The 52,704-nt window shown below is 74.1% G+C and carries 13 protein-coding genes; 3 read left to right on the forward strand and 10 right to left on the reverse strand.

Annotated features, from left to right (window positions below; genetic code table 11):
- Nucleotides 1–142 precede the first annotated feature (142 nt).
- The 10 genes from AB0A74_RS27910 to AB0A74_RS27955 all read right to left on the reverse strand — a co-directional run bounded on the left by AB0A74_RS27910 (nt 143) and on the right by AB0A74_RS27955 (nt 47,580).
- A complete protein-coding gene (locus AB0A74_RS27910) occupies nt 143–1,012 on the reverse strand; it encodes a hypothetical protein (protein ID WP_358253944.1) in 870 nt (289 codons plus the stop codon).
- A gap of 36 nt (nt 1,013–1,048) precedes the next feature.
- The gene (locus tag AB0A74_RS27915; RefSeq protein ID WP_358253946.1) at nt 1,049–2,248 is read right to left on the reverse strand and encodes an alpha-hydroxy acid oxidase; all 1,200 of its coding nucleotides are present in this window, start codon (nt 2,246–2,248) and stop codon (nt 1,049–1,051) included.
- Between the two features lie 25 nt (nt 2,249–2,273).
- Entirely contained in the window at nt 2,274–11,471 is a 9,198-nt protein-coding gene (locus AB0A74_RS27920; protein ID WP_358253947.1) for an SDR family NAD(P)-dependent oxidoreductase, read from the reverse strand.
- 26 nt (nt 11,472–11,497) lie between these two features.
- Nucleotides 11,498–22,243 (reverse strand): SDR family NAD(P)-dependent oxidoreductase, encoded by a 10,746-nt coding sequence (locus tag AB0A74_RS27925; protein WP_358253949.1) that lies wholly within the window; start codon nt 22,241–22,243, stop codon nt 11,498–11,500.
- 22 nt (nt 22,244–22,265) lie between these two features.
- Nucleotides 22,266–32,627: an SDR family NAD(P)-dependent oxidoreductase gene (locus AB0A74_RS27930; RefSeq protein ID WP_358253950.1), complete on the reverse strand. Its 10,362-nt coding sequence runs from the start codon at nt 32,625–32,627 to the stop codon at nt 22,266–22,268.
- A 2-nt stretch (nt 32,628–32,629) separates the two neighbouring features.
- Entirely contained in the window at nt 32,630–42,439 is a 9,810-nt protein-coding gene (locus tag AB0A74_RS27935) for a type I polyketide synthase (protein ID WP_358253952.1), read from the reverse strand.
- Between the two features lie 37 nt (nt 42,440–42,476).
- Nucleotides 42,477–43,865, reverse strand: coding sequence for a carboxyl transferase domain-containing protein (locus AB0A74_RS27940; RefSeq protein WP_358253954.1), 1,389 nt, complete (start codon nt 43,863–43,865; stop codon nt 42,477–42,479).
- 2 nt (nt 43,866–43,867) lie between these two features.
- Nucleotides 43,868–45,418: a fatty acid--CoA ligase gene (locus AB0A74_RS27945; protein ID WP_358253956.1), complete on the reverse strand. Its 1,551-nt coding sequence runs from the start codon at nt 45,416–45,418 to the stop codon at nt 43,868–43,870.
- Nucleotides 45,419–45,930: 512 nt separating this feature from the next.
- Nucleotides 45,931–46,500 carry an FcoT family thioesterase gene (locus tag AB0A74_RS27950; protein WP_358253958.1) on the reverse strand — a complete coding sequence of 190 codons (570 nt, stop codon included), beginning with the start codon at nt 46,498–46,500 and terminating at the stop codon, nt 45,931–45,933.
- 54 nt (nt 46,501–46,554) lie between these two features.
- Nucleotides 46,555–47,580, reverse strand: a complete 1,026-nt coding sequence (locus AB0A74_RS27955) for an AfsR/SARP family transcriptional regulator (protein WP_358253959.1) — start codon at nt 47,578–47,580, stop codon at nt 46,555–46,557.
- Between the two features lie 297 nt (nt 47,581–47,877).
- Here AB0A74_RS27955 and AB0A74_RS27960 point away from each other — a divergent pair, with 297 nt between their 5' ends.
- The 3 genes from AB0A74_RS27960 to AB0A74_RS27970 all read left to right on the forward strand — a co-directional run bounded on the left by AB0A74_RS27960 (nt 47,878) and on the right by AB0A74_RS27970 (nt 52,352).
- Entirely contained in the window at nt 47,878–50,160 is a 2,283-nt protein-coding gene (locus AB0A74_RS27960; RefSeq protein WP_358253961.1) for a TOMM precursor leader peptide-binding protein, read from the forward strand.
- Between the two features lie 12 nt (nt 50,161–50,172).
- Nucleotides 50,173–51,624, forward strand: coding sequence for a SagB family peptide dehydrogenase (locus AB0A74_RS27965; protein WP_358253963.1), 1,452 nt, complete (start codon nt 50,173–50,175; stop codon nt 51,622–51,624).
- Between the two features lie 122 nt (nt 51,625–51,746).
- Nucleotides 51,747–52,352 (forward strand): response regulator transcription factor, encoded by a 606-nt coding sequence (locus AB0A74_RS27970; RefSeq protein ID WP_343940330.1) that lies wholly within the window; start codon nt 51,747–51,749, stop codon nt 52,350–52,352.
- The last annotated feature ends 352 nt before the right edge of the window (nt 52,353–52,704 follow it).

Consider the following 52,704-nt stretch of genomic DNA (forward strand, 5'->3'; position numbering starts at 1 on the left):
CATACGGAGATGACACAAGCAAGAAGCCCGGGTTGGGGTGTGACCTCACCAGGCCCCTGTGCTCCGCGCTGCGCGCGTCGAAGCGGAGTTGCGCGTCGAGCGGCGTTGCGCGTCGAGCGGCGCGCTGCGCGGAGGGGTGGGGTCAGCTGATGGAGTTGAAGTCTTGCCAGCCGGTGGCTACGACTTCCGGTTCGGCCGCGTAGGTGGCTTCCGGGTTGTCCGGGTCGAACTTGCCGCTGTGGACGTAGGCCAGGAGGGTGCCGTCCTCGGTCAGGGCCAGGAGGTCCGGGTTGCCGTCCAGGTCCACGTCCGTGACCGCGAAGACCTTGGCGTCCCAGTCGCGGCGGATGGTGTGCCAGGTGCCCTCGTGGGTGAAGGCCTCGCCGTTCGTCAGCTCGCCCGGGCCGAACTCGTAGGCGTCCAGGTCGCCGTTGGCGCGCACCACCAGGAGGTCCGGGCGGCCGGTTCGGGTGATGTCGGCCAGGGTCCAGGGGAAGTCCGCCACGTCCACCGTGACCATCGGGTGCGGGGTCCGGTCGTAGGTCTCCGACTCCACCACCTCGCCCTGGCTGAAGAAGGCGTGCACGCCGCCCTGGTCCTGTTCCCTGCCGAACATCACGTCCGGGCCCCCGCCCAGGCTGCCGATGGCCATCGTCTCCCAGCGGCGGTCGGCTCGACGGCCGGAGATCTTGATCGGCTCACCCAGGGTGTCGAGGCCGTTCAGGCCCTTGTTGGGGTAGAGGAAGACGCCCTCGAACGGGTTGTACTTCAGGGTGCTCAGGGCCAGGACGTGCGCACGGCCACTGCCGTCGATGTCGATCGTCCGAACCATGTAGTGGTTGCGGAGGTGGTGGAAGTTCTCCGCGATCTTCACCGGCTCCCCGTAGGTGCCCGTGCCGCTGAACCGGCCGCTGTGGGGCACCAGGTACAGGTCTCCGGTGCTCTCGCTGCGCGCGAGGATGTCGAGCCTGCCGTCACCGCCGAACGAGTGGCACAGACCGTTCCCGATCATCTCCGCCAAGGTCACACCTCCGTGTCGTGGCTCGCGTCAGCGGAACCTGACGTGCGAGCGGTCGAGCTGGTCCACGCTGGTCACGCCGAGCAGTTTCATCGTGACCTCGATCTCGCGGGTCAGGATCTCCATCGCCTTGACCACGCCGCGCCGGCCGCCGGCCATGAGGCCGTACTGGTAGCACCGACCGACGCAGGCCGCGGTCGCGCCCAGGGCGATGGCGGCGACGATGTCCGCGCCGGAGGTGATGCCGGTGTCCACCAACACCTCGATGCGCTCGCCGACCGCGTCCACCACGTCGGGCACCAGCTCGACGGGGACGGGCGCGCGGTCGAGCTTGCGGCCACCGTGGGTGGACAGCCACACCGCGTCCACGCCGGCGTCGGCCACGCGCACGGCGTCGGCGACGCTCTGGACGCCCTTGGCGACCAGCTTGCCCGACCACGTGCCCCGCAACCACTCCAGGTCCTCAATGGACAGTCGTGGGTTGAAGACCTTCTTGATCAGGTCGGACGCCGAGCCGTTGCCGGTCGCGGCGAGCACCTTCGGGGACGGGGCGCCGCCGCGGACCTGGCTGAGCCACCAGCCGGGGTGCAGCCAGGCCTCGGCGAACGTGCCGATGCTCATCGACGGCGGGATGGTCAGGCCGTTGCGGATGTCGCGGCGGCGTGGCACGGAGATGGGTGTGTCGAGGGTGAGCAGGATCGTGTCGAAGCCCGCCTCCTCCGCCAGCCCCAGCAGTTCCTTGACCATCGCCCGGTCCTCGGCGAAGTAGAGCTGGAACCAGTGCCGCCCGCCGGGCGCGGCGGCGGCGATGTCGGACAGGGACGTCGTGGCGAGCGTGGACACCGAGTAGGGGATGCCGAACTGCGCCGCCACGGACGCCACCGCCGACTCGCCCTCCGGGTGCATGACCCGGGTGAACCCGACCGGGGCCAGGCAGAACGGCAGCCTCTGCTCCTTGCCGAGCACGGTGCGGGTGGTGTCGATCTCGGCCACGTCGCGCAGCACCGACGGCTGGAACTCGATGTCGGCGAAGGTCTGCCGGGCACGGCTGAGGCTGCGTTCGCTGTCCGCCGCGCCGTCGGTGTAGTCGAACACCATGCGCGGCACCCGCCTCTGGGCGAGCTTGCGCAGGTCATCGATGCCCGCCGCGCGCAGCAGCTTGCGGTCGGTGGGGTTCCACGCCATCTTCGGCGGCTTGAGCAGGGTGCGGAGCTGGGCGGACTTGGCCATGGGGGATCGATCCTTCCTGGGGCGGTCAGGCGGCTTGCCGGTCGCGGGTCTGCAACTCCGCGACGAGCGCGCGGTCCCCCAGCAGGTGCTCCACGACCTCGGCGGGTGTGGGGTGGTCGTAGACGAGCGCGGCGGGCAGGTCGAGGCCGGTGAGGGCTTCGAGCCGGCGCCGCAGTTCGACGGCGGTCAGCGAGGAGAACCCGATCTCCAGGAACTCCTCGTGCTCGTCCACGCCGGCGGCCGACGGCAGACCGAGGGTGAACGCGGTCTGCGTCCGCACCACGTGGGAGAGCACGGCCCGCGCCTGCTCGTCGTCGGCGCCGTCGAGCAGGCGGCGCAGCGCGTCGGGGCTGTCGACGTCGGCTCCCCCGCCGTCGTCGGCCTCGGCGGCGTGCCGCAGGGCGTCCGGCAGCTCGCGCAGCAGCGGGCTGGGCCGGAACTCGGTGTAGCCGGGCACGAACCCGGCCCAGTCGGGGACGCCGGCGACCCGGCCGTCGCCGACGGCGGTCAGGAAGCCGGCCGCGGTCGCGTCCACCGTGATCGACACCGCGCCCTCGCGCTGGTGCGCCAGCGCGTCGAACGTGGCGGCGGTCTCCGGCGAGCCGCCCAGGCCGAACAGCTCGTCCACGGTGGACACCAGGATCAACTGGGCCGCGTCGGACACCCGGGCGGTGGCGATCGGGTCGTCGGCGTCGCTGGTGACCACCAGCGTCTCCGCGGCGCCGGTGGTGACCTTCACGCCGGCGTCGTTGAGCAGGGCGGTGATGCGGTCGGCCAGCGGGCCGCCGTGCACGGCCACCGGTCCCGTGGGCGACCACGGCGTCGCGGCGGGCGCGTTGAGCAGCCGGCGGGCGAACACCCCGGCCGGGCGCACGGCGACCTGGTCCTCCCCCGCGCCCTTGGTGAGCACGGCGGTCAGGGCGGCGAGCGAACGGTCGTCCGACGCCTCCGGCAGGTCCACCACGCCACCCCAGGCCCGGGGTGTGGTGACGGCGGCCGAGCGGGCGTGGCCCCACACCGCCGCGCCGGTCAGGTCGGCGACCCGGTCGGTCGGCGTGACGGCGACCGCGCCGCGGGTCAGGTACCAGACCGGGGCGTCCAGGCGGGCCCGGTCGAGTTCGGCGAGCAGGGCGGCCGGCGCGCCCGAGGTGGCCACGACGCCGGCGACGATCCGGTCCGGGGCCAGGGCCAGCAGGGCGTCGGCGGTGGCGTCGGTGTAGCCGCGGACGTCGGCCCCGGCACGGGCCAGGGCGTCGCCGACCTGCGACTCGGCCGCCGGGACCAGCCAGATCCCGCGCAGCGACGGGGTCGGCAGGGCGGGCACCGGGCGCCAGCGCACCTGGTGGCCGGGCTCCGGGCCGCGCCGGTAGGCGGCCAGGGCCGCGACGACGTCCTTGAGCGACGCCGAGTCGTCCAGGCCCAGCAACGCGCCCAGGTCGGCGCGGTCCACCGCGGCCCAGAAGTCGTCGGTCGGGGCGGCGGCGGTCTCGGCGGGCGCGTCCGGCCACAGGCGGGTGCGCTGGAACGCGTAGGTGGGCAGGTCGACGCGGCGGGCGCCGGCGAAGAACGCGGACCAGTCCACGGTGACGCCCAGGCTGTGCAGGCGGGCCACGGCCTCGGTCACCACGGCGGGGCCGGTGCGGTCCTTGCGCTGGGTCGGGACGAACGCGGCGTCGGCCACGCTCTCCCGGCCCATCGCGGTGAGCACCGCGTCCGGCCCCAGTTCGAGGAACGTCTTCACGCCCCGACCGGACAGCGCCTCGACGGCCTCGGCGAACCGCACGGGTTGCCGCACCTGCGCCACCCAGTACGCGGGATCTGTCAGACCCCCGTGGGACGATGATGACGGGGGCCGGAGGCCGGCCGTCGACACCAGCGGAAGCGTCGGCTCGCGGTAGGTGATCGACTCGGCGACCTCGCGGAACTCGTCCAGCATCGGGTCCATCAGCGGCGAGTGGAACGCGTGCGACACGGTGAGGCGCTTGGTCTTGCGGCCCCGCGAAGCCAGTTCCGCGGCCACGGCCAGGGTTTCGGCCTCCGCACCGGACAGCACGATCGAGGACGGCCCGTTGATCGCGGCGATGGCGACCCGCTCGGTGAGCAGCGGGGTCACCTCGGCCTCCGTGGCCTGCACGGCGACCATCGCGCCGCCGGTCGGCAGCGCCTGCATCAGGCGGCCGCGGGCGGTCACCAGGCGGGCGGCGTCGGCCAGGCTGAAGACGCCGGCGACGTGGGCCGCCGCCAGCTCGCCGATGGAGTGCCCGGCCACGAAGTCGGGACGGACGCCCCAGGACTCCAGCAGGCGGAACAGAGCCACCTCGAACGCGAACAACGCGGGCTGGGTGTAGCCGGTCTGGTGCAGTTCTTCCGTGTCCAGCACTTCTGACAACGGCCGGTCCAGGTGCTGGTCCAGCTCGGCGCACACCGCGTCGAAAGCCTGCGCGAACGCCGGGAAGACCCGCAGTTCACGGCCCATGCCCACGCGTTGCGCGCCCTGCCCGGTGAACAGGAACGCCGTGCCGGCGTCGGCCGCCACGCCCTCCACCACGCCGGGCACGGACTCGCCCCGGGACAGCGCGGCCAGGCGGTCGCGCAGCTCGTCCGGGGCGCCGACGACGGCCGCGCGGTGGCGGAACGCCGTCCGGGTGGTGGCCAGCGAGAAGCCGAGGTCGGCCGGGTCGCCGGACAGGTGGACCAGCAGGCGGGAGGCCTGGTCGCGCAGGGCGTCCCGGTCCCGGCCGGACAGCACCAGCGGCACCACCGGGACGTCGGCGGACGAGTCCACCACGACCGCCTCGGGGGCCTGCTCGATGATGGCGTGCGCGTTGGTGCCGGAGATGCCGAACGACGACACCCCGGCCCGGCGCGGACGCCCCGTCTCCGGCCACGGCACGGACTCGGTGAGCAGCCGAACGGCCCCGCCGGCCCAATCGACGTGCGGCGACGGCTCGTCCACGTGCAGGGTCGCGGGCAGCACGCCGTGCCGGATCGCCTCCACCATCTTGATGACGCCGGCGACACCGGCGGCGGCCTGCGTGTGCCCGATGTTGGACTTGATCGAGCCCAGCCACAGCGGGTGCTCGGCGCGGTCCCCGCCGTAGGTGGCCAGCAGCGACTGCGCCTCGATCGGGTCGCCCAGCGTGGTGCCGGTGCCGTGCGCCTCGACGGCGTCCACTTCGGACGGTCGCAGGCCGGCGTCGGCGAGGGCCTGGTGGATCAGGCGTTGCTGGGACGGGCCGTTGGGCGCGGTCATGCCGTTGGACGCGCCGTCCTGGTTCACCGCCGTGCCGCGCACGACCGCCAGCACGGGGTGGCCGTTGCGGCGGGCGTCGGACAGCCGTTCCAGCACCAGGACGCCGACGCCCTCGCCCCAGCCGGTGCCGTCGGCCGCCGCCGCGAAGGACTTGCAGCGGCCGTCCGGGGCGAGCGCCCGCTGCCGGCTGAAGTCGATGAACGCGTTGGGGGTGGCCAGCACGGTCACGCCGCCGGCCAGCGCCAGCGTGCACTCGCCGCGCCGCAGCGCCTGGGCCGCGAGGTGCATGGTGACCAGCGACGACGAGCACGCGGTGTCCACGGTGACCGCCGGCCCCTCCAGCCCGAGCACGTAGGACACGCGCCCGGACACCACGCCGCCCGCGATGCCGGTGCCGATGAACCCGTCCAGCTCGTCGGGCAGGTGCTGGAGGTGGGCGGTGTAGTCGTGGTACATCAGGCCCGCGAACACGCCGGTCCGGCTGCCGCGCAACGTGGTCGGGTCGATGCCCGCCCGTTCCACGGCCTCCCAGGAGGTCTCCAGGAACAGCCGCTGCTGCGGGTCCATCGCGAGCGCCTCGCGCCGCGAGATGCCGAAGAACCCGGCGTCGAACCAGGCCGCGTCGTACAGGAACGCGCCCTCGCCGCAGTAGGTGCGGCCGGGCTTCTCCGGGTCGGCGTCGACCAGGTTGTCCAGGTCCCAGCCGCGGTCGGTCGGGAAGCCCGACACCGTGTCCACGCCCGAGGCGACCAGGTCCCACAGCTGCTCGGGCGAGGTGACGCCGCCGGGGAACCGGCAGCCCATGCCGACGATCGCGATGGGCTCGTCGGTCTCCCGCGACACGGTCACGACGGCCGCGGCGGACGCGCCGTCGAACAGCTCGGCGTCCAGGTGCTCGGCGAGCGCGGTCGGGTTGGGGTAGTCGAAGATCAGGGTCGCGGGCAGCCGCAGGCCGACCACGGCGTTGAGGCGGTTGCGGAACTCGACGGCGGTCAGCGAGTCGAAACCCAGTTCCTTGAACGCCTTCGTCGCGCCGACCGCGCTGCCGTCGCTGTGCCCGAGCACGACCGCGACCTGGGTGCGGACGACGTCGAGCAGCTCCTTGCGCCGCTCCTCCGCGCCGCGCCCGGCCAGCCGGGAGACCAGGTCGGACGCGGCGGCGGCGCCGGCCTCGACCTGGCGGCGGTTCGGGACGCGGACCAGGCCGCGCAGCACCGACGCCAGTGCCGGTCCCTGCTCGCGCAGGGCGGCCAGGTCGAGCCGGATGGGCACCAGTGCGGCCTCGGGCGCGCCGAGGGCCTGGTCGAACAGCTCCAGGCCGTCCTCGGTGGACAGCGGGCGGACGCCGGAGCGGCGCATGCGGGCCAGGTCGGCGTCGTCCAGCGCCCCGGTCAGGCCGGTGCGCAGCTCCCACATGCCCCACGCCAGCGCGACGGCGGGCTTGCCCAGCGCGCGGCGGTGGGCGGCGAAGGCGTCCACGAAAGCGTTTGCGGCGGCGTAGTTGGCCTGGCCGGGTCCGCCGAACACGCCGGCGGCGGAGGAGAACACCACGAAGGCCTCGACGTCACCGACCAGCTCGTGCAGGTTGACCACCGCGTCGACCTTGGGCCGCAACGCGGTCGCCACGCGCTCGGGGGTGAGCGAGGACAGCACGCCGTCGTCCAGCACGCCGGCCGTGTGCACGACGGCGGTGGGCGGGTGTTCGGCGACCAGGGCGGCGAGCGCGTCGCGGTCGGCGGCGTCGCAGGCGGCGACCGTGACCCGGACGCCGGTCAGCTCGTCGCGCAGGGCGGCCAGCTCGTCGGTCAGGCCGCGGCGGCCGGCGAGGACCAGGTGCTCGACGTCGTGGTGGGTCGCCAGGTGCCGGGCGACCAGGCCGCCGAGCACGCCGGAGGCGCCGGTGACCAGCACGGTCCCGCGGAGCGTCGGCGCGGCCGGCTCGCCGGGGGCCTTGGCCAGGCGGGGCGCGAGAACGCGTCCGTCGCGCAGCGCGAGCTGGGGTTCGCCGGTCCGCAGGGCGGGGCCGAGGTCCGCGGTGTCGTCGGCGTCCACGAGCACGAACCGGCCCGGGTTCTCCGACTGCGCGGACCGGACCAGGCCCCACACGGCGGCCGACGCCGGGTTGGTGGCGTCCGTCGCGCCCGAGGTCAGCACGACCAGGCGGGAGTCCTCGAAGCGCTCGTCGGCGAGCCAGGCCTGGGCCGCCTCCAGGACCCGGTTGACGGCCGTGTAGGTGGCGTCGACCAGTGAGCCGTCGGTCGGGACGCGCAGCACCACGAAGTCGGGGACCTCGGTGCGGGCTGCCACGTCGGAGAGGGCTGCCACGTCGGGGACCTCGACCAGCGAGACCTCGCCGTCGGCGACCGGGACGGGCGTCCAGTCCAGGACGTGCATGGCTTCGTGGCGCGGGTTGCCCAGCTCGGCCAGCGCGTCGGCGGGCAGCGGGCGCACGGCCAGCGCGTCCACCGAGACGACGGGCGCGCCGGTGTGGTCGGCCACGGACACCGCGACCGCGTTCGCCCCGGCGGTCCGCAGGGACACCCGCAGGGCGGTGGCGCCGGTCGCGTGCAGGGTCACGCCGTGCCAGGCGAACGGCAGCCACGGGCCTTCGGCGTCGGCGGTGAACACGCCCAGCGCCAACGGGTGCAGCGCCGCGTCCAGCACCGCCGGGTGCAGCCCGAACCCGGCCACGTCGGCCCGCTCGGGCGCGGCGACCTCGGCGAACACCTCGTCCCCGCGCCGCCACACCGACCGCAGCCCGTGGAACGCGGGACCGTAGGTGATGCCCAGGGCCGCGAACCGGTCGTACAGCTCGCCGATCTCCACGGCCTCCGCGCCGGCCGGCGGCCAGGACTCCCGCGAGGCGACCGGCGGCACCGCGCCGCTGGTCAGCGTGCCGGTGGCGTGCCGCACCCAGGCCGCGTCGTCGTCGGGTCGCGAGTGGACGGTCAGCCGCCGCACGCCCGCCGCGTCCGGCTCGCCCACGCGCAACTGGACCTGCACGGTCCCCTTCTCCGGCACGACCAGCGGCGCTTCGAGGGTCAGCTCCTCCACCGCCGTGGCCCCGACCTCGTCGCCGGCCCGCACGGCCAGCTCCACGAACGCCGTGCCGGGCAGGAAGATCCGGCCGGCGACCCGGTGGTCGGCCAGCCACGGGTGCGCCGACACCGACAGCCGCCCGGTGAGCAGGACGCCGTCCGCGCCGGCCAGCGCCACGGTCGCGCCGAGCAGCGGGTGGCCGGTGGAGCCCAGGCCCAGGCCGGCGGCGTCGGCGGGCGCGCCCACCTCCTTGGGCCAGTAGGCCTGGTGCTGGAACGCGTAGGTCGGCAGGGCGACCGGCCGGCCGGTGACCAGCGTCGAGAAGTCCGGCTGGACGCCGCGGACGTGGGCCTGGCCCAGCGACAGCAGGAACCGGCGCGGGCCGCCGTCGGCGCGGCGCAGCGTGCCCACGACCGAGCCGCCGTCCGCCAGCAGGTCGCCGACCGCGGGCACCAGCACGGGGTGCGGGCTGACCTCGATGAACGAGTCCACGCCCGCCGCGACCAGGCCGCGCACGGTGTCCTCGAACTCGACGGTCTGGCGCAGGTTGCGGTACCAGTACTCGGCGGTCAGCCCGGCGGTGTCGATCGGCTCGCCGACGACGGTGGAGTGGAACGGGATGTCGGAGGTGCGCGGCTTGATCGGGGCCAGCACGCGCAGCAGCTCGTCGCGCATCGACTCGACGTGCGCCGAGTGCGAGGCGTAGTCCACGTCGATGCGCCGCGCGCGGACGCCGTCCCGCGCGCACTCGGCCGTCAACCGGTCGAGGCCCTCGTTGTCGCCGGACACCACGACCGTCGTCGGGCCGTTGACGGCGGCGACCGAGACGCCTTCGGGCAGGCGCTTGGCGACCTCGGCGATCGGCGCGGCCACCGACACCATGCCGCCGCGCCCGGCGAGGTCCACGGCGATGGCCTGGCTGCGCAGGGTCACCACGAGCGCCGCGTCCTCCAGGGACAACGCGCCCGCGACGCACGCGGCGGCGATCTCGCCCTGGGAGTGGCCGACCACGGCGGCCGGCTCGACGCCGTGCGAGCGCCACAGCGCCGCCAGCGACACCATCATCGCGAACAGGGCGGGCTGGACGACGTCCACGCGGTCCAGCGACGCCGCGCCGGGCACGCCGCGCAGCACGTCGAGCAGGGACCAGTCGGTGTGCCGGTCCACGGCCGCCGCGCACTCGGCCATGCGCCGGGCGAAGACGGGCGAGGTCTCCAGCAGCTCGGCGGCCATGCCGAGCCACTGGGAGCCCTGGCCGGGGAACAGGAACGCGGTGCGGTCGCCGACCCCGGCGGCGCCGGTGACCATGTTCGGGGCCGCGCCGCCCTCGGCCAGCGCGCGCAGCGCGGAGTCCAGGTCGTCGCGGTCGCCGACCAGCACGGCGCGGTGCTCGAAGCGGGCGCGGGTGGTGGCCAGGGCGTGGGCGACGCCGTGCGTGTCCAGGCCTTCGGCGTGGTCGCGCAGGCGGGCGGCCTGGTCGCGCAGCGCGGCTTCGGTCTTGGCCGACAGCACCCACAGCGCCGGGCCGTCGGTGACCGGGACCGGCTCGGGCGTCTCGGAGGCGGGCGCCTCCTCGATCACTACGTGCGCGTTGGTGCCGGAGATGCCGAACGACGACACGCCGGCGCGGCGCGGCTGCTCGCCCGAGGGCCACGCGACGGGCTCGGTGGCGAGCCGGACCGCGCCGTCGCCCCAGTCGACGTGGTGGGACGGCGCGTCCACGTTCAGGGTGGGCGGCAGCTCCTCGTGGCGCAGGGCCATGATCATCTTGATCACGCCCGCGACGCCGGCGGCGGCCTGGGTGTGACCGAGGTTGGACTTCACCGAGCCCAGCCACAGCGGCCGGTCCCGGTCCCTGCCGTAGGTGGCCAGCAGGGCCTGCGCCTCGACCGGGTCACCCAGGGTGGTGCCCGTGCCGTGCGCCTCGACGGCGTCCACATCGGACGGTTGGAGGCCGGCGTTGGCCAGCGCAGCGCGGATGACCCGTTGCTGCGACGGACCGTTGGGGGCGGTGAGGCCGTTGGACGCGCCGTCCTGGTTGACCGCCGAACCGCGCACGACCGCGAGGACCCGGTGGCCGTTGCGCCGCGCGTCGGACAGCTTCTCCAGCACCAGCACGCCGACGCCCTCGCCGAACGCGGTGCCGTCGGCGGCGGAGGCGAACGCCTTCACCCGGCCGTCCGGCGCGAGCCCGCGCTGGCTGGAGAACTCCACGAACGTGCCGGGCGTGGAGATCACGCACACCCCGCCCGCCAGCGCCAACGAGCAGTCGCCGCTGCGCAGCGCGTGCGCGGCCACGTGCACCGCCACCAGCGAGGACGAGCAGGCCGTGTCCACGGTGACCGCCGGGCCCTCCAGCCCCAGGGTGTAGGACACGCGGCCGGACACGACGCTGCCCGCCACACCGGTCATGGTGTAGCCGATCAACGCGTCCATGTTGCGCTGCATCGCGGTCAGGTATTCGGCGCTGTTGGCCCCGACGAACACTCCGGTCTTGCTGCCCCGCAACGAGTCGGGGTCGATCCCGGCGTGCTCGAACGCCTCCCAGGACGCCTCCAGCACCATCCGCTGCTGCGGGTCCATGGCGAGGGCCTCACGCGGGGAGATGCCGAAGAACCCGGCGTCGAACCCGGTGGCCTCGGGGATGAACCCGCCGCGCCGGACGTAGCTGGTGCCCGACGGGTTGTCCGGGTCGAACAGGGCGTCGAGGTCCCAGCCGCGGTCGGTGGGGAAGTCGGTGGTGCAGTCCGCGCCGGACCGCACCACCTCCCACAGCTGCTCGGCGGAGCGCACGCCGCCCGGGAAGCGGCAGCCGATGCCGACGACGGCGATCGGCTCCCGCTCGGTGGCCTCCTTCAGCTTCTGCTTGGTCTTCTGGAGGTCTGCCGTCACGCGTCGGAGGTACTCGACAAGCTGCTCTTCGTTCGCCATCAGTTGCCCTCCTCAGCGCGACCCGTTCAGGCGGCGCCGAGCTCGTCGTCGATGAACCGCAACAGCTCGTCGGCCGAAGCGGTCTTCAGCACCGTGTCCTCACCGGACTTTCCACGCCAATTCGACAGCACCGCTTGCAACCGCTCGGTAATCCGCTCCTTGACCGCCTCGTCCAGCTCGCCCGCGCCGGCCAGCGACCGCTCGAACCCGGCCAGCTCGCCCAGCAGCGCCTCGGCGGGGTCCACCTCGGCCGGGGCCAGCTCGGCCAGCAGGAAATCGGTCAGGGCGTTGGCGGTCGGGTAGTCGAACACCATGGTCGCGGGCAGCTTGAGGCCGGTGGCCGCCTTGAGGCGGTTGCGGAACTCGACGGCGGTCAGCGAGTCGAAACCCAGTTCCGTGAACGGCTTGGCGGGCTCCACGGCCGTGGAACTGGCGTGCCCGAGGACGGTCGCGGCTTGCGCCTTCACCATCTCCAACGCGGTGTGCCGGCGCTGGGGACCGCTCTGGCGCGCCAACTCGTCCTTGAACGCGCCCGCGGACTGCGTGGCCTCCAGCGTGCGACGGGCCGGACCGCGCACGAGGCCGCGCAGGAGGGTGGGCAGCATGTCCACCCGGCCCAGCTCGCGCAGGGCCGCCGGGTCCACCGGCATGGGCACCAGCAGCGGCTCGTCGATGCGCTCCGCCGCGTCGTACAGCGCCATGCCCTGCGCCACGGACAGCTCCAGCAGGCCGCCGCGGGCCATGCGGGCGCGGTCGTTGGCGTCCAGGTGCGCGGTCATGCCGCTCGCCTCGCCCCACAGGCCCCAGGCCAGCGCCCGCGCCGGGAGCCCGGCCGCGCGCCGTTGGGCGACCAGGGTGTCCAGGAAGACGTTGGCGGCGGCGTAGTTGCCCTGCCCCGGGCCGCCCAGCGTGCCGGCGGCGGCGGAGAAGACCGTGAACTCGGCCAGGTCGTGGGTCAGCTCGTGCAGGTTGACCACGGCGTCCACCTTGGGCCGCAGGACGTTCGCGACCTGGTCCTCGGTCAGGGCGGTGACCACGCCGTCGTCCAGGACGCCGGCCGTGTGGATGACCGAGGTCAGCGGGTGCTCGGCGGGCACCAGGGCGAGGGCCGCCGCGAGCGCCCGCCGGTCCGCCGCGTCGGCCGCCGCGATGGTGACCTCCGCGCCCAGGCCGGTCAGTTCGGCGGCCAGTTCGGGCGCGCCCTCGGCGTCGGGGCCGCGGCGGCTGGTGAGCAGTAGGTGCTTGACGCCGTGGTGGGTCACCAGGTGCCTGGCCAGGAGGCCGCCGAGGGTGCCGGTGCCGCCGGTGATCAGGACGGTGCCGTCCGGGTCACGGCGCGTCGGCACGGTCAGCACCAGCTTGCCGACGTGCTTGGCCTTGGACATGAACCGGAACGCGTCGGGCGCGCGGCGCATGTCGTAGGGCTTGACCGGCAGCGGGGTGATCTTGTCCGCCTCGACCAGGGCGAGCACGTCCCGCAGGATCGCGCTGACCCGGTCCGGGTCGATGGCGAGCAGGTCGAACGCCTGGTAGGCCACGCCGGGGTGGTCGGCGGCGACCTTCTCCGGGTCGCGGACGTCGGTCTTGCCCATCTCGATGAACCGGCCGCCGGGGCGCAGCAGCCGCAGCGAGGCGTCCACGAACTCCTTGGCCAGCGAGTCGATCACGACGTCGATGCCCGCGAACCGCTCCTCGAAGTCGAGGGTGCGGGAGTTGGCGATGTGGTCGTCGTCCAGGCCCATGGCGCGCAGGGCGTCCCACTTGCCGGGGCTGGCGGTGGCGAACACCTCGGCCCCGAGGTGGCGGGCGAGGCGGACGGCGGCCATGCCGACACCGCCGGCGGCGGCGTGGATGAGGACCTTCTCCCCCGGCTTGACCTCGGCGAGGTCCACCAGGGCGAAGTAGGCGGTGCAGAACGCGATGGGCGTGGCCGCCGCCGTGGCGAACGTCCAGCCCTTCGGGACGCGCACGACCATCCGTGCGTCGGTGACCACCTCGGGGGCGAACGCGTCGTGGAACAGGCCCATGACGTGGTCGCCGGTCTTGACGGCGGTCACGTCCGGGGCCGCCTCCACGACGACGCCCGCGCCTTCGCCGCCCATCACGCCGTCGCCCGGGTACATGTCCAGGGCGATCAGGACGTCCCGGAAGTTCAGGCCCGCGGCGCGCATGGCGATGCGGACCTGTCCCGGACCCAGCGGGCGGGGGTCGCCCGCGGGGAGGAGAGCGAGGTTGTCCAGGGTGCCCTTCTCGGTGACGTCCAGCCGCCACCGGTCGGTGTCGGGGACCAGCGCCGGGGTGGTGGTGGCGCGGGCGAGGCGGGGCGCGTAGGCGACGCCGTCGCGAATGGCCACCTGGGGTTCGGCGGTGGTGAGGGCGCGGTGCGGGTCCTTGTCGTCGATGTCGAGGAGGATGAAGCGGTCCGGGTTCTCGGTCTGGGCCGAGCGGACCAGGCCCCAGACGGTCGAGTTGGCGAGGTCGTCGGCCGGGTCGGTGGTGCTGATGGCGTTGTGGGTGACGACGACCAGCTTGGACTCGGCCAGGCGTTCGTCGGCCAGCCACTCGCGCAGGACCGCCAGGGTGGTGTTGACCGCCTGGTACGCGCCTTGGACCGGGTCGTCGGTGGTGCGGCGCAGGGGCAGGGCGACGTAGGCCGGGGTGGGCGCGCCGTTGTCGAGGGCGGTCCTGAGGGCGGCCAGGTCGGGGTGGGTGTCGGTGACGAGACCGGCCTTGGCGGGCAGGTCGCAGGCGCCGAGGACGGCCCAGCGGTGGCCTCCGGCCCCCGTTTCCATTGTCCCACCGGCGTACGACAGTTCGGTGGGGAGCGGGGTCCAGTCGAGGCGGAACAGGGCGTCGTGGTGGGTGGTCTGGGTGGTGGGTGCGGTCGCCTCGCGGAGGACCAGGGACTCGATGGTGGCCACCGGGGTGCCGGACTGGTCGGTCGCCGTGAGTTCCACGGCGTTCCGGCCGACCGGGCGCAGGCGGACGCGGAGGGTGGTCGCGCCGGCCGCGTGCAGGGAGACGCCGGTCCAGGAGAACGGCAGGAGCGGGCCGGTGCTGTTCGTGCTCAGGGCCAGCGGGTGCAGCGCCGCGTCGAGGAGGGCCGGGTGGAGGCCGAAGGCGTTCTTGCCGGCGGCTTCCGGGAGGCCGACCTCGGCCAGGACCTCGTCGCCGCGTCGCCACGCCCGGCGGACGCCGCGGAAGGCGGGACCGTAGTGCAGGCCCGCGCCGGCCAGGGTGTCGTAGAGGTCGCCCACCGGGACTTCCTCCGCCTCCGGGGGCCAGACCGGTTCGAACCCGGCCGGCTGGTCGGCCTCGCCGAGCAGGCCGACGGCGTGGCGGGTCCACGGGGTGTCGTCGGTCGGGCGCGAGTGGATCTTCACGGGGCGTTGGCCCGCCTCGTCGGGCGCGCCGACCCACATCTGGACCTGGACGCCGCCCTTCTCCGGCAGCACCAGCGGGGCGGTGATGGTCAGCTCCTCGACCCTGCCGCAGCCGACCTCGTCGCCGGCGCGGACCGCCAGTTCCACGAACGCCGTGCCGGGCACCAGGACCTGGCCGCCCACGGCGTGGTCGGCCAGCCACGGGTGCGTGCCCGCCGACAGGCGGCCGGTGAACAGCAGCCCGTCGGTGTCGGCGACCGCGACCGCCGCGCCGAGCAGCGGGTGGTCGGCGGCGGCCAGGCCCAGGCCCGCCGCGTCGGCCACGACCGCGCCCGCCTCCGGCCAGAACCGCTCGTGCTGGAACGGGTAGCCGGGCAGGCGCACCTCGCGCGCGTCGCCGTGCGGCCAGCGCACCTTGACGCCGTGCGTGTGTGCCTCGCCGACCGACAGCAGGAACCGCGGCAGCCCGCCCTCGTCGCGGCGCAGCGAGCCGACCACGGACGCGGTGGCCTCGGCGTCGTCGATGATGTCCTGCACGCCGATGGTCAGCACCGGGTGCGGCGAGCACTCCACGAACGCGGTGAACCCGGCGTCGAGCAGGGCGCGGACGGCGGGCTGGAACCACACCGTCTGGCGCAGGTTCCGGTACCAGTACTCGGCGTCCATCACGGTCGTGTCGAGCCAGTCGCTGTCCACTGTGGAGTAGAACGGGATGTCCGACCGCCTCGGGGACAGCCCGGCCAGGACGTCGAGCAGCTCGTCGTGGATCTCCTCGACGTAGGCGGAGTGCGACGCGTAGTCCACGTCGATCTTCTTGGCGCGGACGCCGTCCTCGGCGCACTCGGCCAGCAGCCGCTCCAGCGCCGGCGGTTCGCCCGCGACGACGGTGGACCGGGGGCCGTTGACGGTGGCGACGGTGACCCGGCCGGCGAAGTGCTCAATGCGCTCGCGGACCTTCTCGGCGGGCAGCGGCACGGACACCATGCCGCCCTTGCCGGACAGCCGCAGCAACGCCTTGCTGCGCAGGGTCACCACCTTGGCGGCGTCGTCCAGGGACAGCGCCCCCGCCACGCACGCGGCGGCGATCTCACCCTGCGAGTGGCCGATGACCGCTGACGGCTCGACACCGTGCGACCGCCACAACGCGGCCAGCGACACCATCACCGCGAACAGCACCGGCTGCACCACGTCCACCCGCTCCAGGGACGCGGCACCCGGGACGTCACGGACCACGTCGAGCAACGACCAGTCGGTGAACCCGTCGATCACCTCGGCGCACTCGGCCATGCGCCGCGCGAAAACCGGCGAGGTCTCCAACAGTTCGACGGCCATGCCGACCCACTGCGAACCCTGACCGGGGAACGTGAACGCGACCTTGCCGGCCGGCCCCGCCTGGCCCGTGACGACGGTCGGCGACGGCTCGTCCGCCGCGAGGGCGGTCAGGCCGGCGCGCAGCGCCTCGGCGTCCCCGACCACGACCGCGCGGCGGGAGTGGGTGGCGCGCCGCGCCGACGAGTACGCGAGGTCGCGCGGCTCCTCGGTGTCGAGCAGCGGCAGGAGGTCCGCCGCCTGCCGCTTGAGCGCCGCGTCGGAGCGGGCGGACAGCACCAGCGCGACCGGGTCGGTCGAGGCCGGCCGGTCGGGGACGACCTCGGCGGCGGGTTCCTCGATGATCACGTGCGCATTGGTGCCGCTGAACCCGAACGACGACACACCCGCGCGGCGCGGCCGGCCGTCGCGCGGCCACGGCTGCGCCTCGGCCAGCAAGCGCACGCCGCCCGCCCAGTCGACGTGCCCGGTGGGCTCCTCGACGTGCAGGGTCTTGGGCAGCTCGCCGTGCTTGAGCGCCAGCACGGTCTTGATGACACCCGCGACACCGGCGGCGGCCTGGGTGTGGCCGATGTTGGACTTCACGGAGCCCAGCCACAGCGGCCGGTCGGGCGCGCGGTCCCGGCCGTAGGTGGCGAACAGGGCGTCCACCTCGATCGGGTCGCCCAGCGCGGTGCCGGTGCCGTGCGCCTCGACCACGTCCACGTCGGCCGGCGCGAGGCCGGCGTTGGCCAGCGCGGCGCGGATGACCCGCTGCTGCGACGGCCCGTTGGGGGCGGTGAGGCCGTTGGACGCGCCGTCCTGGTTGACCGCCGTCCCGCGGATCACGGCCAGCACCTCGTGCCCGGCGGCGACCGCGTCGGACAGGCGCATCAGCACGACCACGCCGACGCCCTCGCCCCAGTTGGTGCCGTCCGCGCCGGCCGCGAAGGCCTTGCAGCGGCCGTCCGGCGCGAGCCCGCGCATCTTGCTGAACTCGACGAACGCGCCCGGCGTGGACATCGCGGTGACGCCCGCCGCGACCGCCGCCGAGCACTCGCCCGACCGCAGGCCCTGCACGGCCAGGTGCAGCGCGACCAGCGACGACGAGCACGCGGTGTCCACGGTGACCGCCGGTCCCTCCAGGCCCAGCACGTAGGACAGGCGGCCGGACAGGATGCTGGCGGCGTTGCCGGTGGCCATGAAGCCCTCGGCGCTGGCCCCGACCGCGCCGGTCAGCCGGATGTAGTCGTTGTTGTTGGTGCCCACGTAGACGCCGGTCGGCGTGCCGCGCAGGGAGGTCGGGTCGATGCCCGCGTCCTCGAACGCCGTCCAGGACGCCTCCAGCACCAGCCGCTGCTGCGGGTCCATCGCCTCGGCCTCGCGCGGGCTGATGCCGAAGAACGCGGCGTCGAAGCCCGGCAGGTCGGGTAGGAACCCGCCCTCGCGGACGTAGCTGGTGCCGGGGTGCTCGGGGTCGGGGTGGAACAGGCCGTCGAGGTCCCAGCCCCGGTCGGTCGGGAACGGGCCGATGCCGTCGCGGCCCTCGCGCAGCATCGCCCACAGCTCGTCGGGCGTGCCGACCCCGCCGGGGAACCGGCAGCTCATGCCGACGATGGCGATGGGCTCGTCGGTGAACCCGCCGGCGGCGACGACGTCGGCCGTGCCGCTCTCCAGGAGGTGCCGGGCCAGGGCGTCGGGGGTCGGGTAGTCGAACGCGACCGCCGCCGACAGCCGCACGCCGGTGGCCTCGATCATGCGGTTGCGGAACTCCACCGCGGTGACCGAGTCGAAGCCCAGGTCCTTGAACGCGCGGGTCGCTTCAACGGCCTCGGGACCGGCGTAGCCCAGGGTCAGCGCGACCTGCGTGCGGACCAGGGTGGTGACGTGGTCCAGGCGGTCGGCCTCGGGCACGTCGGCGAGCAGCCGCGCGAGGTCGTCCGAGGAGGGGGCCTCGACGTCGGTGGCCGCCTCGGGGATCGCGTCGAACAGCCGGCTCGGGCGCAGGGCGGTGAAGGACGGGACGAACGCCGCCCAGTCCACGTCCGCGAGCACCACGGCGGTGTCGTCGGCGGCGAGGGCGGTGCGCATCGCGGCGATCGCCCGGTCCGGGGACATCGGCGTGAGGCCGCGCTTGCGCAGGGCGGCGTCGATGTCGTCGTCCACCAGGTTGCTGCCCGCCCACGGCCCCCAGGCCAGGGACGTCGCCGACTGGCCGCGGGCGCGGCGCCGCTCGGCGAGGGCGTCGAGGTGGGCGTTGCCGGCGGCGTACGCGGCCTGCGCGCCGCTGCCCCACACGCCCGCGACCGACGAGAACAGCACGAACTCGTCCAGCTCGGGGAAGACCGCGTCCAGGTTCCGCGCGCCCTCGACCTTGGCGGCGAGGACGTTGGCGAACTCCTCGTCGGTCATGTCGGCGATGGGCGTCAACTGGGCCAGGCCCGCGACGTGGACGACGGTCCGGATGTCGTCGTGTTGCGCGGCAACGGCTTCCAGGGCCGCACGGTCGGCGACATCGCACGCGACCACGGTGACCCGGGTGCCGATCTCCGCGAGGACTTCGGCGGGCGCGGTGCCCCGGCGGCTGAGCAGCAGCACGTGGTCCGCGCCGTCGTCGGCGTAGGCCTTGGCGACCTCGATGCCGAGCGTGCCGGTGCCGCCGGTGATCAGGACCGTGCCGGTGACCGGCTTCCGGCGGGGGTTGCCGGTGACCGGGGCGCGGTGCAGGCGGCGAGCGAACACACCGTCCGGCCTGATCGCCACTTGGTCCTCGCCGATACCCGCCAGCACTCCGGCAAGGGCAGCGGCGGTGCGGTCGTCCACAGCGGCAGGCAGGTCCACCAGCCCACCCCAGACCTGCGGCAGTTCGAGAGCGGCGACCCGCCCGAGTCCCCACACCTGCGCCTGGTCGGGATCGGTGACGGGATCGGCGGGCGAGGTGGACACCGCGCCCCGAGTGAGCGACCACAACGGAACCGCGTGCGGCGCGACGACCTTGACCAGCCGAAGCGTGTCCGCCGCACCCAGCAACGACACCACACCGGTCACGCCATCCGCCAAGGCGTCCGCGACACCGGCGAGATCCGTGATGACCGGGGTCGCACCGCGGGCGGCCAAGGCTTCGGCGACTTCCGCGCCGTCGCCGACCACCAGCCAGGTACCGGTCAGCGTGCGGTTGGTGCCGCTGGGCAGGCGTTCCCACGTGGCCCGGTAGCGCCAGGCGTCGGACCGGGACCGGTCCTGGCGGCCCTCGCGCCACTGCGCCAGTGCGGACACCACGGAGTTCACCGGGTCGTTCGGGTCGATGTCGAGCGCGGAGATGAACGTGTCCAGGTCGTCGTCGGTCGTCGCCGCGGACGTCTCGACGCTGTCCATCCAGAACCGCTCGTGCTGGAACGCGTAGGTCGGCAGATCGACACCGGACCGCCCGGTGCGCCCGTAGAACGCCTCGGCGTCCACGGTCACCCCCCGGACCTCCAACCGCGCCAACGCCTCCACCAGCGCCCGCGGCTCGTCCCGGTCCCGTCGCAGCGACGGGACCAGCGCCACGTCACCCTCGACGCTGTCGGCCGCCATCGTGGCCAGCACGGCGTCCGGCCCGATCTCCAGCAGGGTGGTGCTCTCCACGGACCGCACGGCATCGGCGAACCGCACCGCGGCCCGAACCTGCCGAACCCAGTACTCGGCCCCGAACTCCACCGGCCCGCCGATGCCTGGAACTCCCGCGCCAAACTCGTGCGCGCCAAACTTCTCCGCACCCTCGACGCCCGACCCTGTCGGACCCTCGTGCGACGATGGAGACGGGGGCCGGAGGCCGGCCGTGGACACCAGCGGAATCGCCGGCTCGTGGTACGTCACGCTCTCCGCGACCGCCCGGAACTCGGCCAGCATCGGCTCCATCAGCGGCGAGTGGAACGCGTGCGACACGGTCAGCCGCTTGGTCCGCCGGTCGGCGAAGTGCTCCTCCACCGCCGCGACCGCCTCGGCCGCACCCGACACGACCACCGACCGGGGCCCGTTCACGGCCGCGATGTCCACGTCCGCCCCGAGCAGCGGCACGACCTCGTCCTCGGTCGCCTCGACCGCGAGCATCGCCCCGCCGGTCGGCAGCGCCTGCATGAGCCGGCCCCGCGCGGCGACCAGCCGGGCCGCGTCGGCCAGCGAGAACACGCCCGCCACGTGCGCGGCGGCCAGCTCGCCGATGGAGTGGCCGACCAGCACGGACGGCGTCACGCCCCACGACTCCAGCAGCCGGAACAGCGCCACCTCGACCGCGAACAGCGCCGGCTGCGTGTACCCGGTCTGGTGCAGCTCCTCGGTCTCCAGCACGTCCTTCACCGGCTTGTCGAGGTGCGGGTCCAGCGCCGCGCACACCTCGTCGAACGCCGCCGCGAACGCCGGGAACGCCGCGTGCAGCCCGAGCCCCATGCCCGGACGCTGCGCGCCCTGGCCGGAGAACAGCATCGCGGGCTTGCCGCCGGCCACCCGGCCGACGACCACGTTCGGGGCCTTCTCGTCCCGCGCCAGCGCGGCCAGCCCCGCCGACAGCTCTTCAACGGATGTCCCCACCACGGCGGCCCGGTGCTCGAACCGCGCCCGCGAGGTGGCCAGGGCGTACCCCAGCTCGGCGGGGTCGGCGGTGAGCGCGCTCAGCCGCTGGGCCTGGTCCCGCAACGCCTTCGGGTCGCGCGCGGTCACCAGCAGCGAGGTCACCGGGGCCGACGCCGTCCCGACGGGCTCCCGCTCGGGCGCCTGCTCGATGATCACGTGCGCGTTGGTGCCGCTGAACCCGAAGGACGACACGGCGGCCCGGCGCGGACGCCCGGTCTCCGGCCACGGGGTCGCCGCGGTCAGCAACCGGACGTTCCCCGCGGACCAGTCGACCTGGTCGGAGGGCTGCTCGGCGTGCAGGGTCGCGGGCATGACGCCGTGCCGGATCGCCTCGACCACCTTGATGATCCCGGCGACGCCGGCGGCGGCCTGCGTGTGGCCGATGTTGGACTTCACCGAGCCCAGCCACAGCGGCTCGGCGCGGTCCCGGCCGTAGGTGGCGAGCAGGGCCTGCGCCTCGATCGGGTCGCCCAGCGTGGTGCCGGTGCCGTGGCCCTCGACCACGTCCACCTGTCCGGTGGACAGGCCGGCGTCGACCAGCGCGGCCTCGATGACCCGTTGCTGCGACGGCCCGTTGGGCGCGGTGAGGCCGTTGGACGCGCCGTCCTGGTTCACCGCCGAGCCGCGCACCACGGCGAGCACGTGGTGCCCGTTGCGCAGCGCGTCGGACAGCTTCTCCACCAGCAGCACGCCGACGCCCTCGGCGAACCCGGTGCCGTCGGCGTCCGCCGAGTACGACCGGCACCGGCCGTCCGGGGACAGGCCGCGCTGGCGCGAGAACTCCACGAACGTCAGCGGCGTCGCCATCACCGACACGCCGCCGGCCAGCGCCAGCGTGCAGTCGCCGCGCCGCAGCGCCTGGATCGCCAGGTGCAGCGCGACCAGCGACGACGAGCACGCGGTGTCCACGGTGACCGCCGGGCCTTCCAGCCCCAGGGTGTAGGCGACGCGGCCGGACACGACGCTGCCGGAGGAGTTGCTGCCCGCGTAGTCGTGGTACATCAGGCCGGTGAACACGCCGGTGGGGCTGCCCGTGAGCGTCGCCGGGTCGATGCCCGCCCGCTCCAGGCTCTCCCAGGCGACCTCCAGCAGCAGCCGTTGCTGCGGGTCGAGCCGGACCGCCTCGCGCGGGCTGATCCCGAAAAACGCGGGGTCGAAGTCCGCCGCGTCGTAGAGGAACCCGCCGCGCGCCGTGTAGGACGTGTTCTCGCGCGCCGACTCGGGGTCGTGCAGCGCCGCCAGGTCCCAGCCGCGGTCGGTCGGGAACGCGCCCGTCGCGTCGGCGCCCGACGCCACCAGCCGCCACAGGTCCTCGGGACCGGTCACCCCGCCCGGGTAGCGGCAGGCCATGCCGACGATCGCGATCGGCTCGTGCGCCGCCGCCTCGACGTCGTGCAGCCGCTGCCGGGTCTTCTGCAGGTCCACGGTGACCCGCTTGAGGTAGTCCCGGAGCTTGTCCTCGTTCGCCACTACCCCTCGCCCCTCTCGAACATCACGAGATCCCCAGTTCGCTGTCGATGAGAGCGAAGACCTCGTCATCGGTGGCGGACTCGATGTCGTCGGTGGTCGGCGCTTCGGACGCGCCGAGCCTGGTCAGCACTTCGCGCAGGCGCAGCGTGAGCCGCGTCCGCGATTGCTCGTCGATGTCCACGAGGGACTCTTCGAGCCGGTCGAGCCCGGCGAAGGCGGCGAGCACGCCGTTGGCCTCCGCGCCCTCGCCGGTCAGTTCGGCGGCCAGGTGGGCGGCCAGCGCCCGCGCCGTCGGGTGGTCGAACACCAGCGTCGCGGGCAGCCGCAGGCCGGTGGCCGCGTTGACCCGGTTGCGCAGCTCGACCGCGGTCAGCGAGTCGAAACCGAGTTCGTTGAACGGCCGGTCCGCGGGCACCTCGCCCGCGTCCGGGTAGGCCAGCACGCCGGCGACCTGGGCGCGCACCAGGTCCAGCAGGACCGCGGTGGCGGCCTCGACGTCCTTGCCCGCCAACGACTTCTTCAGCGCGTCCACCGCGCCCGCGTCGGCTTCGGCGGCCCGGCGGGTGGGCACCCGCACCAGGCCGCGCAGCAGCGGCGGCAGCACGCCCGCCACGGCCCGTTCGCGCAGCACCCGGTGGTCGAGCTTGATCGGCGCGAGCGCGCCGGACGCGCCGAGCGCGGCGTCGAGCAGGGCCAGGCCCTCGTCGTGGGTCAGGGCGTCGATGCCCGACCGGGCCATGCGCCGCCGGTCGGCCTCGCTCATCCGGTCGGCCATGCCGGCCTGCTCCCAGCGGCCCCACGCGAGCGAGACCGCCGGTTTGCCGGTGGCGCGGCGGTGCTCGGCGAGGGCGTCGAGGTAGGCGTTGGCGGCGGCGTAGTTCGCCTGGCCGGGGCCGCCGAGCACGCCCGCGGCCGAGGAGAACAGGACGAACGTGTCGACGTCGGCCAGTTCGTGCAGGTTGGCCGCGCCGTCCACCTTGGGCCGCAGGACGGTGTCCAGCCGGTCGGGGGTGAGCGAGCCGATCACGCCGTCGTCCAGCACGCCGGCCGCGTGCACGACGGCGCGCACGGGGTGGTCGGCGAGCAGCTTGGCCAGGGCGTCCCGGTCGGCCACGTCGCAGGCGGCGACGGTCACGTCCGCGCCCAGCGCGGTCAGCTCGTCGCGCAGCTCGGGCCGGGGGTCGCGGCTGGTCAGGACCAGTTCGCGGACGCCGTGGCGGGTGACCAGGTGCCGGGCGACGACCCGGCCGAGCGCGCCGGACGCGCCCGTGACCAGGACGGGTCCCGCCAGCGGCGCCGGCGCGGCCGGGGCCTTGACCAGGCGCGGGACCAGGACTTGGCCGCCGCGCACCGCGAGCTGCGGCTCGTCGGCGCCCAGCGCGGCGGCCAGCGCGGTGGTGTCGTCGGCGTCGACCAGGACGAACCGGTCCCCGTTCTCCGACTGCGCGGACCGGATGAGGCCCCACACGGCGGCCTGGGCCGGGTCCACGTCGGCGTCCGGGCCGGTGGCGACCGCGCCGCTGGTGACGACGGCGAGCCGGGAGCCGGCGAACGCCTCTTCGGCCAGCCACTCCTGCGCCAGGGCCAGCGCCCGGTGGGTCGCCGCCCGCACGGCCGCCGCGTCGCCGTCGGTCCGGGTCCAGCGCACGGCCACCACGTCGGGCGCCGGCGCGCCGGCCGCGACCTCCGCCGCGAGGGCCGCCAGGTCGGCGACCGTCCCGCCCGCGCCCACCAGGGTGAAGTCGCGGGTGGTCGTCGGGCCGGTCAGCGGGGTCCAGTCGAGGCGGAGCAGGTCGTTGCGGTCGGTGCGCAACTGGTCCGGGGACACCGGGCGGACCGCGAGGGCCTCGACGGTGGCCACGGGCGCGCCGGTGCCGTCCGCCACGGTGATCGCCACCGCGCCGTCACCCGGCACGATGCGCGCCCGCAGCGTGGCCGCGCCGACCGCGTGCACCGCGAAGCCCCGCCAGGAGAACGGCAACACCAGGTCGCCGTCCCCGGTCACGGCCAGGGCGTGCAGGACGCCGTCCAGCAGCGCCGGGTGCAGCCCGAACCGCCCCGCGTCCTCGGCCGGCACGCTCACCTCGGCGAACACCTCGTCCCCGCGCCGCCACGCCGCCGTGAGCCCCTGGAACACCGGGCCGTAGCGGAGTCCGCGCGCGAACAGGTCGTCGTAGGCGCTGGACACGTCGAGTTCGTCGGCGCCCGCCGGCGGCCATTCCCGCAGGTCGGCGCCGGGTCCGAGGTCGGCGGCCAGGTGGCCGGCGGCGTGGGCGGTCCAGGCGTCGTCGTCCTCGGCGCGCGAGTGGATCTCGACCGAGCCCTCCGCCCCGACGGTCACCCGGACCCGGACGCCGCCCTTGTCCGGCAGCACCAGCGGGGCCTCCAGGGTCAGCTCGCCGACCCGGCCGCGCCCGACCTCCCGGCCGGCGTGCGCCGCCATCTCCACCAGCGCCGCCCCGGGCAGCAGCACGACGTCACCGACGGCGTGGTCGGCCAGCCACGGGTGGGTGACCAGCGACAGCCGCCCGGTGAACACCGCGCCCCCGTCGGGCAGCTCGACCGCCGCGCCCAACAACGGGTGGTCGGCCGGGTTGAGCCCCAGCCCGCCGGCGTCCCCGGTCCCGACCCCCGGCCGCGGCCAGAACCGCTGACGCCGGAACGCGTAGGTCGGCAGCTCCACGGTCCGCCCGGGCACCACACCGGCCCAGTCGATCGCGACACCGCTCACCGCGAGCCGGGCGAACGCGGTCGCGACGGTCGCGGACTCGTCGTGCCCCTTGCGGCACACCGAGATCCACTCGCCCTCGGCAACTCCTTGCCCCAACGCGGTGAGCACCGCGTCCGGCCCCAGCTCCAGGAACGTCGTCACCCCGCCGTCGGCCAACTCGCGCACCGCGTCGGCGAACCGGACAGCCTCCCGAACCTGCCGCACCCAGTACTCGGCCCCGAACTCCCCAGCACCCTCGCCGCCCGAGCCCGTCGGTCCCCCATGCGACGATGGAGACGGGGGCCGGAGGCCGGCCGTGGACACCAACGGAATCTCCGGCGCGCGGTAGGCGATCGTCTCGGCCACCGCCCGGAAGTCCGCCAGCATCGGCTCCATCAGCGGCGAGTGGAACGCGTGCGACACGGTCAGCCGTTGCGTCTTGTGCCCGCGCGCCGCCAACTCCTCCGCCACCGCAAGGGTCGCGGCCTCCACCCCGGACAGCACCACGGAGTCCGGGCTGTTGACGGCGGCGATGGCGACACCCTCGACGAGCAGCGGCAGCACCTCGGACTCGGGCGCGCGCACGGACACCATCGCGCCACCGGTCGGCAGGGCCTGCATCAGCCGCGCGCGGGCGGCGACCAGCCGGGCCGCGTCGGCCAGCGAGAACACCCCGGCCACGTGCGCGGCGGCCAACTCGCCGATCGAGTGCCCGGCCACGAAGTCCGGCCGAACGCCCCACGACGTGACCAGCCGGAACAACGCCACCTCGAACGCGAACAGCGCCGGCTGCGTGTACCCGGTCCGGTGCAGCTCGTCGCTGTCGATGACCTCGCGCAACGGCCGGTCCAGGTGCCGGTCCAGCTCCGAACACACCGCGTCGAACGCCTCGGCGAACACCGGGAACGACCGCAGCTCACGCCCCATGCCGAGCCGCTGCGCGCCCTGGCCGGTGAACAGCACCGCGAGCCGCCCGGCGCGGACAGCCCCGGTCACGACCTCGTCCCCGAGCACGACCGCGCGGTGCTCGAACGCGGCCCGCCCGGTGGCGAGGGTGTAGCCGACGTCCACGGGCCGCTCGGGGTGCGCCGCCACGTGCGCCCGCAAGGCGGCGACCTGGTCGCGCAGGGCGTCCTCGGTGCGCGCGGACACCAGCCACGGCGTGAACCCGGGCTGCGCCGGCTCCTCGACCGGCACCGCTTCCGCCTGCTCCAGCACGACGTGCGCGTTGGTGCCGCTGATCCCGAACGACGACACCGCGCCGCGCAACGGGCGGGATGCGGTCAGCGGCTCCGCCGAGGTGGCCAGCCGCACCGCCCCGGCCGTCCAGTCCACGTGCGGCGACGGCTCGTCCACGTGCAGCGTGCGCGGCAGCAGGCCGTGGCGCAGCGACAGCACCACCTTCATCAGCCCGGCGACGCCCGCCGCGCCCTGGGTGTGCCCCAGGTTGGACTTGATCGAGCCCAGCAGCAGCGGTTCGGCGCGGTCCTGGCCGTAGGTCGCGAGCAGGGCCTGCGCCTCGATCGGGTCGCCCAGCGTGGTGCCGGTGCCGTGCGCCTCCACGACGTCCACTTCGGACGGCTGCACGCCCGCGTCGGCCAGCGCCGCGCGGATGACCCGTTGCTGTGACGGCCCGTTGGGCGCGGTCAGGCCGTTGGACGCGCCGTCCTGGTTGACCGCCGAACCCCGGATCACGGCCAGCACCCGGTGCCCGTTGCGCCGCGCGTCGGACAGCCGTTCCAGCACCAGTTGGCCCGCGCCCTCCGACAGCGAGGTCCCGTCGGCCGCGCCCGCGAACGACTTGCACCGGCCGTCGGCGGCGAGGTTGCGCTGCCGCGAGAACTCCTGGAACGTGCCCGGCAGCGACATCACCGACACGCCGCCCGCCAGCGCCAGCGAGCACTCACCGTTGCGCAGCGCCGACACCGCCAGGTGCACCGCGACCAGCGACGACGAGCACGCGGTGTCCACGGTCATCGCGGGGCCTTCGAGCCCGAGCGTGTAGGACACGCGGCCGGACACGACACCGCCGGAGTTGCCCGTGGACAGGAACCCGTCGACCGACTCCGCCGACCCGCTCACCACGATGCCGTAGTCGTTGTACATCACGCCCGCGTAGACGCCGGTCCGGCTGCCGCGCAACGTGGTCGGGTCGATCCCGGCCCGTTCCAACGCCTCCCAGGACGTCTCCAGCAGCAGGCGTTGCTGCGGGTCCATCGCCAGCGCCTCGCGCGGGGAGATGCCGAAGAAGCCGGGGTCGAAGTCGGCGGCGTCGTGCAGGAAGCCGCCGCGGTCGGTGGTGACCGTGCCCGGGTGGTCGGGGTCGGGGTGGAACAGGGCGTCGAGGTCCCAGCCGCGGTCGGTGGGGAACCCGCCGATGGCGTCGCCGCCGTCGAGCAGCAGCCGCCACAGGTCCTCGGGGGTGCGCACGCCGCCGGGGAACCGGCAGGCCATGCCGACGATCGCGATGGGCTCGTGGTCGTGGCGGACGGCCTCGACGACCGCGGTGGTGGTGGACCCGGCGAGCTGGTCGAGCAGGTGGGCGGCCAGCGCGTCCGGGGTCGGGTAGTCGAACACCAGGGTCGCGGGCAGCCGCAGGCCGGTTGCGACGCTGAGCTGGTTGCGCAGGTCCAGGGCGGTCAGCGAGTCGAACCCGAGGTCCTTGAACGTGCGGCCGGCGGGCAGCTGCTCGGCGCGGGCGTAGCCCAGGACGGCGGCCACGCGGGTCAGCACGACCTCCAGCACGACCTCGGCGCGGCGGTCCGCCGGCACCTCGGCCAGGCGCCCCGACAGCGACGACCCGCTCGCCGCCCGGCGGGCCGGGGCCTTGACCAGGCCGCGCAGCAGCTCGGGGACGTCGCCGCGCGCGGTCAGGTCCAGCGGGACCGGCACGAGCAGGGTGTCACCGGCCTTGACGGCGGCGTCGAACAGGGCGAGACCGTCCTCTGTGGACAGCTCGCTCATGCCGGTGCGGGCCATGCGGTTCAGCTCGGCCGACCCGACCTCGGCGGTCATCTCGCTGCGCTGGGCCCACAGCCCCCAGGCCAGGGACTGGGCGGGCTTGCCCGCGGCGCGGCGGCGGTGGGCGAGGGCGTCCAGGGCGGCGTTGGCGGCGGCGTACCCGCCCTGGCCGGGGCTGCCGAACGTGCCCGCCGCCGACGAGAACAGGACGAACGCGGTCAGGTCGCCGGTCAGCTCGTCCAGGTTGCGGGCGGCGTCGAGCTTGGGCCGCAGCACGGTGGCGAGCTGGTCGGGGCGCACGGAGGCCACCGTGCCGTCGTCCATCACGCCGGCCGTGTGGACGACGGCGGTGACGGTGTGCTCGGCGAGGAGCTTCGCGGTGGCGTCCCGGTCGGCGACGTCGCGGGCGACGACGTGCGCGGTCGCGCCCAGGTCGGCCAGTTCGGCTTGGAGTTCGCGCGCCCCTTGGGCTTCCAGGCCGCGGCGGCTGGTCAGGACCAGGTTTCGGACGCCGTGGGCGGTGACCAGGTGGCGGGCGACGTGCGCGCCGAGCGTGCCGGTGCCGCCGGTGACCAGGACGGTGCTGTCCGGGGTGAACGGCGACTCGCCGGTCGGGTCGGGAACGCGGGCCAGGCGGGGCGCGCGGACCTCGCCGTCGTGGATCGCGAGGACCGGTTCGCCGGTGGCGAGGGCGGCGGCGATCTCGTCGGGCGTGGCGTCCTCGGCCTCCAGCAGGACGAACCGGCCCGGGTTCTCCGCCTGGGCGGAGCGGACCAGGCCGCGCACGGCCGCGCCGGCGAGGTCGCCGGGGTGGGTGACGACGACCAGGGTGGCGTCGGTCGGGTCGGCGAGCCGGGCCTGGAGCGCGGCCAGGGCCTCGGTGGTGGCGGCCAGGACGTCGTCGGTGGGGGTGACGTGGAGGAGGTCGGGGTGGCCTCCGGCCCCCGTCTCCATGGTCGCACGGGGGGACGACAGTTTCAGCGGGGTCCAGTCGAGGGTGAACAGGTCCTCGACGTAGCCGGTGCGGCCCTTGAGGGCGTCCAGGGCCACCGGGCGGACGGTGAGGGCGTCGATCGTGGCGACCGGTGCGCCCGCCGCGTCGGCGATGGTCAGGGACGCCGTGTCCGGGCCGGTCCTGGTGAAGCGGACGCGCAGGGCGGTGGCGGCTTCGGCGTGCAGGGTGACGCCGCTCCACGAGAACGGGAGGTGCGGTCGGCCGTCGCCGATGTCCGCCGCCAGGGCGTGCAGGGCCCCGTCCAGCAGGGCCGGGTGGAGGCCGAAGGTGTCCGGCTCGCCCTGGAGGGCGACCTCGGCGAAGGTCTCGTCGCCGCGCCGCCACGCCGCTCGCAGGCCCTGGAAGGCCGGGCCGTAGTTCAGGCCCAGGGCGGCCAGGCGGTCGTAGAGGTCGGTGGTGTCGAGAGGGGTGGCGTCGGTCGGCGGCCACTCGGTCAGGTGATCCGCGCGGGGGGAGCCCTCCGCGAGGACGCCCGTGGCGTGGCGGGTCCACAGGCCGGCGGCCTGGTCGGCGTCGGTCTGCGCGTAGACGCCCAGCGCGCGGCGGCCGTGGTCGTCGGGCGCGTCCACGGTGATCCGCAGCGTCACACCGCCCTGGACCACCAGCGGCGTGGTGATGGTCAGCTCCTCCACCACCGGGCAGCCGACCTGGTCGCCGGCGCGGACCGCCAGGTCCACCAGGGCGGTGCCGGGCACCAGCACGGTGTCCAGCACGGCGTGGTCGGCCAGCCACGGGTGGGTGTCGAGGTCCACGCGGCCGGTCAGCACGACCAGGTCCCGCTCCGGCACGGTCAACACCGCGCCGAGCAGGGGGTGCGCGACCGACGAGACACCGAGCCCGCCCGCGTCCACTGTGGACTGCTCGACCTGCCAGTACCGCCGCGTCTGGAACGCGTAGGTCGGCACGGTCGCGCGCGGGCCGGCGGTGTGCCGGGACCAGTCGACGGCGACGCCGCGCACGTGGGCCTCGCCCAGCGAGGTCAGGAACCGCTGGAGACCGCCCTCGTCCCGGCGCAGCGAGCCGACCAGGGCGGTCGGGCCGGCGGCGGCGTCGAGGACCTCGCGGACGCCCATGCCCAGCACCGGGTGCGCGCTGATCTCCACGAACACGTCGTGCCCGTCGGCCAGCAGGCGCTCGACGGCGTCCTGGAAGCGGACCGTGCCGCGCAGGTTGGCGTACCAGTAGTCGGCGTCCAGGACGGCGGTGCCGACCTCGCCGGTCAGCGTCGAGTACAGCGGGATGTCGCCGGTGCGCGGCTCGACCCCGGCCAGGACGGTGAGCAGCTCGTCGCGGATCGACTCGACCTGCGCGGAGTGCGAGGCGTAGTCCACGGGGATGATCCGCATCCGGACGCCGTCCGCCGCGCAGTCCGCGAGCAACTCCCGGAGTGCTCCGGGTTCGCCGGAGACGACGGTCGCGGACGGGCCGTTGACGGCGGCGACGGAGATCCGGTCGGCCCAGCGGGCGATGCGGGCCTCGACGTCGGCGCGCGGGGCGGCGACGGACGCCATCCCGCCGCGCCCGGCGAGCCCGGCGGCGATCGCCTTGCTGCGCAACGCGACGACGCGGGCGGCGTCTTCCAGGGACAGCGCGCCGCAGACAGCCGCCGCCGCGATCTCGCCCTGCGAGTGCCCGACGACCGCCGAGGGTTCGACACCGTAGGACCGCCACAACGCGGCCAGCGACACCATCACCGCGAACAGCACCGGCTGCACCACGTCCACCCGCTCCAGGGACGCGGCACCCGGGACGTCACGGACCACGTCGAGCAACGACCAGTCGGTGAACCCGTCGATCGCCTCGGCGCACTCGGCCATGCGCTGCGCGAAAACCGGCGAGGTCTCCAACAGTTCGACGGCCATGCCGACCCACTGCGAACCCTGACCGGGGAACATGAAGACGACCTTGGGGTCCTCCAGGGCCTCGCCGGTGGTGGGGTGCTCCCCCGCCGCGACGGCCTCGACACCGGCCCGCAGGTCGTCGCCACCGCCCACCACGACGGCCCGGTGCTCGAACCGGCTGCGCGCCGCGAGAGCCGCCGCCACACCGTCGGGACCGGCGGGGTCGGCGGGACCGGCGGCGAGGTGGTCGGCGAGCTTGGCCGCTTGCGCACGCAGGGCCTCGGCGGTGCGGGCGGACAACACCCACGGCACCACCTCGGCCGCCCCCGGGAATTGTCGTACCCCGGTGGGAGAATGGAGACGGGGGCCGGAGGCCGGCGCATCCTCAACACCGGCCGGCGCGTCCCCGGCACGGGCCGGCGCGTCCCCGGCACGGGCCGGCGCGTCCCCGGCACCGGCCGGCGCGTCCCCGGCACCGGCCGGAGCGTCCACCGCCTCGGCGGCGGCCGGCGCGGTGTCCTCGGCGGGCGGTTCCTCCAGGATCACGTGGGCGTTGGTGCCGCTCACCCCGAACGACGAGATGCCCGCCCGGCGCGGCTCGTCGCCCGCCGGCCACGGGACCGGGGACGTGAGCAGCGAGACCGCGCCCTCGGTCCAGTCGACCTGGTCGCTCGGCTCGTCCACGTGCAACGTCTTCGGCAGCACCCCGTGCCGCAGCGCGCCGATCATCTTGATCACCGCTGCGGCGCCCGCCGCCGCCTGCGTGTGGCCGATGTTGGACTTGATCGACCCCAGCCACAGCGGCCGTTCGCGGTCCTGGCCGTAGGTCGCCAGCAGGGCCTGCGCCTCGATCGGGTCGCCCAGCGTGGTGCCGGTGCCGTGCGCCTCGACCACGTCCACCTGGTGCGCCGCCAGCCTGGCCTGCGCCAGCGCCGCCCGGATCACCCGTTGCTGCGCCGGACCGCTGGGCGCGGTCAGGCCGTTGGACGCGCCGTCCTGGTTCACCGCCGAGCCGCGCACGACCGCGAGCACCGGGTGGCCGTTGCGGCGCGCGTCGGACAGGCGTTCCACGACCAGCATCCCGACGCCCTCGGCGAAACCGGTGCCGTCGGCCGCCGCCGCGAAGGACTTGCACCGGCCGTCCGCGGACAGCCCGCGCTGCTTGCTGAACTCGACGTACGTGCCGGGCGTCGCCATCACGGTGACGCCGCCGGCCAACGCCAGCGAGCACTCCCCGTTGCGCAGCGACTGCGCGGCCAGGTGCAGCGCGACCAGCGACGACGAGCACGCCGTGTCGATGGTGACCGCCGGTCCCTCCAGGCCCAGCGCGTACGCGACGCGGCCGGACGCGATGGCGCCGGTCGAGTTGTTCTCGGCGTAGTCGTGGTACATCATCCCGGCGAACACGCCGACCGCCGCGCCGCGCAGCGCGACCGGGTCGAGCCCGGTGTTCTCCAGGGCCTCCCACGACGTCTCCAGCAGCAGCCGTTGCTGCGGGTCCATGGTCAGCGCCTCGCGCGGCGAGATGCCGAAGAACTCCGCGTCGAACTCCGCCGCGTCGTGCAGGAACCCGCCCTCGCGCGTGTAGGACTTGCCCGCCGCGCCGGGCGTCGGGTCGTACAGCTCGGCCAGGTTCCAGCCCCGGTCGGTCGGGAACCCGGTGATGCCGTCGCGGCCCTGCGCGACCAGCTCCCACAGGTCGTCGGGCGTCCGCACGCCACCGGGGAACCGGCACGCCATGCCGACGATCGCGACCGGCTCGCGCAACGTCGAGTCGAGCTTGCGGTTCTGCTCGCGCAGCCGCTCGTTCTCCTTGAGCGACGCGCGCAGCGCGGCGACGAGCTTCTCCTCGGCCATTCTCAGCTCCCCGTTTCCGTCGTCACGTCACCGAGGTCGGCGAGCGCCATGTTGATCAGTGCGTCGGCGTCCATGTCGTCGATGGACTCCCCCGGCCCGTCGTCGGGCTCGTCGGCGGCGAGCTTCACGCCGCCCAGTTCCAGCAGGCTGTCCAGCAGTCCCGCGTCGCGCAGCCGGCCCAGCGGGATGCTCGCCAGGACGCGGCGCACCTCGTCCTCGGGCAGTCCCGGGCCGGACTCGCCGAACAGCTTGTCGTGCAGCAGGTCCGCCACGGCCCGGGCGTGCGGCCGGTCGAACGTCAGCGTCGCGGGCAGGCGCAGGCCGGTCGCGGCGGTGAGCTGGTTGCGCAGCTCCAGCGCGGCCAGCGAGTCGAACCCCAGGTCGGTGAACGCGCGTTCGGCGGGGACCGCGTCGGCGGAGTCGTGCCCGAGCACGCCGGCCGTGGTCGTGCGGACCAGCTTGAGCAGCGCGTCCCGCCGGTCCGCCTCGGCCAGCCCGGCGAGCCGCGCCGCGAGGTCGACGTCGTCCCGAGCGGCGACCCGGCGGTTCCGAGTGGCACCGCGCAGCCCCCGGATCAGCGGCCCGTCGATGGTGGCCAGGTCCAACCCGATCGGCACCAGCGCGGCGTCGTCGCAGGTCAAGGCCGCGTCGAACAACCGCAGGCCGTCCTCGACGGACAGCGGCCGAATGCCCACCCGGCTGAGCCGCTGCCTCTCCGCGGCGGTCAGCTCACCGGCCATCCCGCCGTCCCACAACCCCCACGCCAACGACTGCGCCGGCAGCCCCCGGCCGCGCCGATGAGTGGCCAGCGCGTCCAAGTAAGCGTTCGCCGCCGAGTAACTCGCCTGCCCCGCATTGCCGAACGTGCCCGACGCCGACGAGAACACCACGAACGCCGAGAGATCCTCGGTCAGCTCGTGCAACGCCCAGGCCGCGTCCACCTTCGGCCGCAACACGGCGTCGACGCGCTCCGGCGTCAACGACCCGATCAACCCGTCGTCCAGCACACCGGCCACGTGCACCACGGCCGAAACCCGGTGCTCGGCAAGGACCTTGACCAACGCATCCCGATCGGCGACATCACAAGCCACCGACTTCACGCCCAACTCCGCCGCAAGGCCTTCCGCGCCACTACGGCTCATCAACACCAAGTCACGAACACCGTGCTCAGCCACCAGATGCCGGGCGATCACCCCACCCAAGGCACCCGAAGCACCGGTCAACAACACCGCACCTTCACCGAAGTTCACTGAACCTTCAGTCACTTGAACCCGAGCCAGCCGGCCCACGTGCGCGACACCGTCCCGCACCACCACCTGCGGCTCGTCCGGCACCACCAGCACGTCACCGTCCACCAGGACGATCCGACCGGGGGCCTCGGCCTGCGCGGAGCGCACCATGCCCCACACCGCCGCACCGGCCAGGTCCACGTCCTCGCCCGGCAACGCCACCGCGCCCTCGGTCTGCACGACCAACATCCCCGACTCGCTCGCCAGGAACTGCTGCAACACACCCAAGGTCTCGTGCAGCACCGCCCGAACCTCGCCGCCACGAGCAACCCGGTGCACCGGGGCGTCCGTGGCGACACCGGCGGCCGGCGTCCACTCCAAGCGGTAGAGCGAGTCGTGGTGGGAGCGTGCGACGAGCTGGTTGGCGGCCACCGGTCGGGTGGTCAGGGACTCGACGGTCAGCACCGGGCGGCCGGCCGGGTCGATCGCGGCCAACGCGATCCGGTCGTCGCCGGTCGGCGTCAGCCGCACCCGCAGCACGGACGCGGCGGACGCGTGCAGCCGCACCCCGGACCACGCGAACGGCAGCCGCGTCGGGCCGTCGGCCGGGATCGCCGGGTGCAGGGCCGCGTCCAGCAGCGCCGGGTGCACCTCGAACCCCTCGACGTCGTCCACCGCCACCTCGGCGAACACCTCGGCACCGCGCCGGAACGCCGACCGGACGCCCCGGAACACCGGCCCGTAGCCGTAACCCCGGTCGGCCAGCGCCGCGTAGTCCACCTCCAGCGGGGTGGCGTCGGCGGGCGGCCACTCGAACGTCTCCCCGGCGCCCGCGGCCTCGGCCGTGACCACGCCGTCGGCGTGCAGGACCCAGTCCTGGTCGGCCTTCGAGTAGACCCGGACCGTGCGGCCGCTCTCCGCGCCGCCGACCACGACCTGGACCGCGACACCGCCGGTCGGCGGCAGCACCAGGGGCGCGTGCAGGGTCAGCTCCTCCAGCACCTCGCAGCCCACCGACGCGCCCGCGCTCAACGCCAGGTCTACCAGGGCGGTGCCGGGCACCAGCACGGTCCCGAACACGTCGTGGTCGCCCAGCCACGGGTGCGCGTCCAGCGACAACCGACCCGTGAAGACCAGCCCGTCCGAGTCCGGCAGCGCGACGACCGCGCTCAGCAGCGGGTGGTCCACGCCGCTCTGCCCGATGCCGCTCGGGTCGGCCACGCCGGTGCTCTCCAGCCAGAACCGCTTGCGCTGGAACGGGTAGGTGGGCAGCTCGATGCGCGTGCCGCCGCCGAAGTACGCGTCCCAGTCGACCGGGACGCCCCGGACGTGCAGGCGGCCCAGCGCTTCCACGACCGTGCGGACCTCGTCCCGGTCGCGCCGGGAGGTGGGGACGAACCCGTCCGCCGCCAACGCGGTCAGCACGGCGTCCGGCCCGACCTCCAGGAACGTGGTGGTCCCGCTGTCGCGCAGGCACTGCACCGCGTCGGCGAACCGCACCGCCGCGCGCACCTGCCGCACCCAGTAGTCCGGCTTGGCCAGGTCCACCACCCAACCATCCACAGTGGACACGACCGGGATCTTCGGCTCCGCGTAGGCGATCGTCTCGGCGACCGCGCGGAACTCCTCCAGCATCGGCTCCATCAGCGGCGAGTGGAAGGCGTGCGACACGGTCAACCGCTTGGTCCGACGGCCGTCGAGCCGCGCCACGACCCGCGCCACCGCGTCCTCCGCGCCCGACACGACCACGGCCGTCGGCCCGTTGACCGCGGCGATCGCCACGTCGTCGGCCAGCAGCGGCACGACCTCGGTCTCCGTCGCCTCGACCGCGACCATCGCGCCGCCGGCGGGCAGCGCCTGCATCAGCCGGCCGCGGGCGGCCACCAGGCGGGCGGCGTCGGCCAGCGAGAACACCCCGGCCACGTGCGCGGCGGCCAACTCGCCGATGGAGTGCCCGGCCAGGTAGTCCGGGGTGACGCCCCACGACGTGACCAGCCGGAACAACGCCACCTCGAACGCGAACAGCGCCGGCTGCGTGTACCCGGTCCGGTGCAGCTCTTCGGTGTCGATGACCTCGCGCAACGGCCGGTCCAGGTGCCGGTCCAGCTCCGAACACACCGCGTCGAACGCCTCGGCGAACACCGGGAACGACCGCAGCTCACGCCCCATGCCGAGCCGCTGCGCGCCCTGGCCGGAGAACAGCACGGCCAGCCGGCCCGGCACGGCGGACTCACCGGTCACGCCGTCCAGCGCGGCGAGCAGGTCGTCCCGGCCGGTCGCGACCACGACCGCCGACCGCTCCAGGCGGGTCCGGCCGGCCAGCGACCGGGCCACGTCCTCGACCCGCACGTCCCGGCCCGCGACGAAGTCCTGGAGCCGCGCCGCGACGGCTTCGAGTGCCTCGTCGGTCTTCGCGGACAGCAGCACGGGCGTGGCCGGCAGGTCCGGGGCGGGCGTCGGCGCGTCGGCGTCCGCCTCCTCGATGACGACGTGCGCGTTGGTGCCGGAGATGCCGAACGACGACACCGCCGCCCGGCGCGGGTGCCCGTTGCGCGCCCAGGCCACCGGCTCGGTGAGCAGCGACACCGCGCCCTCCGCCCAGTCCACCTCCGGCGACGGCTCGTCCACGTGCAGGGTCCGCGGCAGCACGTCGTGGCGCATGGCCAGGACCACTTTCATCACGCCCGCGACGCCGGCGGCGGCCTGCGTGTGGCCGATGTTCGACTTGACCGAGCCCAGCCACACCGGCGCTTCGCGGTCGCGGCCGTAGGTGGCGAGGATCGCCTGCGCCTCGATCGGGTCGCCCAGTGTGGTGCCGGTGCCGTGCGCCTCCACAACGTCCACATCGGACGGTCGCAGGCCCGCGTCGGCCAGGGCGGCGCGGATCACCCGTTGCTGCGCCGGCCCGTTGGGGGCGGTCAGCCCGTTGGACGCGCCGTCCTGGTTCACCGCCGAACCCCGCACGACGGCCAGCACGCGGTGGCCGTTGCGGCGCGCGTCGGACAGCCGTTCCACGACCAGGACGCCGACGCCCTCGGAGAAGCCGACGCCGTCGGCCGCGCCCGCGAACGAGCGGCACCGGCCGTCCGGCGAGAGCCCGAGCTGGCGGCTGAAGCCCACGTAGGTCTCGGGCGTGGCCATCACCGACACGCCCCCCGCCAACGCCAGCGAGCACTCGCCGTTGCGCAGCGCCTGGGCCGCGAGGTGCAGGGCGACCAGCGACGACGAGCACGCCGTGTCGACGGTCAGGGTCGGGCCCTCCAGCCCGAACGTGTAGGCCACGCGGCCGGAGGCGACCGCGCCCGTGCTCGCGTTGCCCTCGTAGTCGTGGTACATCATGCCCGCGAACACGCCCGTGTCGCTGCCGCGCAGCGTCGCCGGGTCGATGCCCGCGTGCTCGAACGCCTCCCAGGACGTCTCCAGCAGCAGCCGTTGCTGCGGGTCCATGGTCAACGCCTCGCGCGGCGAGATGCCGAAGAACTCCGCGTCGAACTCCGCCGCGTCGTGCAGGAACCCGCCCTCGCGCGTGTAGGACTTGCCCGGCACACCGCGGGTCGGGTCGTACAGCTCGGCCAGGTTCCAGCCCCGGTCGGTCGGGAACCCGGTGATGGCGTCGCGGCCCTGCGCGACCAGGTCCCACAGGTCGTCGGGGGTGCGGACGTCGCCGGGGAACCGGCACGCCATGCCGACGATGGCGATCGGCTCGTCGTTGCGGGCCTTGGCGGTCACCGTCTCGGTGGTCGTGGTCCCGGCGATCCGCGCGGCCAGGAAGTCCGCGACGGCATGGGTGTTGGGGTGGTCGAAGGTGAGGGTGGCGGGCAGGCGCAGGCCGGTCGCGGCGGCCAGCCGGTTGCGCAGTTCGAGCGCGGCGACGGAGTCGAAGCCCAGTTCGGTGAACGCGCGGCCCGGGTCCACGGCCTCGACGCCCTGGTGGCCCAGGACCGCCGCCACGTCGGTGCGCACCAGGTCCACGAGCTGGTCCCGGCGGTCCTTCGCGGACAGCCCGGCCAGGCCGAGGTCCTTGCCGGCGGCGGCGCGGCGGGTCCTCGGGCGGGCCAGGCCGCGGTAGACCGGGCCGTCGACCGCTGCCAGGTCCAGGCCGATCGGGACCAGGGTGGCGTCGTCGCAGGTCAGGGCGGCGTCGAACAGCCGGAGACCGTCCTGGGTGGTCAGCGGCCGGATGCCGGCGCGGCTCAGGTGCTGCTTCTCGGCGGCGGTCAGCTCACCGGCCATGCCGCCGTCCCACAGGCCCCACGCGAGCGACTGCGCCGGCAGCCCGTGCGCCCGCCGGTGGGTGGCCAGCGCGTCCAGGTAGGCGTTGGCGGCCGAGTAACTCGCCTGCCCGGCGTTGCCGAACGTGCCCGACGCCGACGAGAACACCACGAACGCCGACAAGTCCTCGGTCAACTCGTGCAGCAGCCGGGCCGCGTCCACCTTGGGCCGGAGGACGCCGTCGAGGCGCTCGGGCGTCAACGACCCGATCAAGCCGTCGTCCAGCACACCGGCGGCGTGCACGACAGCCGAGACGCGGTGCTCGGCCAGGAGCTTCGCCAGGGCTTCGCGGTCGGCGACGTCGCAGGCCACGGACTTCGCGCCGAGTTCGGCGGCGAGGTCGTCCGCGCCACTACGGCTGACCAGCACCAGGTCGCGGACGCCGCGCTCCTTCCTGAGGTGCCGGGCGATCACGCCGCCCAGCGCACCCGAGGCGCCGGTCAGCAGCACCGCGCCATCCCCGAAGTCCACGGGGGCGTCGGTCACCGGCACCCGGGCCAGCCGGCCCACGTGCGCGACACCGTTCCGCACGACGACCTGCGGCTCGTCCGGCACGAGCAGGACTTCGCCGTCCACCAGGACGATCCGGCCCGGGGCCTCGGCCTGCGCGGAGCGGACCATGCCCCACACCGCCGCGCCCGCCGGGTCCACGTCCTCGCCCGGCAGGGCCACCGCCCCCTCGGTCCGGACGACCAGCACGGGCGCTTGGCCCGCCAGGAAGTCCTGGAGCACCTCCAGCGTCTCGTGCAGCACGGCGTGGACCTCGCCGCCCGCCGGCACCCGGTGGACCGGGACGTCGGCGGGGGTGCCGGCGGCGGGCGTCCACTCCAGGCGGTAGAGGGAGTCGTGGTGGGTCGGGCGGAGGTCGAGGGCGGCCAGCGGGCGGGTTTCGAGGCTGCCGACCGAGATGACGGGCGTGCCGGCGGTGTCGGTGGCGGTGATCGTCCAGCCGGACGCGGTGGGGGTGATGCGGACGCGCAGGGTGGTGGCGCCGGTGGCGTGCAGGGCGACGTCGCGCCAGGAGAACGGGACGGCCGGCCTCCGGCCCCCGTCTCCATCGTCCCACGGGGTACCGACAGCCTCGGCCAGGAGCGGGGCGTGGAGGGTGGCGTCGAGGAGGGCCGGGTGCAGGGCGAAGCGGTCGTCCGCCTCGGGCAGGGCGACCTCGGCGAAGAAGTCCGAGCCGCGTCGCCACACGGCCGTGACACCCTGGAACAGCGGGCCGTAGTCGAAGCCGAGGGCGGTCAGGCGGGTGTAGTCCACGGCCACCGGCTCGGCGGCGGCGGGCGGCCAGTCGACGGGGTCGGGGGTGGCGGCGGTCGGGGACACCGTGCCCAGGGCGTGGGTGGTCCACGTGTCGGACCGCTCGGCGCGGGAGTGCACCTCGACCGCGCGGCGGCCCGCCTCGTCGGGTTCGCCGACGCGGACGCGGAGCTGGACGGCCCCGCCCTCGGGCAGCGCCAACGGGGACAGCATGGTCAGCTCGTCCACCGCAGCGCAGCCGACCGCGTCCGCCGCGTGCACGGCCACCTCGACCAGCGCCGCGCCCGGCACCAGCACCGCACCGGCGACGACGTGGTCCGCCAGCCACGGGTGCGTGCCCGTCGACAGCCGGCCGGAGTACACGACACCGTCGAAGTCCGGCAGCGCGACGGCCGCGCCCAGCAGCGGGTGCTCGGCGTCGGCGAGGCCCAACCGGCCCGCGCCGCCGGCGGTCGCCGTGTTCTCGGCCCAGTACCGCTCGTGCTGGAAGGCGTAGGTCGGCAGGTCCACGCGGGTCGCGCCGGGGAAGAACGCGGACCAGTCCACGGCCACGCCCCGCCCGTGCAGGCGGCCCAGGGCGGTCACCGCGGACACGGCCTCGTCGCGCTCGCGGCGGGTCGTGGCGACGACGTCGTCGGAGTCCACCATCGCGGTGAGCGCCGCGTCAGGACCGACCTCCAGGAATGTGCGCACCCCGTTGTCCCGCAACGTCTCCACGGCTTGGGCGAATCGGACCGCTTCGCGTGCCTGCCGTACCCAGTAGTCGGGGGAGGGTGTGAATACCTCGCCGGTGACGGTCGAGATGAGCGGGGTGGTGGGGGTGTGGTGGGTGATGCTGTCGGCGACTTTTCGCAGCTCGTCGAGCATCGGTTCCATGAGTGGGGAGTGGAAGGCGTGCGAGACGGTGAGCCGTTTGGTCTTGACGCCTTCTGCCGAGAGCTTGTCGGCGGCTTCGAGGACCGCTTCTTGCGCTCCGGACAGGACCAGGGAGGTGGGGCCGTTGATCGCGCCGATGGCGACCTGATCGGACAGCAGTCCGGTGACCTGGTCCTCGGTGGCCTGGACGGCGAGCATCGCGCCGCCGGCGGGCAGGGCTTGCATCAGTCGGCCGCGGGCGGCGACCAGACGGGCGGCGTCGTCCAAGGTGAACACACCGGCCGCATAGGCCGCCGCGAATTCGCCGATCGAATGCCCGGCGAGGAGGTCGGGTTTGACGCCCCAGGACGCGTAGAGGCGGTGGAGGGCGGTTTCGAAGGCGAACAGGGCGGGTTGGGTGTAGCCGGTGTCGTGCAGTTCGTCGGTGTCGAGCACGTCGGCCAGTGGTTTGGGCAGGTGCGGGTCGAGTGCCGCGCAGGCCTCGGCGAAGGCGGACGCGAAGACGGGGAAGGCGTGCAGGTCGCGGCCCATGCCCAGGCGCTGCGAGCCCTGACCCGTGAACAGGAACGCCAGACGACCGGGCGTCACCACGTCGGTGACACCGCCGTCGGCCAGGGCAGCCACCAGCTCCTCACGACTCCGCCCCACGACCACCGCCCGGTGGTCGAACGCGGTCCGCGAAGTGGCCAACGAGAAGCCGACGTCCACAAAGGACTGTTCGACCGAAGTCAGCCGCGCGGCCTGGTCGCGCAAGGCGGAGGGCGTCCGGCCGGAGAACACCCAGGGCACCACGGGCGGCGGGACGGACTCCGCCGGCTCCACGGACTCGACCGACTCCTCCAGCACCACGTGCGCGTTGGTCCCGGAGATCCCGAACGACGACACGGCCGCCCGCCGCGGACGCTCCCCCGCCGGCCACTCCACCGGCGAGGTCAGCAGCTCCACGGACCCGGCCGCCCAGTCCACCTTCGGCGACGGCTCGTCCACGTGCAGCGTCCGCGGCAGCACCCCGTTCCGCATGGCCAGCACCATCTTCACCACGCCCGCCACACCGGCGGCGGCCTGGGTGTGCCCGATGTTGGACTTCACCGACCCCAGCCACAGCGGGCGCTCCGCGGACCGCCCCTGCCCGTAGGTGGCGAGCAGGGCCTGCGCCTCGATCGGGTCGCCCAACGTGGTCCCGGTGCCGTGCGCCTCGACCGCGTCCACGTCGGACGTCGACAAGTCGGCATCGGCCAGCGCCGCCCGGATCACGCGTTGCTGTGACGGGCCGTTGGGCGCGGTCAGGCCGTTGGACGCGCCGTCCTGGTTCACCGCCGAGCCGCGCACCACCGCGAGCACCTCGTGCCCGTTGCGCCGCGCGTCGGACAGGCGTTCCACCACCAGCATCCCGACGCCCTCGGCCCAGCCCACGCCGTCGGCCGCGCCCGCGAAGGACTTGCACCGCCCGTCGGGCGACAACCCGCGCTGGCGGGAGAACTCGACGAACGTCTCGGGCGTGGCCATCACGGTCACGCCGCCCGCCAGCGCCAGCGAGCACTCGCCGGACCGCAGGGCGCGCACGGCCAGGTGCAGCGCCACCAACGAGGACGAGCACGCGGTGTCCACGGTCATCGTCGGCCCTTCCAGGCCGAGCGCGTAGGCGACCCGGCCGGACGCGATGGCGCCGGTCGAGTTGTTGCCCGCGTAGTCGTGGTACATCATCCCGGCGAACACGCCGGTGGCGCTGCCCTTCAACGACGCCGGCAGCAGGCCCGCGCTCTCCAGCGCCTCCCACGAGACCTCCAGCAGCAGCCGTTGCTGCGGGTCCATGGACAGCGCCTCGCGCGGGGAGATCTCGAAGAACTCGGCGTCGAACTCCGCCGCGTCGTGCAGGAACCCGCCCGAGCGGGTGTAGGTCTTGCCGGCCGCGCCGGGCGTGGGGTCGTAGAGCTCGCCGACGTCCCAGCCGCGGTCGGGGGGGAAGCCGGTCACCGCGTCCCGGCCGCCCGCCACGAGGTCCCACAGGTCCTCGGGGGTCCGGACGCCACCCGGGAAGCGGCACGCCATGCCCACGATGGCGATGGGCTCGCGCGCCGCCTCCTCCGCCTCGCGCAGCCTGCGGCGCGCGTCGCGCAGTTCCGAGGTCGTCCGCTTGAGGTAGTCGAGCAGCTTGTCCTCGTTGTTCGACATCGACGTCACTCCACGGGCGGGCCGGTATGCGGGTGGGTTAGAGCGGGACGTTCCCGTGCGCGCCACGGCCGGGTGCGGCGGCGGCGAACAGCGAGACGAGCCGGGAACGGGTGTCCTCGGGCCGGACGACCTCGTCGACCACCCCGAGGTCCAGGGCGCGGCCGAGACCGCCCGCGACCTGCTCGTGCTCCTCGACCAGGCGCGCCAGCAGCGCGGGCCGGGAGTTCTCGTCGGCGGCGGCGATCGCCTTGCGGTGCAGGACGCGGACGGCGGCCTCGGCCCCCATCACGGCGACCTCCGCCTCCGGCCACGCCAGCACCGACGTGGCGCCCAGGGACCGCGAGTTCATCGCGATGTAGGCGCCGCCGTAGGACTTGCGGGTGATGAGCGTGACGCGCGGGACGGTCGCCTCGGCGAAGGCGTACAACAGCTTCGCGCCGCGTCGCACCACCCCGCCCCACTCCTGGCCGACGCCCGGCAGGTAGCCGGGGACGTCGACCACGACCAGCAGCGGGATGCCGAACCCGTCGCACATGCGCACGAACCGGGACGCCTTCTCCGCCGACAGCGAGTCCAGGCACCCGCCCTTGCGCAGCGGGTTGTTGGCCACCACGCCGACCGTGCCGCCGCCGAGCCGGCCGAGGCCGACCACGACGTTGGGCGCCCACTTCGGCTGGATCTCCGCCAGGACGCCGTCGTCCAGGAGGGCGTGCAGCAGCGGGTGGACGTCGTAGGCGCGTCTGGGCGACTCGGGCAGCAGCCCGCGCGGGTCCTCCGCGCCACCGGCCCGCGTCGGGTCGAAGGAGCCCGGCCGGGCCAGCAGCTCGACCAGCTGCCGGGTCCGGCGGTAGGCGTCCTCCTCGGACTCGGCGGGCACGTGGGCGACACCCGACTTGCGGCTGTGCGCCTCGGGTCCGCCCAGGCCCGCCATGTCGATCTCCTCGCCGGTGACGCTGCGGACGACGTCGGGTCCGGTGATGAAGATCCGGCCCTCCGGCGCCTGCACGACCAGGTCGGTCAGCGCCGGGCCGTACGCGGCGCCACCGGCGGCGGCGCCGAGCACCACGGAGATCTGGGGGATCTTGCCCGACGCCCGCACCATCGAGGCGAAGATCGAGCCGATGCCGTGCATGGACTCCACCCCGCCGGCCAGCTTCGCGCCGCCCGAGTGCCACAGCCCCACCACCGGCGCGCCCTCCGCGAGGGCCAGGTCGATGGCGTCCCGGATGCGGTGGCACTCCTCGATGCCCAGCGAACCGCCCTTGACGGTCGCGTCGGTGCAGAACGCGACCACCTCCTGCCCCGCGATCCGGCCGCGCGCCACGGTGGTGGCGACGTGGTCGGGGTCGTGCAGGAGGGTCAGGTCGTCGAGGAGGCGGGGCAGCCGGGCCAGCGGGCTGCGCGGGTCGAGCGCGACGGAGGTCATGGTCAGCTCACCCGGCGCTCGTGGCCCTGCCAGAACCGCTCGCGCAGCTCTCGGCGCAGGATCTTGCCGCTGGGGTTGCGGGGCACCTTCGCGAGGAACTCGTAGCGCAGCGGCAGCTTGAACCCGGCCAGCTTGCCCCGCAGGTACAGGGCCAGCTCGCGCTCGGTCAGCTCCGCGCCCTCGACCGGCACGACGAAGGCGTGCACCGCCTCGCCCCACCGCTCGTCCGGCACGCCCACCACGGCCGACTCGGCGACCAGCGGGTGGCGGCCGATGACGTGCTCGATCTCGGCCGGGTACACGTTCTCGCCCGCGACGATGATCATGTCCTTGATCCGGTCGCGGATGAACAGGTAGCCGTCCTCGTCCAGCACGCCGGCGTCACCGGTGACCACCCAGCCGTCCACCAGGGTCTTCGCGGTGGCCTCGGGCAGGTTCCAGTACTCCAGCATCGCGGCCGGCGTCTTCAGCCACACCTCGCCGACCTCGCCCGGCGGCAGCGGGTCGCCCGCGCTGTCGGCGACCTTCACCTCGAACCCGGGGTACGGGCGGCCGGCGGCCTGCATGCGACCGCCGTCCAGGGTGTGGTCGGCCGGCGGCAGGCACATCGCCGTGTTGCCGGTCTCGGTCAGGCCGTAGATCTGGGCGAACTCGCAGCCGAACCCCTCGACGCAGCGGGCCAGCAGCGCGGCGGAGATGGGCGCGCCGCCGTAGACCACCTTCCGGAGCGTGGTGAAGTCCTTTTTGGACACACCGGGTTCGGCCAGCAGCAGGCGGAGCATGGCGGGCACCATGCACGCGGTCGTCACACCGAGGGTGCGGATCAGCTCGACCGCGCCGGCGGTGGTGAACTCGCGCATGACGACGTTGGTGACGCCCGCCGAGAACCCCTGCGTCGCCCACCACAGGCCGCCGATGTGGAAGCCCGCCATGCCGACCAGGCTGACGTCCCCCGCGCGCCAGTCGATCCAGTCCAGCCCGGCGGACGCCAGCGCGTCGCGCACCGCGAAGAAGCTGCGGTGTGCCAGCACCACGCCCTTGGGCAGACCGGTCGTGCCGCTGGTGTACATCTGCACCAGCGGGGTGTCCGGCGTGACGCGGGCCAGCACGTTGGCGTCGGGCTGCGCCGACCGCCAGGCGGTGAACCCGGTGTCCAGCCCGATCACCTTGGTGAGTTCCGGCAGTTCGGTCGCCAGCTTGTCGGCGGTGGGCGCGGAGTCGGCGTCCACGAACAGCAGCGCGGTGCCGGAGTCGCGCAGGATGTGCTCGACCTCGTCCGCCGCGAGCCGCCAGTTGATCGGCACCAGCACCACACCGGACTTCGCCGCGCCGAACAGGAGCTCGTAGTAGTGCTCGGACTCCTTGCCCAGGTAGGCGATGCGGTCGCCGGGACCGAGACCTTCGGCCTGGAGGCCGCGGGCGACCTGGTTGCTCACGCGGTGCAGCGCGGCGTAATCGACCCGCCTGCCCTCGCACACCATCGCGACGGCGTCCGGCTGCACGGCGGCGTGCTTGCGCACCACGTCCACGAGCGTGCGCACCTGAACGGTCACCGTTCCTCCCTTCAGAACACGTGCGGGCGGCTGAAATTCTTAGTTGACTGAAATAAAATTTTCTCTTCTGTGCCGGCACCACAACGGCCGAACCACAACGGCCGAACCGCGACGGCCCCACCGCACCGGTTTCACCGCACCGGGCGCTTCCCAGCGGTTGCGCCGCGATGGCCACCCCTGCGACCGCCGCACCGCCGCGCCGGGGCTCCCACTGCCGCCGCCGCGACCGCCGCCGCCACCGGGCCTGCTGCTGTCACCGGGCCTGCCGCTGTCACCGCGACCGCCGCCACGGCGACTGCCGCTGCCGCCACCGACTCCGGCTGCCGCCGCGACCGCCGCCGCCCAACGGGCCTGCCGCTGCCGCCACGACCGCCGCCCACGCCACGCCGAGCGGGACCAGCCGCACACCGAGACCAGCCGCACACCGGGTCCGGCTCACGCCGGGCTCGGCTCACGCCGGGCTCGGCTCGCAGCGGAGTCGCTGCACCAGGCTCGGCTCACACCGGGCCGGTTCAGGCCGCGTCGGCCTGGAAGCGCATCCCCGGCGGGTTGACCAGGGCCATGCGGACCTCGCCGTCGGCGATGCCGCCGTTGGCGTCCCAGAACCGCCAGGGCATGTCGATGATCTGCACCGGCTTGCTCCGGTTGCGGTGGCTGAACTCCGCGAAGGACACCTCGCCGCTGAACGACGACGAGTCGATCGGGCGGCGGAAGTTGGACTTGAAGTTGGCGATCAGCATGTCGGGCAGCTGCTTGGCCCAGTAGTCGTCCATGGTCCACGCCTGGAAGGCGGGCAGGACGTCCTCCTGGACGCACTTGGCGATCAGGTAGTACATGAGCTGGTTGAAGCAGATGTTCACCTCGACGGAGTTGAGGTGACCGGTGTCGTCGATGTAGCACGAATAGGGGATCGCGAACTCGCCCTGCGCGCTGGCCAACCCGTTCGCCACGTCCACGGTCGCGGACTTCAGGTATTCGGTCTTGGGTCGCGCGTACGGGCGGAGCACGTCGGAAAGCAGGACCGGGTCGTTCGGGAATGTCCGGAACCCGAGCGAGGTGTTCTCCACCGGCGATGTCGTCATCGTTTCCTCCTCAGCGCACCGAGTGTGAATTCGACGGTAATCGCCGGCGGGGAATCAACCGGTAACAGCGGCGGAACTCGCCCTGCGGCCCGCCGGGCGGCGGCGCGCCAGGGCGTCGAGGAGCATGTCGGAGGTCAGCGAGCGGTCCATCAGGAGCTGGTCGGTGGACAGCAGCGCCACGTGCAGCGCCTGGATGCGCTCGGAGGGCTCGATGCCCAGCTCGCCCATCATCCGCTGGCGGAACCGCATGTAGACCTCCAGCGCGGCCGACGACCGGCCCGACCGGTGCAGGGCGATCATCAGCATGGCGTGCGCCGACTCGTGCAGCGGGTGCTCCACGACCAGCGACGCCAGCTCGGAGATCGTCTCGCGGTGCCGGCCCAGGCACAGGTCGGCGTCCACGCGGGTGGTGTGCGCGTAGAAGCGGCGCTCCTCAAGCCGGGCCGCCTGGGCGCGCAGTTGCGGACCCCATTGTCCCTGGTGGAGGACGTTGCCGCGCCACAGCGCGAGGGAGCGGCGCAGGTCGTCGCCGGCCTTCTCGTAGTCGCCGGCGTGCATGGCGGCGGTGCCCGCGGTGACCAGTTCGTCGAACTCGACGATGTCGAGCTGCCGGGGGTCCACGCGCAGGGTGTAGCCGCCCGAGCAGGTCAGCAGGACGTCGCGCGTGACGTCCTCGACGGACATGCCCAGCACGTCGCGGAACAGCTTGCGCAGCTTGAACATGTAGGTCTGGAGGGTGGCGTGGGCGGTGCGCGGCGCGCCGCCGCTCCACAGCTCGCGCACCAGCAGCGACGCGCCGACCGGCTGGTTGGCGTGGAACAGCAGGGTGGACAGGATCAGCCGCAGCTTGGGCGCGCTGGGCGCCACGTCCACCCCGCCGTGCCGGATCACCAGCGGGCCGAGCAGTTCGAACCGCAGGCCCGCCGGCGGGTTCTCCCGGGACGTCCGGGGCGACACCACCGGCGCTTCCGGCAGCGGCCCGAATTCCGGTTCCGGTTCGGACGCCTCCAGCAGCGCGGCGAGCAGCGACAGTTTCTCGGCTCGGGACATCACACCGAGCCCGACCAGGTTTGCAGTCATTTCGGACCTCGCAATCTGCCGGCTCCACCGCGATTTCCGCCGCGGTCGGGCGTGAGCCGGCGGGCGGTTCCCGCCGAAAGGTGCGACGAGTGGCGGTCGAGGGGAAGTCGGGACGGGGCCCAACGCTATTCCAACCGCCGGTCGAGCCGATAGTGACCGTTTCATGGGTCGGCATGAGCAACCAACGCCGGGTCACGTGACGCGTGCACTTGTCCGGGGCACGACCCGGCCGGGACGCTTGCCTCGAAGCACGCTGGAGCGCCGCTGGAGCGGCACTGGTCGAGCAGGGGGATCACCATGCCGGGTGGCGGGTCGGGGCTGCGGGTCGGGTTCAAACGGCACCTGCGGGCGCACGTGGTGCGCGGCGACGCCGTGTACGTGCTGTCCGAGCGGGGCGCGACGTCCGTGCGCGGGGCCCACGTCGAGGCGGTGGCGCCGTTGCTGGACGGCACGCGCGGCCTGGAGGACCTGGTGCGCGACTGCCCGGAGGGCCTGTCCCCGGCCGAGGTGGGCGCGGTGGTGATGGGCCTGGTGGAGGCCGACCTGGTGACCGTGCGGCCGGCCGACCAGCGCGCCGACGACCCGGCCCTGGCCTACTGGGAGGCCGCCGGCGTGGACCCGTCCGCCGCCACCGCCTCGACCGCCGCGGCGCGGGTCGGGCTGATCACCGTGGGCCCCTGCCCGGAGGGCGCGGCACGGGCCGTGACCGACGCCGGGGTGACGATCACCCGGATGCCGGGGAACTTTCCCCTGGCGGGTTCCGACCTGTCGATCGTGCTGTGCGACGACTACCTGGAGGAGGGGCTGGCCGACGTGGACGCCGCGCACCGCGCGGCCGGGCGGCCGTGGCTCATCGCGAAGCCGGGTGGCGCGCAGGTGTGGCTGGGTCCGGTGTTCGACCCGGCCGCGGGCGCCGGCTGCTGGCACTGCCTCGCGCACCGGTTGCGCGGCCACCGCCAGGCCGAGACGCGCCTGCGCAGCCTCGGCGACACCCCCCTGGTCCCGCCGGACGTGTCGCTGCCGCCGCTGCGCACCGCCGCGCTGAACCTGGTGGCGATGGAAGCCGTGAAGTGGTTGGCGGGCCTGCGCCACGACGGCCAGCGCGCGGTGTGGACGTTGGACAGCGTCGGCCTGGGCGGCAAGCACCACGAGCTGCGCGCCCGTCCCCAGTGCCCCGGGTGCGGCGACCCGGACCTCATGCGCGGCAAGGCCCTGCGACCGTTGGTCCTCCAGAGCCGCCGCAAGACCTCCCGGACCGGTGGCGGCCACCGCTCCCGCTCCCCCGAGCAGGTGCTGAGCGATCACGGGCACCTGGTCAGCCCGGTCACCGGCGTGGTCAAGGAGATCACCCGCGACGACCGCGGTCCGGCGTTCCTCAACTCCTTCCGCTCCGGCCCGAACCTCGCGCTGACCACCCGCCGCGACGCCGACCAGATGCGGTCCGCGCTGCGCGCCGAGAACGGCGGCAAGGGCGTGACGCCGCTGCACGCCGAGGTGAGCGCGTTGTGCGAGGCCGTCGAGCGGCACAGCGCGTACTTCCACGGCGACGAGGCCACCGTCACCGGCCGGTTCGCCGACCTGGAGGACGCGGTCCACCCCAACGAGTGCCTGTTGTTCGACGAGCGCCAGTACGCCGACCGGGAGCGCTGGAACGCGACCTGCTCGCCGTTCCAGTACGTCTGCACCCCGTTCGACGAGACGGCCGAGACGACCTGGACCCCGGTGTGGTCGCTCACCGAGCAGCGGCACCGCCTGCTGCCCACGTCGATGCTGTACTTCGACGTGCCGGCGCGGCACGGCGGCGCGTCGCTCAACGCCGACTCCAACGGCAACGCCGCCGGCGCGAGCCTGGAGGACGCCTTGCTGCAAGGGCTCCTGGAGCTGGTGGAACGCGACGCCGTGGCGCTGTGGTGGTACAACCGCACCCAGGCCCCGGCGGTGGACCTGGACAGCTTCGGCGACCGCTGGGTCGACGAGCTGCGCGAGGTCTACGCGGGCCTGCGCCGCGAGGTGTGGGTGCTCGACGTGTCGTCGGACGTCGGCATCCCGACGATGGCGGCGCTGTCCCGGCGCACCGACAAGCGGTGCGAGGACGTCATGTTCGGCTTCGGGGCACACCCCGACCCGGCCGTGGCGCTGGTCCGGGCGCTCACCGAGATGAACCAGCTGCTGCCCGCCGTGGTCGACGCGCGCGACGACCGCGACGGCTACGGCTGGTCCGACCCGGACGCCGTGCGCTGGTGGCGCACCGCGACCTGGGAAGGTGACCCCTGGCTGCGCCCGGACCCCGAGGTGATCCCCCGGACCAGGGCGCACTACGCGCACACCCCCACCGACGACCTGCGCCACGACGTGACGGCCCTCCAGCACGACCTGGAGTCCCTGGGCCTCAACGTCATGGTGCTCGACCAGACCCGCCCGGACGTCGGGCTCCCCGTCGTGAAGGCGATCGTGCCGGGGATGCGCGGCTTCTGGGCGCGGTTCGCGCCGGGACGGCTGTTCGACGTCCCCGTCAAGCTCGGCAGGCTGGCCCGCCCCACAGCCTACGAGAGCCTCAACCCCATACCCCTGTTCGTGTGATGGAGCCACAAATTGCGATCCGACGCCGACGCGCCACCCCAGGGACCGAGCCTCTCGCTGTGGTCCTTCCGGGACGACGTGGCCATCGAGACGGCCGAGGACGGCAGCCTGACGATCCTCGCCCGCTGGGGCGACGTGACCCTCGATCCGCCGGGGCGGGCGATCGAGGAGGTCCTGCACCGCATGACCTTCGGGCCGGTCGCTCTCGGGAACGTGGACGGACTGGACCAGGACGAGCTGCACGGCCTGTTCGAGCGGCTGCCCGGCCGCATCGTCCGGTCCCTGGGCTCGCGCGACTCCGCGATCCCGCTGCTGTCCGCCCAGCCGGTGTCCCCGCACGGGGTGCTGGCCCTGCCGGAGGTGCCGCCCGACCACCCGGTCCGGCTGTCCCGCTTCGCCCTGGCCCGCCAGCGTGACGGCGAGCTGGTCCAGGAGTCGCCGCTGTCGCACCACCGCGTGGTGCTGCACCGGCCGCAGGCCGCCGCGGTGCTCGCCGCGCTGGCGCGGCCCACGACCGTGGCCGAGGCGGCGCGGCGCGTGGGGCTGCCGGTGGCGCTGGTCGGCGAGGTCGTCGCCTACCTGGTCGGCGCGGGGATGGCGGTCCTGGCCGACGACGGCGCGTTCGACGAGGACCGCGACCCGGCGCTGCGCGGCTGGTCGCCGTACGAGCTGATGTTCCACACGCGCGGCAGGCTGGGCCGGCACGACGAGCCGTCCGGCGCGACCTTCCGCCACGTGGACACCACACCCGCGCCCCCGGCGACCAAGCCCACCCCGGAGGGCAAGACCTTCCGCTTACCCCGTCCGGGCGCCGAACCCACCATGACGCTCATCGAGGCCATCGAGACCCGCCGCTCGACGCGGTCGTTCGCCGCCGAGCCGCCCACCGCGGCCCAGCTGGGCGAGCTGCTGCACCGGTCCGCGGCCGTGCGGTCGCGCACGGAGGTGGCGGGCCCGGGCGACAGCCGGTACGAGGTCACCCGCCGGCCCTACCCCGGCGCCGGCTCGATCTACGAGCTGGAGCTGTACCTGACCGTCGACCGCAGCCCCGACCTGCCGCCCGGGATCTACCACTACGCCGCCGACGACCACGCGCTCACCCTGGTGAACGACGACCCGTCGGACGTGGCCGAGGTCCTCGACGGCGCGCGGGTCGCCACCGGCGGCCGACGCCCACCGCCGGCGCTGCTCACGATCACCGCGCGGATGGACCGGATGGGCTGGGTGTACGACGGGATCTCCTACGCCACCACGCTCAAGCACGTCGGGGTGCTGCAACAGACCCTGTACCTCACCGCGACCGCCCTCGGCCTGGCCGCGTGCGCGTTGGCGATGGGCGACGACGACACCGCCGCCGCCGCGCTGCGCCTGGACTGGCCGGCGGAGGTGAGCGTCGCCGAGTTCGCCGTGGGTTTCCCGGACTCCTACTACGACGAACCGTACTCGGCCGTGCACGGAATGTGAGGGTGTCTGCGACGCCGCTGACATCTTGCTTAAATCCCCTGCCGGAGCAGGAAACGGACGTACATCATGCTTGCCGCGGCGTGGTACAACCGGTGACACGCGCGGCTTAGGGGGTTGCCGAGTTGATCAAGGTGATGCTGGCCGAGGACATGCACATGGTCCGGGGCGCGCTCGTCGCGTTGCTCAACCTAGAGCCCGACATCGAAGTGGTGGCAGAAGTTTCCTCTGGGACGGACATTCTGCCGATGGCGCAGAAGGTCCGCCCGGACGTCGCGGTCATCGACATCGACCTGCCGGGCAAGGACGGCCTGACGGCACTGGGCGAGATCCACGCGGCCCTGCCGGAGATCCGCACCCTGATCCTCACCGGCCTGGGCAGACCCGGCAACCTGCGCCGGGCGTTGTCCGCCAAGGCAACGGGCTTCCTGCTCAAGGACGCGCCGCCGACGGAACTGGCCGACGCCATCCGCAGCGTCGCCGCCGGCAGGCGCGTGGTGGACAGCCAACTGGCGATGTCCGCATGGGACAGTGCCGAATCCCCCCTTACCGCACGGGAGACGGAAGTTCTCCGCCTTACTGCGGAAGGTCTGCAAGCTGTCGACATAGCGTCACAGATGTTCCTGTCCGTGGGAACGGTCCGCAACTACGTGACGACGATCATCAACAAGCTCAACGCCCGCAACCGAGTGGACGCCATCCGCATCGCCCGCGAGGCAGGCTGGCTCTAGCGCACATTCCCCCACCATTTGAGACACCAGTCCACACAGGACCCCCGCACACACGAAGGCCCGCAGACCTCCCGCAAGGGCAGGACTACGGGCGTTCTTGCGTTAAGGACCCCCTCCGCACCCTTCGCCGCGCCACACCCGCGCACTCTTCGCCGCGCTCCGCGCGGCTCCGCCGCGCCACACCCGCGCGCTCTTCGCCGCGCTCCGCGCGGCTCCGCCGCGCAGCGGCGGCTGAGCTACCAGCCACAAGGGGCCTTCGTGTTCCCCACCGTATGACCTGCCCGAAGGGCTACCACAGATCGGCCCGGGTGCGGCCAAAAAGTTTTGCGAGGAACGAGCAAAAGTTTTTAGC

This window comes from Saccharothrix sp. NPDC042600, from assembly GCF_040647305.1.
In the GTDB taxonomy this organism is placed as follows: Bacteria; Actinomycetota; Actinomycetes; order Mycobacteriales; family Pseudonocardiaceae; genus Actinosynnema; species Actinosynnema mutabilis.

Coding starts and splice junctions, on each gene's coding strand:
- AB0A74_RS27910 (WP_358253944.1), bottom strand. CDS start 1,012: ATGATCGGGAACGGTCTGTGCCACTCGTTCGGCGGTGACGGCAGGCTC.
- AB0A74_RS27915 (WP_358253946.1), bottom strand. CDS start 2,248: ATGGCCAAGTCCGCCCAGCTCCGCACCCTGCTCAAGCCGCCGAAGATG.
- AB0A74_RS27920 (WP_358253947.1), bottom strand. CDS start 11,471: ATGGCGAACGAAGAGCAGCTTGTCGAGTACCTCCGACGCGTGACGGCA.
- AB0A74_RS27930 (WP_358253950.1), bottom strand. CDS start 32,627: ATGGCCGAGGAGAAGCTCGTCGCCGCGCTGCGCGCGTCGCTCAAGGAG.
- AB0A74_RS27935 (WP_358253952.1), bottom strand. CDS start 42,439: ATGTCGAACAACGAGGACAAGCTGCTCGACTACCTCAAGCGGACGACC.
- AB0A74_RS27940 (WP_358253954.1), bottom strand. CDS start 43,865: ATGACCTCCGTCGCGCTCGACCCGCGCAGCCCGCTGGCCCGGCTGCCC.
- AB0A74_RS27950 (WP_358253958.1), bottom strand. CDS start 46,500: ATGACGACATCGCCGGTGGAGAACACCTCGCTCGGGTTCCGGACATTC.
- AB0A74_RS27955 (WP_358253959.1), bottom strand. CDS start 47,580: ATGACTGCAAACCTGGTCGGGCTCGGTGTGATGTCCCGAGCCGAGAAA.
- AB0A74_RS27960 (WP_358253961.1), top strand. CDS start 47,878: ATGCCGGGTGGCGGGTCGGGGCTGCGGGTCGGGTTCAAACGGCACCTG.